Origin of the sequence: Candidatus Phytoplasma asiaticum (assembly GCF_015100165.3) — a bacterium.
Classification (GTDB): Bacteria; Bacillota_I; Bacilli_A; order Acholeplasmatales; family Acholeplasmataceae; genus Phytoplasma; species Phytoplasma citri.
In genome coordinates this window covers 461,371-519,041 of the sequence record NZ_CP097206.1, presented here as the reverse complement: position 1 = coordinate 519,041, position 57,671 = coordinate 461,371, and the positions used below count along the sequence as shown (strand labels likewise).

Below are 57,671 nucleotides of genomic sequence, written 5' to 3'. Positions count from 1 at the left end.
TTATTAGTATTATTTTTTGTGCGATTAATAAGGTATAGTTTTAAAAGAAATAATCTCATTAAAAACTAGATTTATAAAGAAAATTTTCTCAAAGGACATAAGAAATAACGACAAGTGGTTCTTAAAAGTGTTTTGCGATGGAAGTAGTTAGTCAAGATTATTTTGCTACCAAATGATTCTTGGGATATTCCTAAGAAAGGCAAAAAGATGCAATAAATTAAATGGCATCAAGAAAGGGATTGATATACTATGTCAACAACGGTTTCAATAGAAACTAAACTTTCGCGAACACGGGATAAAATTCAATATTGTTCAGCAAAAGGCCACTCCTTAAAAAGAGAACTCCAACAAGGAATGAATAATTTTTATAACATGTTAACGGCATTCAACAAAATTGCCACTAACAAAGGGGCAGGAAAACCGGGTGTTGACAATGAGACCATTGATGGAATTAATCTAGGAAAACTAGAAAGATACCATCAGGAATACGTCAATAATGGTTATAACCCGAAACCAGTTAAAAGAATTCTCATTCCTAGTGTAGAACCAAAAAATCTGGCCATGACGCTGTCAAACGCGTTAAATAAAGATTTCAAGGAATTGATTACCTTGTCAAAATTGACTTAAAAGGTTACTTTGATATAGATCAATCATGAGATTCTTATAAGAACCTTAAATCAGTTCATCATAAAGAATCAAACCCTCTCGACTATCTGCAAATGGTTAAAAGCCGGTTTCATGAAAGATGGGATCAAATACGAATCTTTATCGGAATTTCCTATATGCCGGCGAATATATATCTACATTATATCGGCTTGAAAATGAATGAACTAATTAAAGAGAAAAAACCAATTAGGAAGAATAGCCCAGAATATGGAAAAGCATGGCTTAAAAACCAACATTATAAACTGGGAATCGACAATTCTCTTAACCTAAATCCAAAACTAAGAGCTGAATATATATTCGTTATGCTGATTACTTTATCAATTAGCAGGGATAAATCAAACATTGTCAAAGCCAACAAAGGGATTAATTACTTTCTATCCTATATGATAAAGGTAAATCCAACCAGCAAACACTAAAAAGGTTTATAAGAAATCCTTAAGTGGCAAAGTTCAAATCCAAATTTCTAAAGCGAAAGTCGAAGAATATGGGTATGAATACAATTGGTTAAAAAAGGGAAAAACGAAACACGACGAAACATTAGCGAAGAGAGAGACGAATTAGAAATAATTCGGACCTATAAGACAATTGTCAAAGGACTTATCCAATACTTTTGTTTAGCTAACAATCTAAAGGTTTTAATTTCATCTAAATTATCTAGCTGAGTATAGCTGTTTGAAGACACTGGCAAGAAAATGGAAAACATCGATTGCCAGAGTTCGGAAAAAATGCAAGATAGGTTCGACTTGGGTGTGTATTTCTTATCTTAATAAAGAAAAAACCCATTACGAACCGTGGGATGTTTATTCTTGGAACAGAATTAAAAAAATGTGTAACTATAAGGGAAATCCGGATATTAGCATTAATAGATTTATATTCCAAGGTCGTACGAATTTAACTAATCGTCTAAAAGCGGAACGTTGTGAGAACTGTGACAAAACAACCCCACTGCAAATTCATCACATTGGGACGATTCGTAACGCGCATCGCCACAGGGTCGGGAATAAAAGAACTGAAGTATTGTGTCAAGATTGTCATCAGAAGATAACCAATTAACAAATACACGATATTAGAAAACAAGAACAATAAGAATTAAATAGCTAATCAACCGTGAGGGGAAATTAGTTCTCGAGAGAGAGTGAATTAGGGAAAGCCGGATGCTTGGAAACTTGCTTGTCCGGTTTGGACGGGGGCTGATTGTAAATAAAACAGCAAAGATAAATCGCTGCATAAAACGCAATTAATCTATCCGTATTTGTTAATAAACTTATTAATTTTCTATTAATGATATTTTTATAAATTTATAATTTTACAAGAATTTAAAAAGAATATTTGAATATTTGTTAGTGACTAATTTCTAATAATAAATCTTAAAGAAAAATTAATTTTTTAAATTTATTTAATTTTTTTCAATTTATTTTTATTATTTTGTTTTAAATTTATTTAATTAAAAAATATTTCAATTGTAAAGCGGGTTTTTTAATGATATGCAACAAATATATGATATTTTAGTTATAGGTGGCGGTCCAGGAGGTTATGTTGCAGCTATCAAAGCTGCTCAGTTAGGTGCCAAAGTGGCTTTAATTGAGAAACATAAAATAGGCGGCATTTGTTTAAATTATGGTTGTATACCTACAAAAGCTTTTTTAAAAAGTGCTAAAGTTTGGGATTTATGCAAAAATGCTAGTCAATTCGGATTAAATAATATAGAAAATATTTCTTTTGATTGGAAATCTATATTACAACGTAAAGATAAAATTGTGAAAACTTTGACTAATGGAATAGCTTTTCTTTTGAAAAAAAATAAATCAATTGATTTTTATTTTGGTTCGGCAGAAGTTGTAAATGCTTATCAAGTTGTTGTGAATAATCAAATTTTAAAAACTAAAAAACTTATTATAGCGACTGGTTCTCATGCTTTTATACCTCCTATACCAGGAGCTCAAGAATCTTATTTAAATAAATATTTATATACCAGTAAAGAATTAGTACAATTAGAAACCTTTCCTAAAAAAATAATTATAATAGGTGGAGGGATAATAGGTGTCGAATTTGCTACTATTTTTAATAAATTTGGATCTGAAGTGATTATTGTAGAAAAACAAAAATCTATTATTAGTTCAATGGATAACGATATTATAATTGCTTATACTAAAAATCTTAAAAATGCCAATATCAATGTTATGACAGAAGCTAATGTAATTAAGATTGATAAAAATACTGTTTATTACGAATATCAACAAAGTTTATGTCAAGAAACAGCAGATATTATTTTGATGGCTGTCGGAACAAAACCTAATTTAATAGGTTTAGATAAATTAAATTTAACTATGGATAGAAATGGTATTTTGACTGATAATTTTTTACAAACTTCTATACCTGATGTATATGCTATTGGAGATGTTAATGGTAAATATATGTTAGCTCATGTTGCAAGTCATGAAGGTATTATAGCTGCACATCATGCTTTAAATTTGAAAGATCAAATTAATCCTATTAATTATGATCATGTTCCTTCATGTATTTATAGTTTTCCTGAAATAGCTTCTATTGGTTGTACAGAACAACAAGCCAAAGAACGTAATTTAAATTATAAAATTTCTAAAATGCCTGTTCAAGCAATAGGTAAAGCTCATGCTGATGGTGATTTAGAAGGTTTTGCAAAATTAATTGTTGATAAAAATACACTTCAAATTTTAGGTATGCATATTTATGCTTATAACGCTACAGAATTAATTACTGAAACTGGAGCTTTAATGCATTTTAATGGCACAGCGTATAACGCTACGGAAATAATTCATCCTCATCCAACTTTATCAGAATTAAATTTAGAAACTTTTTTAGGAGCCGTGGATAAACCTATTCATTTGTAAAGAAGAATGTTTTATTTATCTTATTAAAAAATTAAGTTTTTATGAGAAAAATATTATTTAAGTTTGAATTAAATAAAAATTTTTATATGATTATATAATAGAATATTTTTTGCAAAAAGGGGGGGATTAACAGATTATAATCCTCCCTTTTAATTAGTGATTTTTAATTGTAAATATATATTTAGTTATGGTACCAAAATTCCTAAATATTAAATAATCTCATCAATTACTAGTGCTAATAAAAAAATAAATAGTTTCCAAAAGAAAAACATTAGGAACTACATCTATTCTTAAAAGTTAGTTACGACGAAGTGAATTAGTTAAGAAGTTACCTTCGCCGAATAATTCAGCTTTCGAAGATAAGAAGATTGCCGCAAATACAAGGATTAATTTCTTCTTAAAAGAGGAATCAAGATTTGATATTTAGGTTATTAAATTAAACTTATAATGAGATAAAAAAACATTATTTTCTATAATAAAGCGATTTTTTGCTATTTTTTAGTAATTAGAGACTTAAAGCTTAATGGGGGGGTTTATTAAGTAGCTTTTCTAAGAATAAGTCTAACGATCTTGATAGTGCTAAAGAAGTGAATATTCAAAAAAATAAATTTAAAATTTATAATTCAAAAATTAATTTTTAGTTTATTTTTTATATTCGGTGTTTAACTTTTTTCAAAGGCTACTAAAATAAAAAGTATTAATATTTTTAAGATCTTAATTTTATGAAGTTTTTTTAATTTTTTAAATTTAAAAAAGAATATAGGAGTTTTTTGTATTAAATATATGTTATTAATTGATACTCATACACACTTAAATTTAAATGATTATGAAAAAGATTTAAACGAAGTTATAGATAAAGCTAATAATAATGGGATTAAATATTTTATTGTTCCAGGATTAAACGCTCAAACTAATGCAAAAGCTTTTCAGTTGGCTTTAGAATATGAATGTATTAAAATTGCAGTGGGTATACATCCATGCTATTGGCAAAATGAAGATCCTATGACCATTCAACAATATTTGAGATTACCACAAGTTGTAGCAGTAGGAGAAATTGGTATTGATTTATATAGAGATAAAACTTCTTTACATATTCAAAAAAAAAATTTACAAATTCAATTAGATTTAGCTCTTAAATATAATTTACCTGTTATTTTGCATGCTCGAGAAGCTTTTGAAGAAGTTTATCAAGTTTTATTGCCTTATCGAAATAAACTTAAAGGAGTTTTTCATTGTTTAGTAAATAATTTAGAAGAGGCTCAAAAGGCTGTTGAATTAGGATTTTATATAGGTATTGGTGGCATTGTTACTTATAATAATGTTTTAGTAGCTCACGAAGTAGCTTCTAAAATACCTTTAGATAAAATATTATTAGAAACTGATTCTCCTTTTTTAACACCTTTTCCTTTGGAAAAAACCAAACGTAATGAACCTGCTTATTTAAGTATTATCGCTGAAAAGATTGCTTATTTACGACAAATAAGTTTATCTGATGTTATTAAGCAAACTACTAAGAATGCTAAAAATCTTTTTTTAATTGATAAATTATAATTTGAAATTCGATATAATTTTTTCATTCAAATTTAATTTAGAAAGATAAGGATAATTAATTTTATATGTTAGATGATTCGAGTAAATTAATAGATATTAAACAAGATTCTATATCTTGGCACGAACATAGAAATAATTATATTAATGCTTCTGAGGTAGCGGCTATTATGGGTTTAAATCCTTTTGAAAGTGTTAAGTTATTATTTAAAAGAAAATTATTTAAAGAGAAAATAGAAGTTAATGAAGCTATGCGTCGTGGACGTCGTTTGGAACCTGAAGCTAGATTTTTTTTTAATTCAGTTTTTAAAATGGATTTTGTTCCTGCTGTTTTTGTGAAACAATTCATGTCTGCTTCTTTAGATGGTTGGAATTCAAATTCCCGAAGTATTTTAGAAATTAAATGTCCTATTTCCTGTGATACTTCTTCTTGGAGAGATTTTTTTTTGAATGATAAAATACCCAAATTTTATTATGCACAAATTCAAGCTCAACTTTATTGTTCTAATGCTGATAAAGCTTTTTTTTTAGTTTATTATACTTATCAACATTCTAAAGTACAGGAAGTGTATAGAGATTTAGAATTTATTGATAAAATGTATACTAAATGTTTTAATTTTTATAAATTATTTACCGAAGCTAAGCAAATTTTACAACAATTAGGTGATCTAAAAAAAGTGAAGGAATTTATTTAAAAGTTATAAAAAATTAAAAATATAATTTTGTTATTTTAATTATAATTTTGAGATTATTTTTTTAATTTATTTATATTTGTTAATAAAAAATTTATTATTTTTCGGCAAATTTATTTTTAGTTTTATTATGAAACAAAATATAATGATTAAAAAACTTAATAATAATAAATATTTATCTTGTGGTCTGGGATATGCATAAATTTCATTCCAAGCATCATTAATTTGTTTTTTGGTTTGAACATTATATTTGTATATATTATCTTTGCTATTGATATTTATTTTTAAGATATCATTGTTTTCATTAATGTTTTCGTAGGGAGAGTCATATCCCACAAATAAAGCGTTTTGTTTAAGATTACTATTTTTTAATAAAAAATTGATAAAATCATAAGCTCCGATTGTATTACTTCCTTTAGGTAATACTAAGCTATCTACCCAAATATTTGTTTGATAAATATTATTTTCTGGATCATTAAAATCATAGTATTCAAGATTAGGATTTTGTTGCATTAGATATCTAGCATCACCAGAATAAGTAACAGCTATGTCATAACGTTCTTGATTAGTTATACGCATATTATCTAAAATTTGATCTGTAACAAAAAATAAATTTTTATTTTTTTGCTTTAAAGTTAGTAACCATTCTTTAGCTTTAATAATCTCTGTTGTATTGGCTTGGCTGATGTTACCTTGGGTTGCTTTTAATCCTATAAATATGCCTTCAAAAGGATTATTATATAGCGCTACTTTATAATTATTATTTTGTAATATTTGGGTCCAATTTTTACTTATTTGTTCTCGACTTATTTTATGTTTGTTGTATAAAAAACCTAATTTTCCCCAAAAATATGGGATAATATATTCTTGTATATTTTGGGGCAATTTATCTTTTTGAATTTTTTTAAAATTGTTAGTGAATTTGGGATAATTTGTTAATTTATCTTTATCTATTTTATGAAGATAATTATCTTTTAATTGTTCTATAGCGTATTCACTTAAAATAGCAATATCATAGATATCCCCTGTTTTTATTTTATTTATAGCTATTTCATTTGATGAAAAAAAATTTTGTTTAATAATAAAATTTTTTGATTGCTTGTTATAATCGGAAATAATTTTAGGATCAATATATTCCCCCCAATTGAATAATATTATACTTTGTTTAGCAGAATTTTGAGATATAATTCTATATAAGTTGGCGATAAAAATTATTGATAGAAATAATATTATACTTATTATTTTTTTTCTAGTATTCATATTGATTTTTTTTCACAAAATAACAATGAAACATTATTTTTATTAAAATAAATAAAATTAGCAATGAAGATACAGCGTTAATAGTAGGATTAATAGTGCCTTTTAAACTATATATATAAGCTGAGATATTTTGAAATTCAGAACCTCCTGCAAAATAAGAAATAATAAAATCATCAAAAGATAAAGCAAAAGCTATACTAGCTCCTGCTATGATAGAATTTTTTAATTGAGGTAAAATAATTTTAATTAAAGTTTGATTTGGTGTAGCTCCTAAATCATAAGCCGCTTCTATAGTATCTAAATCTAAATTGCAACATTTATTATAAATGGTAATTAAAACATAAGGTACGCTAAAAGAAATATGTGATAATAACATACGCCAAAAGCCGTTGTTTAATCTCATAAAACTAAATAAAATAAATAAAGATAAAGCATTTATTATTTCGGGTATAATGATGGGGAATTGATTTATAGATAAAATAATTTTTTGCCATTTTTTGTTATAATTCATTAAAGAAATAGCTGCTAAAGTTCCGATTACAGTTGATATAATAGTGGATAGAAAGGCTATTTCTAAAGTTACTATTATAGCTTTTTTTACTGATTCATCTTGTATTATTTTGTGATACCATTTAAAACCAAATTTGTTGAAATGTATTAATGAAGCTATTCTGCCTTCGTTTTCGTTAAAAGAAAAAATTATTAAAGAGATAATAGGGAGATAAATAAAAATTAACATAGTTGTTAGATATATGTATAACAAATTCTTTTTGACATTCATTTTCATAATTATTATTTCCCTTCTTTAGCATATTTATAGTATTGATTTTTAGGACAAAGTTTTAAGATTATTAACATCAGAATTGTTAAGTTAATAGCTATAACACAAGCGCTTTTAGTTTCATCATTTAAAAATATTTTATTTTCTATTAATTCGCTTATCACCATGACATTTGTAGGTCCTAGATATTTCGGAACAATAATATTAGTGACTATTTGTAATAAAATCAAAATGGTTCCTTCAATAATACCAGGCAATGATAAAGGAAATATAATTTTTTTAAATACTTGTTGTTCATTAGCTCCTAAATCTTGAGCAGCTTCAATCAAACTTTTGTCTATTTTAGAAATATTTAGATAAATAGATAAAAACATATAAGGTAAAAAAAGATATAAAAAACCAATAAACATAGCTATATTAGTTTCTAGTATGTTAATGTTTAAGAATTTTTCTGTTAAAGATAAAATTTGTACTAAAGCTTGTGTCTTTAAAATCATATTAATCCAAATAGTGCCATTAATTAATAAAATGATTATTGGTTGGATTAAAGGATTTAATTTTGAAACGCCATATGCTAATGGGTAAGTAATAATAATGACCAAAAAAGTAGCTATAATGGAAATAGAAATAGATCTTATAATAATATAAATAAAATTTAAATTAGTATAAAAATTATAATAGTATTTAGTAGTAAAAACCATTTTAATAATTTTGGTATCATCATATTCTTGAATTGAATCAAAACAAATTATTAATATTGGCATTATAATTAATAAAATTATAATAATTAAATATGGTAAAGCTAACCATTTGTAAAATTTATTGGATTTATTTTTAATAATATTTTTCATTTTTAATTTTACCATGTTTCCATAATATGAATGTCTTCGGGATTAAAAGATATTCCTATTTGGGCATTTTTTTCAATAAAATCTGTTGTATGAATTAAATAATTTCTATATTTAGTTTTAATAATGACTTCCCAATAAACTCCTTTAAAGGATATAGAATGAACTATTCCTGTAATTAAACCATCTTTATAATTTACAATATCTATATCTTCTGGTCTTATAACTATATCAACAGGTTGATTTTTTCGAAAACCATAATCTATACAACGAAATTCTTTATTATCAAATAAAACTACAAAATCATCTTTCATAATTCCAGAAATTAGATTTGATTCCCCAATAAATTGGGCTATAAATTTGTTGGCAGGTTCATTATAAATATCCTCAGGATTCCCTATTTGTTGAATAGCTCCTTGTTTGATAACTACTATTTTATCACTCATAGTTAAAGCTTCGGATTGATCGTGTGTTACTACTATAAAAGTAATACCGAAAATTTTTTGCATTTCTTTTAATTCGTATTGCATTTCTTGTCTTGATTTTAGGTCTAATGCTGCTAAAGGTTCATCAAATAAAGCTACTTCAGGTTCATTAATTAAAGCTCTAGCGATAGCTACTCGTTGTTGTTGTCCTCCGGATAGTTGGTAAATATTTCTGTTTTCAAATCCTTGTAAGCCCACTAATTTCAAATAATGTAAAACTTTGTTTTTAATAAATTCTTCTTTTGTTATTGAGCATAATAATTTTTGATTAAATTGACTTAATAATAGTTGCTGTTGTTTTTTTATAAGTTCTATGTCCTCTTTTAAAGCTATTTTTAATTTTTTGAGTTCAGGATGTTTTTTATAAAATGGCAACAATGAAAATAAATAATTTTGGTTTAAATTATTTTGAATTATTTTTATTTTTTGTTTATATTTTTCTTTAATAGAATTAATTTTTTGTTTTGTGGTATTGTTGACATTTTTTATTTTTTGTTTCGTTGTGTAATTTAAATCTTTTACTCTTAAGCCAAAAGCTATATTTTCTAAAACATTTAAATGAGGAAAAAGTGAATAATTTTGAAAAACTGTGTTTATTAATCTTTTGTGAGGTGGTACGTTTAAAATACTTTTATTTTTGAACAAAATATCACCACTACTGCAAGTATCAAAACCTCCTATAATTTTTAGAATAGTTGTTTTACCGCATCCTGAAGGTCCTAAGATAGTTACAAATTCATTTGTTTTAATTTTTAAATTAATATCTTTTAAAATTATTTGATTATTTATAACCTTAGTAATATTTTTTAGTTCTATTAAATCGGTCATATATATTTGTATTGTACCTCCCTCTCTTTTGGCTCTGATAAAAATTAATTATTTGATAAGTTTTTCTAAAAATATTTTAATTATTTATTTGCTAAAATAGCTAAAAAAGCTTGTTGAGGTAATTTAACTTTTCCTAGAGCTCTCATTTTCTTTTTTCCGGCTTTTTGTTTTTCTAATAACTTTTTTTTCCTTGTATGATCTCCGCCATAACATTTATCTGTAACATTTTTTCTTAAAGCTTTTATATTTTCTCTGGTTATAATTTTTTTACCAAGAGCTGCTTGAATTGTAATTTCAAACATTTGTTTCGGTATTAATTCTTTTAATTTATTGCAAATTAGTTTGCCTTTAGTATAAGCGAAATCTTCATGAACTACTAAAGATAACGCATCAACTATTTCAGAATTTAATAAAATATCCATTTTTTTTAATTTACTTGGATAGTAATTTTCCATTTGATAATCAAAAGCAGCATATCCTTGGGTTGCAGATTTTAATTGATCGAAATAATCGTAAATAATTTCTCCAAAAGGTAATAAATATGTTAATATTGTATTTTGATTTTCTAAATATTTGATATTTTGTAAAATTCCTCTTTTATTTTGTGTTAATTTCATTACTGAACCTATGTATTTTTCCGGACATGTTATAAAAGCTTTTATGAAAGGTTCTTCTATTTTTTCGATAGCTTGATTTTGAGGCCATTTTTGTAGGTTATCTATAATAATTTTTTGGTTTTGTTTGGTATAAACATGGAAAATAACTGAAGGAGCAGTGATAATAACTTCTATTTTAAATTCACGAGTAATTCTTTCTTTAATAATATCCATATGTAATAAACCTAAGCAACCAATACGAAAGCCCATGCCTAAAATATTAGAATTAGATTTTTCGTAAATTAAGGATGAGTCGTTTAATTTTAATTTTTGTAATGCTTCTTGAAGATTAATGTATTGTTTGCTTTCAGCAGGATAAAAACCGCAAAAAACTACAGGATTAATTACTTTATATCCTGGTAATGCATGAATTTGAAGATTTTTGTTTAAAGTAATGGTATCACCGATTTTTACATCGTCAATATTTTTAATAAAAGCAGTTAAGTAACCTACATCTCCTGTAGTTAAAAATGGTTGTATAACGGGATTAGGTTGAAAGGTACCTACTTCTATAACATCATAAACAGCTTTACTTTTAATAAAGCGTATACGATCTCCTTTTTTAAGGGTTCCATTTATAATTCTGATATGAGGTATTACCCCTTTATAATTATTAAATTTTGAATCAAAAATTAAAGCTTGCAAAGGTGATTGGGGATCTCCTTTGGGACAGGGAATATTTTTTATAATTTTCTCTAAAACATTTTTAATTCCTGCACCTGTTTTTCCGCTTGCTAATATAATGGAATTGATATCGATTTGTAGAAGATTTTTAATTTCTTGTTGAATTTTAGGTATATTAGCGTTTGGTGCATCTATTTTATTTATTACAGGTATAATTATAAGTTTATTTTCCAAAGCTAATTTTAGATTTGATATGGTTTGAGACTGTATTCCTTGAGTAGCATCTACTACTAATAATGCTCCTTCGCATGCTGCTAAAGAACGTGAAACTTCATATCTAAAATCGCTGTGACCTGGTGTGTCAATTAAATGCATAATATATTCTTTTTTTTCTAAACTATGGTATTTTATTTGAATAGCATTTAATTTAATGGTTATTCCTCTTTCTTGTTCTAAAGCCATAGAATCTAAAAATTGAGGTTTCATTTCGTGTTTTAGAACAGTATTGGTTATTTCTAAAATTCTATCAGCTAAAGTAGATTTGCCATGATCTATATGTGCAATAATAGAAAAATTTCTTATTTGTTTTTGTCTTTGTTTGATTTTATCAAAATCCATTTTTTTATACAATCGACTTTCCTTATCATTTATATAATCGTTAAAATTTTGTTAAAGTATTAGTGTATAAATTATGTATTTATTATTATATAATAAAAATATTTTATGTAGATAAATGGGATTTCAAATATTTTATTAATTTATTTTAATTTGTATTGTTTTTATTTTGCTTTACTAAGAAGAGATAATTAAGATATCTGCTTTTAGTAATTAAACCTTTTTGATAATTTTCTATTATTTTACATTTTTTTTCTTCAATATGTAAACAATTATTTCCGAAAAAACATTGTTCAGATATAGAATTGAAATCTGGATAGAAATTTTTAATTTCATTAGTTTTTAAATTAGATATTGTTAACTTGGAAAATCCAGGCGTATCAGCTAAATAACCCTGATGACACATATATAATTGTGAGCTTGTCGTTGTATGTTTACCTTTAAACGAACGAATAGAAATCGGTTGAGTTTTTACTTTAAGAGAAGTCAAATTATTAAATAAAGTTGATTTACCTACACCAGTTTGTCCCGCCATAATAGTTATTTTATTTTTTAATTGTTCGATTATATAATTTATATTATTTTTTTGTTTAGCGTTAATATATATTACAGAATACCATTTTTCGTAATATGAAAGTTGATTTTTTATATATTGGAATTGTTCTTGATTTATTAAATCTTTTTTAGTGAAAATCAATATTATTTTAATGTTTAATCTTTGTAGAATTATTAAAAATTTATCTAATAACTTAAAATCTATTTTAGGTTCTGTAAGAGAAAATATTAATAGCACTTGATCAATATTTACTATATGAGGTCTTTCTAATTCATTTTTACGAGTTTGTATATTTATAATAAAAAAATTATTATATTTAAATTCATATTCTACTATATCTCCTATTTTGATAGGACAATGGTATAGCGATTTAGTTGTTATATTTTTTTTATTAAAATCTTTTATTTTACCTTTAGGTTGAGCAATTATAGTTTTTTTTTGTGATAAATCTATAATAACATATTTATTTATTAAATTTTTAACAACAAGTCCTTTATACAATATAAGCTCCTTTTATGATGATATATAGTATTTTTTTATCTTATTTTTGCTTTAAATTTATTTTTTAAATTATTTTCTATTTGATGGATAATTTGTTCTATTGTAATTTTATTTAAGTCATTATTGATATTTTCGAATGTTAAACGAAAAGATAAAGAATAATATTCTTGATTTGTATTTGGGGTATTAGATTTTGGCATATATACATCTAATAATTCACATTTTCTTAAAATTTTTCGAAAATCTTTTGTTAAGATTTTTAATATTTGTTTAAAATTAAATTTTTTACTTATCCAAAAACTTAAATCTCGGGTTATATAAGGTAATTTATTAATTTTATTAACAATTATATTATTATTAAAAGATTGTTTTAAAATTAGATCTAGATTAATTTCAGCTATAAAACTTTGGTTTAAGTTATTTATTAAAGTTAATTTTGGATGTATTTCTCCTATAAAACCAATATTTTTGTTATTCATTTGAATATTGGCTTGTGCTCCTGGATGTAGATTCGAATATTTTTTGGTTATTGAGAACGATAAATTAATATTTAAAAAATGAGCTATTTTTTCTAAAACTCCTTTCAAAATAAAGAAAGAACTTTCTATATTTTGTTTTAACCAGTAATTTTTTATTAAATGACCGCTAATACCTAAAGATAAATGCAAAATCTCTTGGTTTTTATAAAATACATGTGATATTTCAAAAAAAGCATTATCTATATTTTTATTTTTGTGATTAAATTCTAAAACTTCTAACATACTTCCGCTTAAGGCTTGTCTAAGAATTTTTCTTTCTTCATTAATAGGATTTATAACTGATAAATAATTTTGATTCTGATTGAATAAGTTAAAAATTTTTTGATTAATAAGTTTGTATGTTTTTATTTCATAAAATCCTAAGTGAGCTAAAAATTTTTTTAATTTAATTAAATTTTTTGCACATGTGTTATGTTCTGTAAAATGATTTATAGCGGATTGTTTTGTTTTATTATTAAAACCTTTTAATCTCACTAAATCTGCTATTATGTCTTCAGGAGTCATAATATCATAACGTCTTTCAGGAGCTTGTGCCATAAAATAATTTTGAGAAGGTTTAGATATAAAATCTACTTTATAATTTAATTTATTTAATATATTGATAATTTTATTAGAAGATAATTTTAAACCTATTTTTTTATTAATTTCTTTTAATGTAATTTTTATTTTCGGATTATTATGTTGTTTTATTTTTTGAGATGAAATTTTTTTATATACTTTTCCATAAGTTAATTTTTGTATTAAATATGTAGCTTGGTTTAAGGCTTTTTGAATCAAATTTTGATCAATTCCTTTGGTTAATAATAAAGTTTTAGGATTATTTATTTGATGATATTTAGCTATTTTTGAGATAATTTCTATGTTCCAATAACTACTTGTAATAATAATGTTTTTAGTTTTATTTGTAATTTCATAATCTGGATTATTTAAAATATTACCCAAAGAGATAACGTTATTATTATTAGTAATTACTATGTCTTGTTGATGTTTTAAAAAATATGTTTTGTTGTTTAGATGGCAAATTTTTTCGTTGGGTTTAGCATTTCTTATTTCGATTTGTTTGTTAGTTAATTTTTCGGCATCAAAAACATTTAATGGTATTCCATATTCTATCATTATTAAATTAATAATATCAATAATGTTATTAATAGGTTCTATTTGGTTTGTTATTAATAAATTACGTAACCATAAAGGGCTAGGTTTTACTATCAAATTTGTTATATATCTTAAACTATATTCATAACAATTATCGTTTTTGATATGGATAATGAAAGGATTTATTTTATCTAATTCGCGAGGGTTATTGTTGAGATTTTGAAAATGAATTAATTGTGGGTTAGATGAGTCTAATACAGCATTGAGATCTTTAGCAAATCCTATATGCGATAAAAGATCTACTCTATTAGGAGTTAATGCTAAGGTGATAACTGAACCTTTTAAATTTAAATATGTTAAAGCGCATTTTCCTACAGGAGCTTGTTCATCCAAATATAATATTTCAGTTTTTTCGGATTCTATTAAATGCGTATGAGATAATTGTAAATCTTTAGCTGAAATTATTTTTGTGTTGTAAATGTTTTTATCATAAATATCTGAATTTTGGTTGTTATCAAAGTTAGAAATAATATTTTGTGATTTTGGTTCTATTAAAACAATAATTTTTTGATTTATTAAAAGATTATCAAAATTAATAATTTTATTTTTATCAATAAATATTATATTTTTGCCAATATCTATTGTAATTATTTGGTTTATAATTTTAATAATTTTTCCAATAATATATTTTTGGTTATTCTTTAATGTTAATTGAGGATGAATTATTTCTATTTTTTCTACTTCTGTTATATGATTATTAATTAGAAATTTTAAGTTTTTAGGAATAGGTTGGGATAAATATTTTTTTAAAATGTTTTCGTTGATAATCATGATATTTTCTCTTTTTTAATTATTTTTATATATAAATATTGAATAAAAGATCTTATTATATATCAATTTAATAATGAAAATTGTTTTAAAAATCTTAAATCATTATTATAAAAATCTCGAATATCTTCTATTTTATATTTTAACATAGCTATACGTTCAATACCCATGCCAAAAGCAAATCCTTGATATTTATTAGGATCAAAACCACCTTGTTTTAATATATTTGGATGTATTAATCCTGCTCCCATAATTTCAAGGTATATTTCTTCTTTATTTTTTTTTGTTAGGATTAAATCTACTTCTAAACTTGGATTGGTAAAAGGGAAATAAGATGGTCGAAAAAATATTTTTTGTTTTTTTCCGAAAATATGTTTTATTAATAAGGTAATAGTAGTTTTTAAATTTTCCAAATTAGCTGTGTAATCTATTACAAAACCATCTAATTGAGTGAATTGATGACTATGAGTCGCATCATCTTTATCTCTACGATAAACATTTCCTGATGAAATTATTTTTAAAGGTTTATTAGGGTATTGTAACATAGCTTTAATTTGCATTGAAGATACATGAGTTCTTAAAAGTTTTTCTTGTGTTTGATCTAAATAAAAAGAATCTTGCATATCTCTAGCTGGATGATTTTTACTTATATTCATAAGTTCAAAGTTATATAAATCTGTTTCGATTTCTTGGTTTTCATAAATGTTATAACCCATTTTTAAAAAAAAATTTTCTAATTCTTCAATTATTGTTGTTATAGGGTGTAAGCTTCCTGTTGGAAACAAAAAACCGGGCAAAGTAATATCGATTTTTTCTTTTTTGATTTTGTTTTGCAATTGTTTGTTTTCGATTTTTATTTTATTATTTTGATAAACAAAGATAGAATTTTTTTTTAATTCATTTATTTGTTGGCCTAATTCTTTTTTTGTTTTTAAATCACATTTTTTAATATATTTAAATATTTCTGCAAAATATTTATTAAATTGATTATATTGGATATCTAATTGATATAAAGAATTTATTTTGTTTAGTTCTTGAATTTTCAATTTAATTTCTTGTTTTAATTTGAATATTTTTTTTTGTAAATTTTCATTTTTATTATTCATTTTATTAATTTTAATTTCCCTCTTATGCGATAAATATTGAATATTTCATGGATTTAATTTGAATTTTAAATAAACATTAAATTAAAATTAAATTTTTTTTAATTTTAATACTTTTTATTTTCAAATTTTAATTTTTCATTATGTGATATTATAATATTATCATAATTACAAATTTAAAGAGTTAATTTTATTATTTTAAGCTTAATATATGAAATAATTTTTTTTAGTAATGAGATTTTATAAAATTTTTTATAATTAAAATAATTAAAATTATTTTAGTTTAGGACTAAAAATATAAATATATACATATTAATAAGGATATGGAAATTAACTTCCAAAAGATTAATGTTTTGAGACTAATTAGGATTTTATGAATATAATTAAAAAAGCTATTTTCATTAAAAGTATTACTAATTTAAAATATCGCCCTCTTCTTAATTTTCCTGAATTTTTATTAATAGGACGCAGTAATGTGGGTAAAAGTTCTTTAATAAATGCTTTAACTAATCATAAAAAATTAGCTTTATTTTCCAAAATTCCAGGTAAAACAATTACTTTAAATTATTTTTTAATCAATAATTCTTTTTATTTGATAGATTCTCCTGGTTATGGCTTTTCTAAAAGGAATAAAGCGGAACGCATGAAACAAATGTTAATGCTTAATAATTTTATCACTTATAATAATCAACTTAAAATGATTTTTCAGATAATTGATTTTAATATCGGTCCTACTTTATTAGATTTACAAATGTGTAAAAATTTTGTTAAATATAAAATTCCTATTGTAATTATTTTAAATAAAAAGGATAAAGTGCAAAAAAATCACTTATTATCTCGTCTCAAGTTTGTTAAGCAATGCTTTAATAATAATTTTTTTAATATTAAAGATTTTTATTTATGTTCTTGTCGAGATAAATATGGAATTTCAGAAATTATTAGTTTTATGATTAAAAATTTGCATGTATAATAAAAATTATTATGAAAAATATTTTAATAAAAAATTTTAATTTTAATTTTATTTTATATTTTCAGTTTGTTTGTTAATATTTGTTTTGTAAGTGGTAGAATATTACTACCTATTTATTCTGATTAGGAAATTATAAATGAGAAATTTAAACTATATGAATAATAAATATGATTTTAAAATTATTGAAAAGAATCAATATGTCGATTGGTTAAAATATAAAGAATTACAAAAAAAAAGTAATTTTTCTAATTTACCGAATTTTACTATTGTAATTCCTCCGCCTAATATTACAGGTAAATTACATTTAGGACATGCTTGGAATAATATTTTGCAAGATAATTTAGTTCGTCGCAAAATGTTAACAGGTTATAATGTTCTTTTTGTCCCCGGTATGGATCATGCTGGAATAGCTACGCAAATTAAAATTAAACAACAATTACAAGAAAAAGGTTTTTGTATTAGTGATTTAACTAAAGAGCTTTTTTTGAAATATGCAGATGAATGGCAACAAAAATATATGAAAGATATTCGTCAACAATGGCGAGATCTAGGTCTTTTATTAGATTATGATTATGAACAATTCACTTTAAATTCTTCTATAAGTTCTACTGTTGAGAAAGTTTTTGTATCTTTATATAAAGAAGGTTTGATTTATCGTGATTATAAGATAATTAATTGGGATTCTAGTGCTCAAACTACTTTATCTGATACTGAAATTCATGAACGTGAAATTGCAGGAAAATTATTTTATTTAAAATATTTTTTTATCAATGATGGATGTTTAAGCGATAATTTTATTGTAGTAGCTACTACTCGTCCTGAGACAATTTTTGGAGATCAAGCTATAATGTGTCATCCTAGTGATAAAAGATATCGACATTTTATTGGTAAAAAAGTTTTAGTACCAGGTACCGATTTAATAATACCTATTATTGCTGATAAATATGTCGATATGTCATTTGGTAGCGGATTATTAAAAGTGACTCCTGCCCATGATTTTGATGATTTTCAATTAGGTCAAAAACATAATTTAAAATCGGTTTTATGTATTAATCCAGATGGATCTATGAATCACTTGGCGAAACAATATCAAGGACTAGATCGTTTTGTATGTCGAGAAAAATTAATTTTAGATTTAGATAAACAAAATTTTTTATTTAAAGTAGAAAATTATAATCATTCTATTCGTGTTGCTAATATATCAGGTATTATTATAGAACCGCGTCTTTCTTTGCAATGGTTTTTGAAAACTAAAGAATTATCTCAGTTAATTTTAAAAAAACATAAAATTAATTTTTTTCCTAAAAGATTTTTAATATTATTTAACCAATGGTTGACTAAAATAGAAGATTGGTGTATTTCTCGTCAATTATGGTGGGGTCATCCTATTCCGGCTTGGTATAATCAGAATAATGAAATTAAAGTTCAAATAGATGATCCGGGTAATGGTTTTGTGCGTGATTCTGATGTTTTGGATACATGGTTTTCGTCTTCTTTGTGGCCTTTATGTGCTTTAGGTTGGCCTGAAAATCAACAATTATTTCAAAAACATTTTCCAATAGATGTTTTAGTTACTGGATATGATATTTTAACCTTTTGGGTAGTTAAAATGGTTTTACAAAGTATATTTTTTGTAAAACAAATACCTTTTAAAGATGTTTTATTACATGGTTTAATTAGAGATTCTCAAGGCCATAAAATGTCTAAATCTAAAGGCAATGGCCTAAATCCTAAAGATATTATTGATCAATATGGAATAGATTCGTTAAGATGGTGTTTAACGACTAATTCTTCTCCGGGTTTAGATTTTTATTTTGATGTCAATAAAATTATTTCTAGTTGGAAGTTTGCTAATAAATTATGGAATATTGGTTTTTTTATCAAAAATAATCTTAAAATGACGAAAACAGATTTTAGTAAAAACGAATTATTATTACCAGAAAAATTTTTATTAACTAAATTATCAATATTATTAGAAAAAATAGATGTTTTATATGATAAATATGAATTTAGTGTGATAGGGAAATTAATATATAATTTTGTTTGGGATGAATTTGCTAATTGGGGATTAGAATTTTATAAAATTTGTTGGCAAGATATTAAGAAAAATTGTGAATTAATCGCAAATAGTCATAAAGTAATTATTTATATTTGGAAATCAATTTTATTAGTTTTACATCCTTTTATGCCTTTTATTACAGATGCCCTTTATAAAGAATTAGGTTTAGGAAATTCAATTATTACGGAAAAATTATCTCCTGTGAGATTTAATGATTTAACATCTTTATCTATCTTTGAATCTTTACAAAGATTAATTACCAAAATGCGTCAATTTCGTCAAATTAATTCTTTGAATAAATTATTTTTATTGGAATTATATTTAGAAATTCCTGCAACTTATTTAAATGAATTTCAAATAATATTATTTGAAATTAAAAAATGGTTTAAAGCGTGTGATATACAATTAGGAAAGATTTCTCCTTGTGTTAATAAATATGAACTATTATTTGCAGATCAAAATATTTTTCTTTTTATTAAAAAAGATATATTATTAACAATTAATCAAAAATCCAATAATACAAATTTAAATTCTCAAATTAATCAAATTTTATATGAGTTAAAAAGAAGTGAAAATCTTTTGAAGAATAAATCTTTTTTGAATAAAGCTGATAAATGTAAAGTTCAAGAAGAAAAAGAAAAATATACTAAATATTTATTGCAATATCAAAAATTAATTAATAAAAAATAAATTTAATGTTTAAGTAAATTTTTAGGTAAATGGTTTTTTATGTTATTGGATATTTCTTATTTAAATATTATTTGGTCAATACCTAAACAAGCAAAAGCAAATATTATTATTACTCATGGTTTAGGAGAAAGTTCTTATGATTATTTATTTTTAATTGATTTTTTAGTTAAAAATAATTTTAATGTAATTTCGTATGATGTGAGAGGTCATGGTAAAAGTTTAGGTAAAAGAGGAGATATTAAAAATTTTAATATTTTTTCGGATGATTTAGCAAAATTAGTTCAATACGTGAGAAAAATGTATCCTATGAAAATTTTTTTAATTGGTCATAGTATGGGAGGTATTATCGTTAATAATTATATTATTAAATATAACAATATAGATGGAGCTATTATTAGTTCTGCTCCTAGTAGAGAAATTTCGAATTTTTTATTAAATTATCCTTTTTATTTGTTTAGTTTTTGGCAAAGAAAAAAACTTAATTTTAAATCTTCTAAAATATCTCATATTCCTTTAGATATAAATTATCAACCATATCGTTTAGAATCTGTTAGTTATCGTTTATTAAGAAATTTATTAGTTTTAAGTATGCGTTATTTGAAAAAAAATTTTTCTTCTTATGTAACTTCTGTTTTATTGTTGTATAGCATTAAAGATCAAATAATATCTTATCAAAATGGCATTTATCTTTTAGATTCTATTCAATCTAATGATAAACAATTAAAATTATATCAAGAAACATATCATAATTTATTTCATGATATCGAAAAGTTTCAAATTTGTAATGATATTTTAGTTTGGTTAAATAAAAGAATATTATAATTACTAACTGTTTTGATTTTCGAATTTACTATGATTTGTGTGATAGTTAAAACCGATTTCATTATTGATTATCTATTTTCAGAACAAATTTTATTAATAATTTGTTTAATATTTTAAATTAATGAGGTAAATTTATGAACAAAGAAGATATTATTAAAATTAGTCGTTTATCTTCGAATGAGATTTGGGATTATTTTCAAATGCAAAAATCAGGTTTGACAACAGAAGAAGTTCGAAAAAGACAATTATTATACGGTTTAAATGTTATGAAGCAGAGTAATCATTTTTCTTTTGGTAAACAATTTATTAAGCAATTTTTTTCGATGTTTGCGATTTTATTATGGATTGCGGGTTTTTTAGCTTTTATCATACACGAAAAAGCTATTGGTATAGCTATTATTTTGGTTGTAATTATAAATGGTATTTTCTCTTTTTTTCAAGAATATAAGGCGGAAAAAATTTTATCTTCTTTAAGCAATATGATTCCTAAACAAATTCAGGTTTATAGAGATAATAAAATAGAAATTTTAGATACTCAACAATTAACTATAGGAGATTTAATTTTTTTAGAAATGGGTTCTATTATTCCTGCAGATGTTCGTTTGATAGAAGCTAATAATTTTTTTGTCGATAATTCAACATTATCAGGAGAAACTATTCCTTTAAATAGGAATGCTGTCGAAAATGATCAAAATGATAATATTTTTGAGATCCCTAATTTAGTTTATGCTGGTACTACAGTGGCTCAAGGAAGCGCTAAAGGTATTGTATATGCTATTGGCGAAAATACTCAAATAGGAGAAGTAGCCCGATTAGCTCGTGATATTACCAAAAGCACTAGTACTTTAGAGTTAGAAATACATAGAGTAGTTAAAAGAATTAGTTTTTTAGCATCTTCATTAGCTGTTTTTGTTTGTTTAATTTGCTTCTGGCGTTTTAAATTTCAAGGGGAATTTGGTTGGGTATCAGCATTAAAATCAGCTATTGTAGTAGCATTAGGTATGTTAGTAGCTAATATTCCTGAAGGTTTGTTGCCTACTATTAATTTAAGTTTGGCTCTTGGCACTCAAAGAATGTCAAAACAAAAAGCTCTCATTAAACAGTTATTTTCTGTAGAAACTTTAAGTTCTGCTACAGTAATTTGTACTGATAAAACAGGAACTTTAACAGAAAATCAGATTACTTGTAAAAAATTATTATTTCCTGGAGGTTTTGTTAATATTACTGGACACGGATTAAAAAAAGAAGGAAAATTTGATAATAATGATGGTAATATTTTAACTCATAATAAAATTATTTCTAAAATATTAATAGCTACTATTATTTGTTCGGAATCTAATTTAATTAATATGAATGCGGAAAATATTAATATTATTGGTAATCCTACAGAAGCAGCTTTATTAGTTGCAGCTACTAAATATGGTTTAAATATCAGAAATATTCGTGAAAATTTTATTGTTGATAAAATCAATCCTTTTAATTCAGAAAATAAAAAAATGAGTGTTTTAGTTCGCAATTTATCTCAAGAATATTATGATATTAATAATAAATATCTTTTTGTTAAGGGCGCTCCTGATGTTATTTTAAATAGTTGTAATCTCCAGTACAAGAATAATAAGGTTAGCGATTTCAAGGCTAATGATAAAGATTATTTTGTTAGTCGTAATGAGGAATTATCTAGTCAAGGTTATCGTATTTTAGCTATCGCTTATAAAAAAATAGAAGAATCCGAACAATTAAATAAAGAAGAAGATATGGTATTTTTAGGTTTTGCAGTTAATTTTGATCCTCCTAAAATAGAAGTTCGTCAAGCTGTAGAAGATTTATTAAAAGCTGGTTTAAAAATTACGGTTATTACTGGAGATTATGGTCCAACTGCCATTTCAATTGGTAAAAAAGTGGGTTTGATTAAAGATGATAATTTTTTAAATATTGATGGTTCTCAATTGGACAATATGTCGGTTCAAGAATTACAAAAAATTTTAAATACTAAACTTCCGATATTTTTTTCTCGTACTACTCCCAAACATAAATTAAAAATTACTGAAGCATATGTAAAAAATAATGAGATTGTTGGAGTTATTGGTGATGGTGTTAATGATATTTTAGCTATGAAAGCTGCTCATATTGGTATTACTATGGGTAAAGGCACTAAAGACGTTGTTTTAAATGCTGCTGATATGATTTTATTAGATAATAATTTTTCCACCATACCGAAAGCGGTAATAGAATCTAGAGCTATTTATGCTAATATTAAAAAATTTATTAGTTATGTGTTTTGTTCAAATATTCCTCAAATTTTCCCTATTATCTTTATGGCTTTATTTAAAATACCACTTTATTTAACTGTTATGCAAATTTTGGCTATAGATTTGATTACAGATTTATTACCTGCTATAGCTTTAGGAGCAGAAGAACCTGAAGAAAATTTATTATCTCAAAAACCTCGAACTTCTAAAGATCATTTATTAGATACTAAATTATTAAAAAGAAGTTATGGTTTTTTAGGTATTGTGGAAGGTATATTAGCTTTAATATTTTTTTTAAATTATGGAGGTTGGTCTGTAATGCATAAGAACATTCCTTTTAAAATGATTGCCCAACAATCTGAGTTTATTTTCGCTTCTACTATGGCTTTTGGTGCGGTTATTTTTTCACAAATAGGTAATGTTTTTGCGTGTCGATCTGATAAATTTTATTTTTGGCAAACTTTTACAAAAAAAAATAATCTTTTATTTGTTGGTATTTTATGTGAATTAATATTATTTATTTTGATTTCTCAAAATGTAATCATTTTAAATAATTTTTTTGGCACTACTTTTATTCATTTTAAACATTATTTATATTTAAGTTTATGCATTATAATTATTTTAATTATGGATACTATTTATAAATTTATACATAATATTAAATCGAAGTCATAAGTATTTAAATCATTTATTAATTTTTATATAAAATGAAATAATCTATTTTTTTAATTTTGAAGAATTTAAGTATTTATGTAATTTTATTTAATAAATTAAAAAACAATTTTAATGGAGTATAATTTTGAATGTATAAATTAATTGTAGGATTAGGAAATCCAGGAGTAAATTTTAATTTTACTCCTCATAATGTGGGTTTTATGTTGATTGATTATTTATTCAAAGAGTTTCAAAAATCCTTTTCAATTGAAATCAAAAATGATGAATTTAATTTAATTTATCGATTTCATATTGGTAATCAAGGGGTTTTATTGATAAAACCTAAAACTTATATGAATTTATCTGGTTTAGCTGTGAAAAAAATTATAGAAAAATATGAGATTAAATTATCAAATATTTTGATAATTCATGACGAAATTAATTTAAATATAGGAAAATTTAAAATTAAACAAAATGGTAATTATGGCGGTCATAATGGTATTAAAAATCTTATAGAAGTTTTACAAACAAAAAATTTTTTAAAATTAAAGTTAGGTATAGGTTACAATTCTACTTTGATTTTATCGCAATATGTTTTACAAAAAATGTGTCAAGAAAATATTGATTTAATTAATTCAAATTTTTGTTTTCTTAAAGAATTAATAGAAATGTTTATTAGTAAAAATTCTTTAGAACCTTTATTTAAAATGGTGAGTAATTTTAAAAAAAATAATTAAGATTAATTACTTTTTGATAAATTCATTTTTGGAAATAAAATATTAAATAAATATTGACAATATGGATTTTTTAAATTACAATTATTGTGTTACTTTATACTTTTGAAAAAAATAGACCTGAGGTATGTTTTTTATTGATCATTACTTCTTTGAAAACTGAAGATGATATTTTATTATTTATTATGATATTTTTATCATAAAAAATTATTAAATATTAACTATATTCTGATAAATAATTTTTATTTATTTGAATGATTTATTACGAAGAGTTTGATCCTGGCTCAGGATGAACGCTGGCGGCGTGCCTAATACATGCAAGTCGAACGGAAACCTTCGGGTTTTAGTGGCGAACGGGTGAGTAACACGTAAGCAACCTACCCTAAAGACGAGGATAACCATTGGAAACAGTGGCTAAGACTGGATAGGAAGAAATAAGGCATCTTATTTCTTTTAAAAGACCTAGTAATAGGTATACTTTAGGAGGGGCTTGCGCCATATTAGTTAGTTGGTAGGGTAATGGCCTACCAAGACGATGATGTGTAGCTGGACTGAGAGGTTGAACAGCCACATTGGGACTGAGACACGGCCCAAACTCCTACGGGAGGCAGCAGTAAGGAATTTTCGGCAATGGAGGAAACTCTGACCGAGCAACGCCGCGTGAACGACGAAGTACTTTGGTATGTAAAGTTCTTTTATCAAGGAAGAAAAGCAAGTGGCGAACCATTTGTTTGCCGGTACTTGATGAATAAGCCCCGGCTAATTATGTGCCAGCAGCCGCGGTAAGACATAAGGGGCAAGTGTTATCCGGAATTATTGGGCGTAAAGGGTGCGTAGGCGGTCTAGTAAGTCAGTGGTGTAATGGCAACGCTCAACGTTGTCCGGCTATTGAAACTGCTAAACTTGAGTTAGATAGAGGCGAGTGGAATTCCATGTGTAGCGGTAAAATGCGTAAATATATGGAGGAACACCAGAGGCGTAGGCGGCTCGCTGGGTCTTAACTGACGCTGAGGCACGAAAGCGTGGGGAGCAAACAGGATTAGATACCCTGGTAGTCCACGCCGTAAACGATGAGTACTAAGTGTCGGGTTAAACCGGTACTGAAGTTAACACATTAAGTACTCCGCCTGAGTAGTACGTACGCAAGTATGAAACTTAAAGGAATTGACGGGACTCCGCACAAGCGGTGGATCATGTTGTTTAATTCGAAGATACCCGAAAAACCTTACCAGGTCTTGACATGTTTTTGCGAAACGGTAGTAATATCGTAGAGGTTATCAGAAACACAGGTGGTGCATGGTTGTCGTCAGCTCGTGTCGTGAGATGTTAGGTTAAGTCCTAAAACGAGCGAAACCCTTATCGTTAGTTGCCAGCACGTTATGGTGGGGACTTTAACGAGACTGCCAGTGATAAACTGGAGGAAGGTGAGGATCACGTCAAATCAGCATGCCCCTTATGACCTGGGCTACAAACGTGATACAATGGCTGTTACAAAGGGTAGCTGAAACGTAAGTTCTTGGCCAATCCCCAAAAACAGTCTCAGTCCGGATTGAAGTCTGCAACTCGACTTCATGAAGTTGGAATCGCTAGTAATCGCGAATCAGCATGTCGCGGTGAATACGTTCTCGGGGTTTGTACACACCGCCCGTCAAACCACGAAAGTTGGCAATACCCCAAAATGGTAGCCTAACTCGTTTATTCGAGAGGGCGCTGTCTAAGGTAGGGTCGATGATTGGGGTTAAGTCGTAACAAGGTATCCCTACCGGAAGGTGGGGATGGATCACCTCCTTTCTAAGGAAACCAATAAAATCAATCATCTTCAGTTTTGAAAGACTTAGGATAACTAAGTTTTTCTTCGTGACTTCACGAAGGGCCTATAGCTCAGTTGGTTAGAGCACACGCCTGATAAGCGTGAGGTCGGTGGTTCAAGTCCATTTAGGCCCACCAGAGTTATAGGTGTCGTAAGAACACAAATTCTTTGAAAATTAGGTAAATAATAGTTATTTTTCCGGAACATTAAAGGAAATAAGAGCGCACAGTGGATGCCTAGGCACCAAGAGCTGATGAAGGACGCAATTAACGGCGATACGCTACGGGGAGCTGTAAATAAGTGTAGATCCGTGGATTTCCGAATGGGGCAACCTACTATAAGTAGTTATAGTATCAATTTATTAGGTAACTAATTGATTGAAAGGAACGCAGTGAACTGAAATATCTAAGTAACTGTAGGAAAAGAAAGTAATAACGATTCCGGTAGTAGTGACGAGCGAACCCGGAACAGCCGGATACCAATTTCTAGTTATCAAATTTTAATTAACTCGAAATAGTTGGAAAACTATATCCTAGAAGGTGAAAATCCTGTAGAGGTAGATTAAAATCTAGGGTATCCTTAAGTACGGCGAGACACGAGAAATCTTGTCGGAAGATAGGAGGACCATCTCCTAAGGCTAAATACTCCTTGGTGACCGATAGTGAACTAGTACCGTGAGGGAAAGGTGAAAAGAACCCCGGAAGGGGAGTGAAATAGATCCTGAAACTGTGTGCTTACAAGTAGTCAAAGCTCGTTTAAGAGTGATGGCGTGCCTTTTGCAGAATGAACCGGCGAGTTATGATATAGAGCAAGGTTAAGTTTGAAGGAACGTAGCCGGAGCGAAAGCGAGTCTGAATAGGGCGTTTAGTTGTATGTCATAGACCCGAAACTGAAGTGAGCTAGCCATGAACAGGCTGAAGTGACGTGACCACGTCATGGAGGGCCGAACCAGGACACGTTGAAAAGTGTTTGGATGATTTGTGGCTAGAGGTGAAATTCCAATCGAACTCAGAGATAGCTGGTTCTCCCCGAAATAGCTTTAGGGCTAGCGTTGGGTATTTAATAGTTCTTGAAGGTAGAGCACTAAATGAGTGCGGGCTCCACCTCGGGGTACCAATCTCAATTAAACTCCGAATGTCAAGAACCGTATCCCAGCAGTCAGACGATGGGTGATAAGGTCCATGGTCAAAAGGGAAAGAGCCCAGACCGTCAGCTAAGGTCCCTAAATTAATGTTAAGTGGTTAAGGAAGTAAAAACGTTAAAACAATTAGGAAGTTGGCTTAGAAGCAGCCATCTTTTAAAGAGTGCGTAATAGCTCACTAATCTAATATTTTTGCACCGAAAATGTAACGGGGCTAAACATTATACCGAAGCTACGGATATGTTTCTACTAGAAATAGTTAAGAAACATGTGGTAGGGGAAGCGTTCTAACATCGTAGAAGCTATAGCGGAAGCAGTAGTGGAGAGGTTAGAAGTGAGAATGCCGGTGTAAGTAACGAAAAGATAGATGAGAATTCTATCCGTCGAAAACCCAAGGTTTCCAGGGGCAGGGTCGTCCGCCCTGGGTTAGTCAGGAACTAAGGCGAGGCAGAAATGCGTAGTCGATGACCAGCAGGCTAAAATTCCTGCACTAAAAAAATCACTGATGGAGGGACAAAAGAGGATAAGCACGCCCTTTATTGGATTAGGGTCGAAAAATCGAGTTTGAGAAGATAGGCAAATCCGTCTTCTTACTTGCCAAAAAATAAGATTTGAGGGTAACGTGACTGCGTTCATATTTTCTAGAAAAGCTTCTAAGGTTAATGATTTTTTTACCTGTACCGTAAACCGACACAGGTGGGAAGGTAGAGTATACTAAGACGCGCGAGAAAACTCTTGTTAAGGAACTCGGCAAAATGACTCCGTAACTTCGGGATAAGGAGAGCTTTTATAATAAAAAGTAAAAGCCGCAGAGAATAGGCCCAAGCGACTGTTTATCAAAAACACAGGTCTCTGCTAAACCGTAAGGTGATGTATAGGGGCTGATGCCTGCCCGGTGCTGGAAGATTAAGAGGAGATGTTCGGGTTTACCCAAAGCATTGAATTGAAGTCCCAGTGAACGGCGGCCGTAACTATAACGGTCCTAAGGTAGCGAAATTCCTTGTCGGGTAAATTCCGACCTGCACGAAAGGCATAACGATTTGGGCGCTGTCTCAACAAGAGTCTCGGTGAAATCAAATTACCGGTGAAAATGCCGGTTACCCGCGACAGGACGAAAAGACCCCATGGAGCTTTACTGTAGCTTAATATTGAAATTGGAAATCTTATGTACAGGATAGGTGGGAGACAGAGAACTTTAGGCGCTAGTTTAAAGGGAGTCACCGGTGGGATACCACTCTTAAGATTTTTAGTTTCTAACCTGCATAAGTGGATTATGAGGGACAGTGTTTGGTGGGCAGTTTGACTGGGGCGGTCGCCTCCTAAAAAGTAACGGAGGCGTTCAAAGGTTCCCTCAAAATGGTCAGAAATCATTTTTAGAGCGTAAAGGTATAAGGGAGCTTGACTGTGAGACCTACAAGTCGAGCAGGGACGAAAGTCGGACTTAGTGATCTTGCGGTACCGAATGGAAGGGCCGTGACTCAACGGATAAAAGCTACCCTGGGGATAACAGCCTTATCGCCCCCGAGCGTTCACAGCGACGGGGCGGTTTGGGACCTCGATGTCGGCTCATCGCATCCTGGAGCTGGAGCAGGTTCCAAGGGTTGGGCTGTTCGCCCATTAAAGCGGTACGCGAGCTGGGTTCAGAACGTCGTGAGACAGTTCGGTCTCTATCCGTCGTGGGCGTTGGAAATTTGCGAGGAACTGTCCCTAGTATGAGAAGACCGGGATGGATATACCGCTGGTGCACCAGTTGGTTCGCCAGAGCCATAGCTGGGTAGCTAAGTATAGTTAGGATAAACACTGAAAGCATCTAAGTGTGAAGCCTCCCTCAAGATGAGATTTCCCTAAGAGATCCCTGAAAGACGATCAGGTTGATAGGCTAGAAGTGGAAGAGTAGTGATATTTGGAGCTGACTAGTACTAATAGATCCAACGACTTTGATGATAGCTGGAAAAAATAACTAGAATTTGCCTAGTTTTGAGAGATTCCGGGTGATTTAACACAGGGGTTCCACCTGTTCCCATCCCGAACACAGAAGTTAAGACCTGTGGTCCCCACAATAGTAATTTATTTGAATTGCCAAGATAGGGGTTTGCCCGGAATTATTTGTAGTAGAGAATTAGCTCAGCTGGGAGAGCATCTGCCTTACAAGCAGGAGGTCGGGGGTTCGATCCCCTCATTCTCTACCAAACCAAAAAACTTTCGTATTATAATAAGGTATAATAGGATTATTATAATAATTTATATTTGTGCCTATGTAGCTCAGTTGGTAGAGCATCTGACTGTTAATCAGAATGTCCTAGGTTCGATCCCTAGCATAGGCGCCATTTAAAATTTTTAATTTTTTAATATTTTATTTTCAAAAGTAGTTTGTGATATTTTTCGCATTTATTTTAGAAAAAAAGGGGATTTTCATGACTTTAAAAGTGTTTGAAACTACTTTTGAAAATAATTTACTTATTGTAGAGATTAATAAATTAGCTAAACAAGCTAATAGTTCTGTTTTAATTCGTTATAAAGATACTGTTTTATTGAGTGTTTTAGTTATCGGTAATAATGAAGTTTGTTTAGATTACTTGCCTTTGATGATTTTTTATCAAGAAAAATTTTATGCAGCAGGAAAAATACCCGGAAATTTTTCAAAACGAGAAGGAAAACCTTCTGATGCAGGAATATTAAATGCTCGTTTGATAGATAGAACATTAAGACCTTTATTTAATAAAAATTTTAATAAAGAAATTCAAATCGTAAATACTATTTTAAGCAATGATGATAGTTGTAATAATGAAATTTTTGGTATTTTAGGTAGTTCTTTAGCTGCTTTAATTTCTAATGTTCCTTTTTATAAAGCTGTTTCAGCGGTTTGTGTGGGTCGAGTGAATAATCAATTTATTATTAATCCTAATCCTCAACAAAAGAATATTTCTGATTTATGGTTAGTTTTAAGCGGAACTAAAGAAAAATTAAATATGATAGAAGTTAGTTCTAAAGAAATTTCAGAAAAAGATTTAATATCAGCTATGATATTTGGTCATAATTTTATTAAAAAATTATGTATTTTTCAGGAAGAAATTATAAATAATTTAAATATCATTAAAAATATTGATCTTACAAATAATTATGATATTAATTTATATAATAAATTTAAATTTAAATATTTTGAGATTGTAAAAAATACTTTACAAACAGAAATTAATAAAAAATTTATTAAAAAAAATTTTTCAGATACAATTAATAATCTTAAACATTTTATTTTGGAAAAATATATAGAAGATAAAGATTTTGTTATTGATAATGATATATTCCAGAATTCTATAGTTAGTTGTGAAAATCATAAATTAGAAAAAATAAAAGAACAATTTATGCATCTTTTTAATGATTTATTAACTGATTTAATGAGAGAAATGGTTTTGAAAGAAAAACGAAGAATTGATGGACGAACTTTAAATAAAATTCGATCTATTGAAACCGAAGTAGGTATTTTGCCACGTACTCATGGATCAGCTATTTTTTCTCGTGGTGAAACTCAAAGTTTAGCAGTTGTTACTATTGGCGCTTTAAGCGAATGTAAATTGATAGATGATCTGAGTGAAGAAGATAAAGAATCTTTTATTGTTCATTATAATTCTCCGCCTTTTGCTGTAGGTTCTACAGGCAAATATATGATGCCTTCTAGAAGAGAAATTGGGCACGGTATGTTAACTAAAAAAGCTTTATCTCATGTACTTCCTATGGAAAAAGATTTTCCTTATACTATTAGAGTAGTATCAGAAATTTTAGAGTCTAATGGTTCATCTTCGCAAGCAACTATTTGTGCAGCTTCTATGGCTTTGATGGATGCAGGAGTTCCTTTATTAAGACCTGTAGCAGGTTTAGCAATGGGATTATTTTTTTCTAGCGAAAATGATTATGTTATTTTAAGCGATATTCAAGGGTTAGAAGATCAAAAAGGTGATATGGATTTTAAAATCGCCGGAACTGTTCAAGGGATTACAGCCGCGCAAATGGATATTAAAATAGAAGGTATTAGTTTGGATATTTTACAAGAAGTTTTAGAAAAAGCTCGTTTGGGTAGAATAGAAATTTTAAAAAAAATGAATATGACTATTCAAAATCCTAGAGAGCATATGTCTGCTTATGTACCTAAAGTCAAAATGATTACTATTCCTGTAGATAAAATTCGCGATATTATTGGCACTGGTGGTAAAATTATTAATCAAATTATTGATACTTATGATAATGTTAAAATTGATATTCAACAAAATGGCAATATATTTATTATGCATAATAGTGAAAATATTGTTAATCAAGTATCTAACTATATTTTAAATTTAGTAGATGAAATTAAAATAGGTAAAGTCTACGAAGTTACTGTTATGAAAATTTTATATGATAAAAAAAATGGTCATTCTTTTGCTGCTATAGTTCAGATTTTTCCTGGAATTGAAGGTTTTATTCATATTAGTAAATTATCAAATATTAAAGTTGAACGTGTAGAGGATGTTGTTTCGGTAGGACAAAAAGTTTTAGCTAAATGTATTTTTATAAATGAAAAAGGTAAAATTGATTTATCTTTAGTTTGAGACAAATAATTATTAATAAATAATTAATTTTTAAAAAATTTGTTAAAATAATTGTTGATAAGAATAATGGAAGGTGATCGAAGTTAGATGTTTTTAAAATTTAAAAATTTCTGATTTAGGAAAGTCCATGTTAGCACATAGGGCGCCAAAGAGGCCTAATTATCTTGTCATTTTACCAATGACCAGTGTGATAAACACCGAAAGGATAAGAACGGTTCCTGAAGGGAAACTTTCAAGAATTACAGCAGTTCTTAAAAGCGGATTGAGACGAAGTAGTTAGTCAAGACGATACCGCCACCGAATGGTTCCAAGGAAAAGCCTGTAATGGCCTAAGAAGACAAAAGAAGATGTAATTAACAAACCTGTTCGTAAACTACTATAAGCGGACAGTCCAGAATCTATCAATTTAGTATGTGGATTTGATAGTTTATCAATTAAAATCTGGAATCTCACCATTAATACAATGGTTACTCCTCCTAAAGAACCAAGGTAGATATTTAGAGCAACTTGGAGAATCCTAAAACTATGTAATTAAATTTACAAATTAGAATATGAAAGTTCTGATAGTCAAGGATAAAGAATCTTTTTAGTAGTCGGAGGAGTAAAACTTGATTTGGAATAATTAAGTTAATCGCCCTCCCGAGATGAAGGTTAACGACCTTTATAGGGCGAAAGAAGAAAGTAATTTATTGTTTATTCATTGGCCGCGGAAGGTATAAGTAAAACCTATAAATGATTTTGATTCATTAATATCGAGGCTTCTACGGGCAATGAATGAGATTCATGACCAGTCTTTAAAACAAAACCCATTAAAATAATAACTCAAACGAGAAATAAAAAACTTAATGAATAAACACCTCGCGTTTAATCAGGTTGCCAATCATAAAGCGGTAGGAACACCTGGAATAGATGAGAGAATCATAAATGATATGAACTTAAACCAATTAAAGAAATATCACCAAAAATACTTTCACAACCAATATAACCAAAAAACCGGTTAAAGAGTGCATTTTCCCGAAAAAGGATAAAATAGACCTTTAATGCAAGATATAATTATCGTTACGGGATAACTTGTCCTGGAAAAGAATCAAAAGAATGAGAAACTATAAAGGTGAAATAACCGAAATAGTTATCAATCCGAATTTATTCAAAAGACGAACTAAATTAACCGAAAGGTTAACAGCGCAAAAAATGCGAGGTCTGTCGTTAGTTAGAAAATCAATCCTTTGAAATTCGTCATGTCGAAATCATTAGAGACTCTAATTGGAGAAGCGTGATTAACAAAAAAACAACTATACTTTGTTAGGTTTGTCATAGCAAAAGAACCAACCAACAAATGAATAATATTATAATATTTAAAAAGAACAAAAGGTCAAGAATAAACATTTAACCAGTGGCGACACGAAGTTAAACCCTAAAAAGGGATAAATTATGGAAAGCGGTGTGCTTGGAAACTTGCTCGCACCGTTTGGACGGGGGCTGTTTGTAACATTTGATAACTATCAAAGAAACGCAAATAATCTATCCGTATCTTGGGAAATGTATGTAGTGTTTGTGCTTAAGAAAAAAATAACTTAAGGCATTTAAATTTATTTAAATGACGGCTTTGAAGTTCTAAGAACTTATTTTATAAATTAATAAGTTTATGAATGTAAAAATAAAGTGCCACAGAGACGAATTGATTAGAAATAATCAAGTGAAACGCGGTAAACCCCTCAAGCTAGCAACCCAAAAAAAGGTAGGGGCATATAAAAGTTAATATTCCCTTTATAAGAAAAATTAATTTTTATACTATTTTAAAAATAGAGATAAATGATCACACTTATTGATTAAATAAGAACAGAACATGGCTTATGCACATTATTTTCTTATCATAAGAATCTTTTTTGCAAAAAAGATTCTTTTTTTATTTTATTTATTTATATTTATTATTTTATTTATAATTATTACAATTATTAATGAAAAAAATATAATAGTATAATAGTATAGGTTATGATTTATAAAGTAGGAGTTTAAATTATATGAATAAAGAAGATATAACGGAACAAGAAGCGATTAGAAGAATTAAGTTAGATAATTTAAAGAGAAACAATATAGAACCTTTTTGTAATAAATTTACAGAAACTAACTCAATTAATTCTTTATTGTTGAAATATAAATCTTGGACAGTTAATCAATTAGAACGAGATCAAAGTTTAGTTTCTGTGGCGGGTAGAATTATTTTAAAAAGGATACAAGGTAAAGCTGGTTTTGCTAATATACGTGATTTTGAATCTGATATACAAATTTATGTACGACGCGATAATATTACGGAAAAAGAGTTTCAAATTTATAGTTGGTCTGATTTGGGGGATATTATTGGTGTTACAGGTGTATTATTCAAAACTCATAAAGGAGAATTAACTATTAAAATTTTTAAATTGGTAATGTTAAGTAAAAGTTTACGACCGTTGCCTGATAAATATAAAGGTTTACAAGATAAAGAAATAATGCGTAAAAAACGTTATTTAGATTTAATTGTTAATCAGCGATCTCGTAAAACTTTCGTTGATAGATCAAAAATTATTCGTTTTATCAGAGATTTTTTTAATAATGAAAATTTTTTAGAGGTCGAAACCGCTGTATTAAATTCTTGTGTAGGCGGCGCTAATGCTAGACCTTTTGTTACTTATCATAATAGTTTATCCACTAATTTTTATTTAAGAATTGCTACAGAAATTTCTTTAAAAAAATTAATTGTTGGTGGTATGAAAGCTATTTATGAAATAGGTAAAGTATTTCGTAATGAAGGTATTGATGCTAGTCATAATCCCGAATTTACAACTATAGAAGCTTATTTAGCTTATGCCGATATGAATATTATGATGTCTTTGGTAGAAAAATGTTTAAAAGATATTTGTTATAAACTTTTAGGTAAATTAGAATTTAATTATCAAGGGAATTTGATTAAATTTGATCATTTTTATAAATATGATATGATAGACATTATTAAACAAAAAACTAATATTGATTTTAATGAGAATATATCTTTATCATCGTGTCAAGAGTTGGCCCAAAAACATAATATTTCTTTGAAAGATTTTTATAAAAAAGGTCATATTATAGTTGCTTTTTTTGAAAAATTTGTAGAACCAGATTTGATTCAACCTACTTTTATTTTTAATTATCCTATAGAGGTAAGTCCTTTAGCTCAAGTAAATCCGCAAAATCCACAATTAACTGAAAGATTTGAATTATTTGTAGCTGGTAAGGAATTGGTAAATGCTTTTAGCGAATTAAATGATCCTATTGAACAAAGAAAACGTTTTGAAGAGCAAATATTGCAAAAAACATTAGGTAATGATGAAGCTCATGAATTAGATGAAGATTTTATAGAAGCTTTAGAATATGGAATGCCTCCTACTGGTGGTTTAGGTATAGGAATAGATCGTTTAATAATGTTATTGACTGATAATTCTAATATTCGTGATGTGATTTTATTTCCTCATTTAAAAAAATAATATAAGATTTATCCTAATATTATTCGTAATATTATAATTCATTAATTATTAATTTGTTGTTCTATTTTATTAGCAAAGGATTGATAATAATGAAAAATTTATTTTTATTTTTTAAAATAAAAAAATTATTTTTATATTTTTTACAGATTATAAATCATTCTCAGATTTATTCTGATATTGATTATGAGAATATGGACAATATTTATATTATTAAATTAGCTGATAAAATTATAGAAAAATTTTCATTATCAGAAATTACAATTAATATTGAATTTTTACAAGAACATTTATTATATTATCTTCAAGAACAAGAATCTTTTTTGCCTACCCAAGAATATAATTTGTATATGATTATAATATTTTTGGAATCTTTTTATTTTGCTGAATTTCAAATAATAAATAATAATGAAAATACGAATATTTTGGATTTTTTTGAAACAGAGTATGATAAACGAAATTTAAAAAAAATTTTGAATTAAAAATTATTTAATTTTGCAGTTGAGGATTTTATATTTTAATTTTAATATATAAGTTATTTTAAATTGGATATAATTGGCTATTGTAAGTAAGAGAGTGTTTTATTTTTTATGACGGGAGTTTTTTATTTACAAAGTTTTTATAGTATTAAAAAAAGTGTTCATTCTGTAGAAGCTTTGGTTAAAAAAGCTTTCGAAAGTAAATATAATTTTGTTGCTTTAAGTGATTTTGAAAATTTATACGGGATGATGCAATTAATTAATTTTTGCCACCAATATAATATTAAACCTATTATAGGTGCGCAAATTTATATTTATTTTGATCTTTTGAAATATCGTGATGTTAAAATTAGCTTTTTGATTTATGCTTTTGATAATAATGGTATTAACAATTTAATTAAAATTTTAAATTTTATCCAATTAAATCATAAAATTACTTTAACAGAATTTCAAAAATTCCGAGATGGTATTTTTGGTATTTTATCTAATTTAGATTTTATTTTATGTGATATTTTAAAAGATAAAATTATAGATCTGACTAATTATGAAAATGAAAATTTTATTTTGGAAACTTTTCGATATTTTAAAATAAATATTAACCATTTATTTTTTGGATTTTCTTTGCAATCTTTTTTATTACAAGATTATGCTGGTTTTTTTTTGAAGATAGTTAAAAAATTAAATTTAAAAGTAGTTTTAGTTAATAAGACTAATTATTTGTCTTCAGAAGAAAAATTAATTTATGAATATTTATGTAAAATAAGTAATTATCAAAATGATAATCGAAAATTTATTAATTTTAATCATAACAATGAACAAATGGAGTTAGATGTTAAATTTATTGATCAAAAAAAAATTCAAGAACGTTATCAACTTTATAATCTTAATGATTATGAATTATTTCTTGATTTAGAAACATTTTTATCAACGATTAAATATAATTTTGTTTTCCCTTCAACCGTATGTTCATTTAAAAATAATTTATCTTGTGATAAGTTTGAATATTTAAAAACAAAAGCTAATATTTTTTTAACAAGTTATTTGCAAAAAAATATAAATTTAGAAAAACATATTTTTTATATTCGACAATTGCAAAAAGAATTAATTTTAATTAATCAAATGCATTATGTTGATTATTTTTTGATTATTTTTGACTTAATACAATATGCTAAAAATCAAAAAATTTTAATAGGTCCCGGAAGAGGTTCTTCGGTTGGTTCTTTGTTATGTTTTTGTTTAGGGATTACTGAGATTGATCCTTTGAAATATAATTTAATTTTTGAGAGATTTTTAAATTTCAAAAGAACGACTGTTCCTGATATCGATATAGATGTTCCTGACAATCAAGTTGTTACACTAATGCGATATCTTGTAGATAAATATGGAACGGAACATATCGCTAATTTAATTACTTTTCAAAAATATTCCAAAGATTTGTTTCGTCTAGATTTAGAGTTGCTTCAACAAAATGGTTTTGAAATTGATATAAAGTCAATTTGTTCTGAATTTTCATCTATTATTAAAGGGATTCCTAGATTAGTTGGTACTCATCCTTCGGGAGTAGTTTTTACTAAAGCAGATTTGTCTCAACATTTACCTATTCAAAAAAATTCTAATAATTCTGTGATATTATATCGTTTGCAATTTGATCATAAACAGTTAGAAAAATTAGGTTTTATTAAATTGGATTTGTTAAAGTTACGAAATCTTTTTTTAATTAATAAAATTTTAAATTTGATTGAACAAAAAGGCAAAATTAAAATTAATTTATCTAATATATCTTTTAACGACGTTAATACTTATAGTATATTGCAACAAGGAGATACAAAATATATTTTTCAATTAGAATCTGTTTCTGCTATAAAAGTGATAAAACTTATTAAACCTAAAACATTTGAAGATTTGATTGTTGTTTTATCTTTTAATAGACCTGGTGCTATAAAATTTGTAGATCTTTATATAAATAATAGAATTAATAAAAAAGTAAATTTTACTGGTATAGATGTTGTAGACAATATATTACGTGATACTTATGGTATTGTTTTATATCAGGAACAAATAATGAGAATAGCTTCAGAATTTTCAGGTTATGATTTAGGCCAAGCAGATTTATTTATGAGAAAAATTATGGCTAAATCTTCTGAAGATAGTAATGTTAATTTAAAAAAAAGATTTATGGATCAAAGCGTTTTATATCGAAGAACAGCGGAATCAGCTAGTAAAGTTTATGATTATATTTCAAAATTTTCTAATTATATTTTTAACAAAAGTCACGGTGCAGCTTATGCTTTGATTAGTTATAGAATGGCTTATTTGAAAGCTAATTATTTGCTTTATTTTGGAATGGTTTATTTAGAAGAAGATCCTTATGATTATGTAACCATTCAACAATGGTTATCACAAATAAAAAAATATATAAAGATTAAAAAACCTAATATTTTATATAGCAATGTTAGTAGTTGTCTAATTTTGGATGATAAACTTTTTTTACCTCTAAATTTTATTAAAGATATGAATTTAGAAATGTGCAAGATTCTGATACAAGAGCGTTCTATAAAAAAATTTGAAAATTTTTATGATTTTAAAATGAGATTAAGGGAAGTTTTAAATAAGGAATTATTGCAAAAATTAATTTTTGCTGGAGCATTAGATAATGCATTCGATTTAACTCGTTTACAAATGCTTCAAGATTGTGATTTGGATTATATAGAACATAGTCAATATTTAACTAATTTTTGTAAAAAAAAATTGAAAGATAACGAGTATAATCAAGATATTTTAAATTATAATTTCCAAAATTCTTTTAAATTAAAATTAGATATGTTAGATTAATAATAATTTCAGCAAATAGGAGGTAATAATTGATTTTGTTTAATAATAAGTGTGATGTTGTTTGTGCATATTTAATAGATAGTAAATTTTGGAAAAAAAAATGGGTTATTATTTCATTTTATATCTTAAATATTTTAAGTTTTTTATTAATTATTTCTTGGAAGTTAAATAATAGAACTGTTTACATAAATAATCAAATCAATTTTTCTAATGTTTTTGATAGTCATCGAATATATCAATATCAAATTAATGATCCTCAAGAATCAGAAGAAACTATTATTTATTTAAAATCTATGTTCATTTTTATTATTCAGGGTATTTTTATTTTTAGTTCGAAAAAAGGATTTTTAGGAATTACTTTAGGTACTTTTTTAGGAGCGTTTGTAGGTTTAGGATTAGCCATGGTTTATCCATCGATTATTTATTTATTAGAATTAATTTATAAAGGGGTTTTTAAAATTTAAAGGAAATAATATTTAAATTACAATAATTTAATAAATTAATTTGTAATTAATATTTTTTTATGTTTATGCGATTATCTAATAATTTTATATTACGTAAAGTTGTCTTGGTAAGTTATTTTCTTTCTTTAGCTATTTTTATAGATTTATTTAGCAAATTTTTAACTCCTTTTTTATGTTTACCTTTAGGTGGTCGAATATTTAAATTTTCTTTGATTATTTTCTGTTTATCAGGTATTTATAATAATTTTTTAACACATTTATTAATTTGTGGTTTATATTCAGTTTTTCATTTAATAAAAAGTTATAATTTTTTATTATCTTTAAATCAATTATTTTTGTTTACTAGAATTCAATTATTTTTGTCTTGCATTTTTGATTATATTGTTCCTGATTTATTATTGAGTTTAGTGGGTATTTTTATCAATAAAAAAAGATTTATTGCCGATAATAAAAAAAATATTTTTTTGGGTTTATTATTAGTATATTTCTTGAGAAGTTGTTGTTTTTTTATTTCTAGTTATTGGGTTTACGCTCATATGCAATTATCTTTAGTTAATGTTTGGTATAATTGGTTATTTAATTTATTACGTTTTCAAAATTTAAATCAAAAAATATGGTTAATTTGTTTCATTTATTGTTTCGTTGTTTTTATTTTTAATTTTATTTTCAGCAATATCTTGTTGTTTTTAATATTATCGAAAATTACTTCTTTTTTTGATAAATATTTATAAAATTTTCTTTTTTAATGTTAAAATAATTAGTATAGTTAAATTAAGTTTCTTTTATTATTTATTAGTTTTGATTAATTTTTTTGATTTAATTTAATCAATATTTATGTTGAAGAGGTGATAAAATTATTTGTTATTATCAAATGCCGCGAATTGTTCATGAAGGAGAAACCAATGAAATTGCATCTATTAAACAATTATTATTGCGAAATGGTTTAATAAATGATTTAGTTCATGAATATGTTATAATTAAAGACTTAAATGATAAATTAATTGGAGTAGTTGGTCGATATTATAATAATATTAGATGTTTATCAATTGATCCTGAATATCAAGGTCATAATTTGGCTAATTTATTAATTAGTTTTATTATTAAAAGAATTTATACAGAAAATTTTAATGAAATTTTTGTTTTTACAAAACCTATTAATTTTACTATTTTTAAAAAATTAGGTTTTAAAATGATTTATTGCAATGAAGAATTTGGTTTTTTTACCAATAGATATGATTATTTTGAAGAATATTTGGTTTATTTATCAGAAATACATAAAAAAAATAATTTATCTAATTCGAATAATATATCTGCTATCGTTATGAATGCTAATCCTTTTACCAAAGGTCATCACTATTTAGCGAAAACAGCATCTAATAATAGTGATTTTGTTTATATTATTATGGTTAAAGAAGATATATCTTTATTTTCTTATGAACAACGTAAAGAAATGGTAAAATTAGCTACAAAAGACATACCAAATGTTTTTGTTGTAGAAGGTAGTAATTATTTAGTGGGCGCCAAAGAGGCCTAAATTTCATGCTATCTAACCAATAGCCAGGGTCGATAAACCCTGAAAGGATATAGTCGATCTGACAGACGAAAGAATGTTGGATTACAGCAGACTATAAAAGCGGGTTACGACGAAAGCAAATTAGTCAAAATGACTCCGCTACCAAATAATTCTATGGAGAAGCCTGGGATGGCCTAAGAAGGAAAATTGATGTAATAATTAAACCTGCTTCGGAAGTTGCTTAAACGAGCAGTCCAGATACTACTGCTATAAAACTAAAGTATCGAGTAGTTTATCAGATTGAGAAACCTGGAATCAGCCTCTCAAGAGAGGATACTTCCCCTAAAGAATTAAGGTCGAAATTTAGCGTAACTTGGAGAATCCTAAAACTAAGTAATTAAGTTTACTAATCTGGAAATGAAAGTCTGGATGGTCAAGGATAAAGAATCTTTTTAGTAGTCGTAAGCGTAAACCTAAATTTGAAATAATTTAGTTAATCGGCTTACCAAGAAGAGAGTTAATGACTCTTATAGGGCGAAAGAAGAAAGTAATTTATTATTTATTCGATGGTATCAAGAAAGGGGTTGATATATTATGTCAACAATGGTTTCACCAGAGACTAAACTTTCACGAACATTGAAGAGAATTCAACATCGTTCATCAAACGGTTACTCTTTAAAAAGAGAATTACAGCAGGGAATGAATAACTTTTATAATACGTTAACAGCATTTAATAAAATTGCTGCTAACAAAAGGGCGGGCACGCCAGGTGTTGACAATGAAACCATTGATGGGATTAATCTAGAAAGACTAGAAAGATACCATCAGGAATACGTCAATAATGGTTATAACCCCAAACCAGTTAAAAGAATTCTCATTCCTAATGATAATAAAAGAACCAAACCCCCTAGGATTACCTACTATTAGGGACCGGCTGATACAAAAATGTCTCAAACATCTCTTAACTCCCTATTTTGAAAATATTTTTTCAGAATGGAGCTTTGGATTCAGAACCAAAAAATCTTGCCATGATGCGATCAAACGCGTCAAACCAAGATTTAAAAGAATTGATTACATTATCAAAATCGACCTAAAAAGCTAATTTGATACCATCAATCATGAGATTCTCATAAGAACCTTAAATCGGTTCATCAGAAAAAAATAGTTGAAAGCTGGCTTCATAAAAGATGGGGTCAAATACGAATCCTTATCCGGTTCTCCCCAAGGAGGAATAATGTCCATTTTGCTGGCGAATGTATACTTACATTACATCGACCTGAAAATGGAAGAACTAATTAAGGAAGGGAAACCAATTAAGAAGGGTAACCCAGATTATGGGAAAGCATGGCTTAAAAACCAGCACCATCAACTGAGGATTGATAGTTCTCTTAATCTAAATCCAAAACTTAGAGTCGAATACATCCGTTACGCTGATGATTTTATCATTGGTGTCAAAGGCGAGTATAACAAAGCCGAAAGGATTAAAAATCAAGTCACACAATGGCTAGAAAAAGATTTAAAACTTACTATCAGTAAGAATAAGTCAAAGATTGTTAAAGCCAGCAAAGGAACTAGGTTTCTATCCTACATGGTAAAGGTAAATCCCGCCAATAAAAACCGTACAAGGAAATCCACAAAGAATTCCTTAAACTGCCAAGTTCAAATCCAGATTCCCCAAGCGAAAGCCAAAGAATACGGACATGAATATAATTGGTTAAAAAGGGGAAAGGTAAAACACGACGAAACATTAACGGACCGAGACGAATTAGAAATAATTCGAACCTATCAAACAATAGTTAGAGTAATTATCCAATACTTTTGTTTAGCTAACAATCTCGGTGTTTTGAGAGGCTTAATATAATAAATCTATTTTTTAAAAAAAATGAAAAAAATGATTAAACGTATTAATTCTATCTCGATTCAGTAGGTTGCGGGTTCGATTCCTGCTTTTGGCACCAAAATAAAAAATGTCCCGTTAGCTCAGTTGGTAGAGCACTTGACTTTTAATCAAGGTGTCAAAGGTTCGAATCCTTTACGGGACACCATTTATAATTATTGTGATTAATTCGCAAAATACAATATATTTTTGAGGGCCCGAATGGTGGAATAGGTAGACACGTGGGACTTAAAATCCCATGACTTTATGTCGTGCCGGTTCAAGTCCGGCTTTGGGTACCATAAAAAAAAGGGGTTTTAGCTCAGTTGGTAGAGCGCCTGTTTTGCACACAGGAGGCCAGCGGTTCGAATCCGCTAAGCTCCACCAAAAATTTTTGGAAATTTATTCAAACTAATAATATTTTAGAGGCGGTATAGCTCAGTTGGCTAGAGCACTCGGTTCATACCCGTGAGGTCAGGGGTTCAAATCCCTTTACCGCTACCATTAAATTTGATATTTAATGATATGAGTATGGACCTGTAGCTCAGCTGGTCAGAGCCACCGGCTCATAACCGGTTGGTCGTAGGTTCGAATCCTACCGGGTCCACCAAAGTATATTTTGGAGGAATACCCAAGTCCGGTTGAAGGGGCCAGTCTTGAAAACTGGAAGGTCTACAAAGACGCGGGGGTTCGAATCCCTCTTCCTCCGCCAATTATTTGTAGTGTTTAAAGATCGCGGGATAGAGCAGTTTGGTAGCTCGTCGGGCTCATAATCCGAAGGTCGTAGGTTCGAATCCTACTCCCGCAACCAAATTTATGGTCCGATGGTGTAGTGGTTAACATGCTTGCCTGTCACGCAGGAGATCGCGGGTTCAATTCCCGTTCGGACCGCCAATTTTGGCTCTGTAGCTCAGTCGGTAGAGCAGTGGCCTGAAGAGCCTCGTGTCGGCAGTTCGATTCTGCCCGGAGCCGCCATAATAATTTTATTTTTGATTAGAAGAGAGTCTAAAATTAAATTTGAAGTCAAAAATATTTTTTTTGAATAAAAATAATAATAAATATTTATTTTGTAAATTTGTATTATTTTTAGTTTCAATATTATTAATTATTAATATTAAATCTTTGTTTGTTAAAGCGATGGAAAAATCATCAGAACCTTTAGAAACTATCGAATTAACAACATTTTTGGATAAATCAGAACTTAAAAATTTTCCTAATTTAAAACCTTTTTTAGCTAATCAAAATGTTGATGAAACCGAAATATCTACATTATCTGATAATAATAAAGCTGAAATGGAAATTTCTCTATTATCTCATGACAAGTCTTTGCCTAATCAATTTTTTTTACTTAGTTGTAAACACGATTTAGGTTCTTTTTTTTCTAAACGAATGAGATTATTTTATGCTTTAAAAAATGTTAGAACTGTTCCGTGTGCTTCTTTTTTTGAATGGTTTAATTTTAAACAAATTTTATTTGGTACTTTTGATGCTAATTTATCTAAGATAAATTGTTTATTTAAGTGTTTAAATTTATCAGGCATTAAAGAAGAATTTATCGATGATAAATATGAAAAAGTTTCGTTGGTAGCTTTAGATTTTTATCGTTTATTAAAAAAAAATCCTAATTTAGGTTATTTTTATTTACCTTCTCAAGATTTAGATAAAGCAATTTCTGTTAATATTTCGTTTTGTAATTGTCAAGTTAAGGGTTATTCAGTTTTAGAATTAATTCATGAAATTATTAATCTTAGAGATGAAAATTTTGATGTAGATAATTTTCGAAAACATTTAGTTATTTATATTAAACATTTAATGGAAATTTCTGATTCCGACGAAGAATCAATAAAAGTGTCTGTTAATAATTTATTAGAGAAAATTCATGAATTAACCGATATTGATGAATTAGATCGTAATTTGTTATTTAATGTCTTATTAAGTTTTAGTCGTGTATTTATTCCAAGTCTTTTTGAAGTTAATTATTCGATTAATAATCAACGTATAAAACCTTTATATGAAATGAATTTGGATATTACAAATGATGTAGGACATAAGACTTTAGGTTTTTTATTCAAGTTAGAAAAAAATGAACAATTAAGTGATTTTTATTTAAATTTTTATGAAATTTTTCAAGATGAGAATAATATTGAACAAATTAAACCTATCGATCATTTATTAATTTTAAGAACAGATAAAAAACAACAAATTTTTTATAATTCTTTTTTTCATCATTTAAATATTAATGTTTTATATAAGAAAACTTTATCAATACATAAAAAAGCTTTTTTTAATGCGCGTTTGGCTTGAGTAAATAATAAATAAAAATTATAATTAATCGATGTTCTTAATAAAATTAAAATGGTAGGTATTGAATGGATAATAACTTTAATTTGATTAGTTCTGATAGATTATCAGGTCATAATTTTTTAGTTTTTATAGAAATTGTTCGTGGTAGTAAAAAAAAATATGAATTAGATAAAGAAACTGGTTATTTAATTTTAGATCGTTATTTAAACACAGCTTTTGTTTATCCAGCTAATTATGGTTTTATTCCTTTAACTTTATGCGACGATAATGATCCTTTAGATGTTTTCGTTTTAACTCAAGAAATTTTAGATCCAATGATATTAGTGGAATGTCGTCCTATCGGAGTTATTCGTATGTTAGATAATGGTCAACAAGATGATAAAATTATTGCTGTTCCTGTAAAAGATTTGATGTTTCAAAAATATGTTAATTTATCAGATATACCAAAATTTTTATTATCAGAAATAGAACATTTTTTGTTACATTATAAAGATTTAGAACAGAAATTTATTAAAATTCAACAAATAGAAGATTTTCAAGAAGCAGTATCCATTGTTGAAAAATCTTTGTTAAAATATAGACAAAGATAACAAAATTAATTTGTTTATTTTTGATATTTATTCTTGACAAATATATAAAAATTTTATTTAAATATTATTGATAATTTACATTATAACGAATATATGGTTGTAAATATTGAATTTTGTATATAATAATATAAAAAAATATAAATTAATTTATATAATTTTTTAATAATTGGGATTTTTTGGTTAAATTTTGATAAGTGATATTTGTTTAGGTATTTTATGAAACAAAAAATTATTTTTAATAAAAAAGCTAATTATGATTATTTTTTGGATAAAAAGTATTTAGCTGGTATTCAACTTTTAGGTAATGAAGTGAAATCTATTCGTTTAGGTCAAGTTCATTTAGATAATTCTTATGTTTGTTTTGATAATAATGAATTATTTGTTATTAATATGAAAATTACTAAATATTCTTGTAGTAATGATTTTGATTATATCGATAATAGAAAAAAAAAGCTTTTACTTAAAAAAAAAGAAATTTTACAAATTAAAAATAAAATAAAAACTCATAGTTTTGTTTTAATTCCTGTTAAAATATTTAATCAACGTAATTTGTTTAAGTTAGAAATCGCTTTAGCTCGTGGTAAAAAAAAATATGATAAGCGTCAAGATTTAAAACATAGAGACGAATTAATGTATACAAAAAAAATTTTAAAAGAATTTATTTAAATTAATTAACTTGAAATAAAAAAATTTTATATAAAAAAATAAAAAAATTCAAAAATTGATGTTTTTGAATTTTTTTTATTTTATTTTTTTATATAAATTTAAATTATTTTAATTGTACAAATTCTTGATTTGGTTGGATTTGTGTTTTTTTACTAATTTTCAGTGTTAATAATCCGTTTTCTAATTTACCTTCAATATCTTTTACGCTAGTTAAGTGTATAAAGTTATAATTAAAGGTGCGTTCTATTTTGCCATAAAATCTTTCTTGATATAATATTTCGCAATCAGAACAATTATCCATTGAACAACAAAAATCATTTGAAGAATTGTTTTCTTTGGTAGAATCATTTTTATTTACAGATTGTGATTTTTTTGTTTGTGGACAACGATTATCCGCTTCAATAGTTAAACGGCCTTCATTAACGGAAATTTTCACTTGTTCTTTAGTAAAACCTGGTAAATCCATGATAAGTAAATAATAATCTTTGCAATCCCATAAATCAGATTTAGGTAATCTTTTATCTAAATCTAAAATTGTTGGAATAGATAATAAATCTTTAAGTATTGATGACATACTACTTTGTATATCTCCTTATCATTAATTTCATAAATAAATTTTAATATAAACTTATATAAATTAAAATTTATTTAATTTTAATAAATTTTTCATTTTTATTCTAACAAATTTTTTTCTTTAATTCAATAATATCTAATAATGTTATAATAGGATATGTATACGTTGAAATATGTTTTTGTTAAATTTAATATTTTCATTAGTATATTGTTTTACTAAGAAATAATCCTAGATAAAAAAATAAAAAAATTAATTATATTTTTCTCTTTTATCTGGAGAGATATTTTAATAAAATTTAATGATTTTATATGAATATTAAAACAAAAACTAATAAAAAACGAATGTTATTAATATATAATGTAGCATAGACGTTTTTTCAATTCGAAAAAAATTTTATAATTTTAATAATGAAAAAAATATTTAAAGAATCTAAATTTAAAAAAGGAATTTATGTAAATGGCAAATATTAAACAACAAAAAAAAAGAATTATTACTAATAATAAACGTAGATTACGTAATAATGATTTTAAATCATCTACTAAAACTTATTTTAAGAAATTAAAAAATGCTAAAGATTTTCGTGAAGCTTCTGTATATTATAGTATAGTTTGCAAAAAATTAGATAAAGGTTTATCTAAAGGTATTTATGTAGGAAATTATGTAAACAGAAAGAAAAGAAATGCTGCTATTACTTTGAATAATATATCCATTAGTTAATTTATATCTTTGTTTATGAAAAAAATTAAATTTTTATTAAAAAAATTTATTTAATTAATCGATAGCACAAAGAGGTTTTATAAGTCGTGTTAGATATCAAATTTATACTTAAAAATATAGACCTAGTGAAGAATAAATTGAAAAATCGATTTGTTAATGAAGATTTATTGGACACATTAATTGTTTTATATAAATCTAAAAATCAACTTTTACAAAAAATTGAAAGTATAAAATATTTCAAGAATCAATCTTCTCGTCCAAAAAGTAATAGATCATTGATTAATCAAAATTCAGAAAGTATTCTAGATGGTAATATCCATCATGAAGAAAATTTAAACAAATTACAAAATAGTTTAAAAATAATTGAAGAAAAATTTATTAATATTTTGTATTGCTTACCTAATATTCCTCACGAAAGTGTTCCAACGGGAGAGAGTGAAGCTGATAATATAGAGGTATGTCATTCTATTATTAAACCTCGTTGCTATGATTTTGTTATCAAAGATCATCTTCAATTAGGGGTAAGTTTAAATATTTTAGATTTTCAAAAAGCTTCTAAAATTGTTGGTAGTAAATTTGTCGTTTTAAAAGGATTAGGAGCCCGTTTAGAAAGATCTTTAATTAATTTTATGATAGATACTCATGTGTCTAATAAATATTTTGAAGTAATACCACCTTTTATAGTGAATCAACAATCTATGTTCGCTACAGGTCAATTGCCTAAATTTTCTCAAGATGTTTTTAAATTACAATCAAATAAGTATAATTGGTATTTAAATCCGACAGCTGAAGTCCCTACTATTAATTTGCATCGTCAAGAAATTTTAGATATTAAAAAATTACCTATTAAATATGTTAGTTACACTACTTGTTTTCGCGAGGAAGCAGGATCTTCTGGCAAAAATACTAAAGGAATTTGGAGACAGAAACAATTTAATAAAGTTGAATTAATTCAATTTGTAGAACCAGAAAAATCTTATATGGTTTTGGATAATATGTTAAAAGATGCTACTGTTATTTTAGATAAATTACAATTACCTTATCGTATTATGATGTTATCCACTGGTGATTTAGGTTTTAGTATGAGTAAAACTTATGATATCGAAGTTTGGCTACCTAGTCAACAAAAGTATTGCGAAATAGCTTCTATTAGCAATGCGGAAGATTTTCAATCACGTAGAGCTAATATTAAGTTTAAAACTCATTTACAAGATAAAGGTAAATTGGTACATACTTTAAATGGTTCGGCTTTAGCTATAGGTAGAACCATGGCAGCGATTTTAGAAAATTATCAAAATCAAGATGGTAGTGTTATTGTGCCTACAGTTTTACAAAAATATTTAGGAACAGATATAATTAAAAATTAATTATTATTAAAAATCATTCTTGAGACATAATATAAAAATGTTATAAAAAGGAATAAATAAATTATGATCGATTTTTACAAAAAATATTTTCAACATATTACTATTTGGCATTTGATAGGTCTTATAGGATTTTTGGGAGTAATTATGTCTATGCATAATATATTTGACCAAATTATGAAACAACCTAATCATGTTATGGAATTGATAAATGTTTTAGAAAATCCGAAAAAGAATGTTAAAATTAAAGAAATTAAACCAAAAATAGTTCGTAGTATACCGACTTTATATGATTTGCAAGTTAAAATATTAGATACTTCTGATAATGTTGTAGGTAAAGAAAAAATAATCACATATTATTCTGTATCTGACAAAATTTATCATAAAATTATCGATATCATTGTAGACAAATCTCAAAATGATTCTTCTTATCAAAAAATTTTAGATAATCCTCACACAGATCCTCCTTATTTAGGATTTGGTCCTTTAGTTGATGCTATTGGTTTTATTTTGCCATTAATTAGTTGTTATTTATTGTATTCTTTATTTAAATCTACTACTAATAAATTTTTTGAACAAATGGGTGAAAAATATATTGGTAAAAAAGATCAAGTCGATTTACTAAGCAATATTACTTTTAAAAATATAGCTGGATTTTCTGAAGAGAAAATTGAGATGCAAGAAATTATTGATTTTCTCAAATATCCACAAAAATATAAAGATATGGGGGCCCGTATTCCTAAAGGGGTTTTATTATCTGGACCTCCTGGTACCGGAAAAACTTTATTAGCTAAGGCTGTAGCGGGAGAAGCAGGAGTAGCTTTTTTTGCGACTTCTGGATCGGAATTTGTGGAAAAATATGTAGGAGTAGGGGCTTCTCGTGTACGTAATTTATTTCAAAAAGCTTCTCAGCATTCTCCTTGTATTATTTTTATTGATGAAGTAGAAAGTTTAGCTCATAAAAGGGGCACTCGTAGTCATCATTCGGAACACGATAATACCTTAAATCAATTATTAGTAGAATTGGATGGTTTTAACTCGAATACAGAAATTATCGTTATAGCTGCTACTAATAAACCCGAACTGTTGGATTCAGCGATTTTAAGACCTGGTAGATTTGATCGTCGTTTTACTATTAATTTACCAAGCGCAAGAGATCGTAGAGCTATTTTAGAATTACATGCTAAAAATAAACGTTTTAGTCCAGAAGTTAATTTAAATGAAATTGCTGAAGAAACTATTGGTTTTAGCGGAGCTCAATTAGAAGGAGTTTTAAACGAATCTGCTTTATTAGCGGTACGTCGTCGTAGTTTAACTATAGAACCTCAAGATGTTAATGAAGCTATTGATCGTATATTAATTGGCTCTACACGTAAAAAAGATTTTTTATCTAAAAAAGAAAAAAAATTAGTAGCATATCATGAAGCAGGCCATGGTGTTTTAGCTGTTGTTTTAGATAATATCGAAAAAGTTCGTAAAATTACTATTATTCCGAGAGGTTCTGTTGGCGGATATAATATTATTTCTCCTGATAGCGAAAGTTCTAATTTTAAGTCAAGAAAAAAATTAATTATTAATATTGCGATCTCTTTAGGTGGTCGAGCTGCAGAAGAAATTTTTTTAGATGATATTTCTAATGGAGCATATGCTGATTTTGATCATGCTAGTCATATTGCTAGAACAATGGTAATTAAATATGGGATGAGTAAAGTAGGTTTAGTTCAATTTAGTCAATCTGAAAGAAATTTTTCAGATTCTAAGGCTTCAGAGATAGATTTAGAAGTGAAAAATATTATTAATGAATGTTATCAATTAGCTAAAATAACTCTTTTAAAGCATAAAAATTTTGTAAACAATTTGGTTAAATATTTATTAAAAATAGAAACTTTAGTCACTAAAGATGTTTCAGAGATATATTTGACAGGTAAATTGAGTTGGTTCGATCAAGAACAAAATGAAAATTTGGGGCATTTACAAAATCAAAATGATACTCCTGGAGAAATATCTAATGATACATTGAATGAAAATGCAGATGATTTATCAAATCAAAATGATACTCCTGGAGAATCTTTTGATGATAAATTTAATAATTCTGATGTCATCGATAATAATGAATCTTCCGATGATATTTCTGATAATAAAAAAATTGAAAATGAAGATTTATCTAAAAAATCTAATAATTAAAAATAATATTTATTATAAATTAATGTTAGATTTATATAAATACAATTAAGAATTTATTATTTTTGGGACTTAGGTTTTATGATAAAAAAATTTATTGTGGAAACAAAATTTAATGGAGTTCGTTTAGATGATTTTGTTACTATTAAAATTGGGTTGACTAAAAATCAAGTTCAAAAATTAATTACTCGTTATCAAGTATTAGTGAATAATGCTTTAGTTAAAAAGAGCAATCTTTTAAAGAGTCAAGATATAGTCACGATAAATTTATCTACATTAATTGAAAAATCTAATTTTTTATTTCCTATTAATTTGAATTTAGAAATTATTTATGAAGATCAATATTTAGCTGTTATTAACAAACCTGCTAATTTGATAGTTCATCCTTCAGTTAGTTTTAGGGGTGTTACTTTAATTAATGGTTTATTGTATCAACTTAAAGATTTTATTAAAATGCCTTTGAGTGAACGCATGGGCATTATTCATCGTTTAGATAAAGATACTACAGGTTTGATTTTAGTAGGTAAAACAATAGAAGTAGTTGAGAAAATGCAACAATTATTGCAAAATAAAGGTATTACACGAATATATTATGCTTTAATTGAAGGTTTTTTAGATCAAACAGGTACTATAATTTTGCCTATTAAAAGAGATCATCGTAATCCTTTGAAAATGTCTGTAGTCTCTCAAGGTAAAATAGCTATTACACACTTTACTACTTTAAAAAAAATTAATAATTATTCTCTTTTGGAAATTAAACTAGAAACAGGACGTACTCATCAAATTCGTGTTCATTTGAGTTATTTAAAACATCCTATTATAGGGGATAATTTATATAATTCCAAAAAATATTCGGTTTCGTCTCAACTTTTACACGCAAAAAAATTATATTTTAATCATCCTTGGACAGGAAAAAGGTTACAATTTGATATTCCTTTGCCTCAAAAATTTAAGGAATTTATTCAGTTTTTAGAATAATTTTTTATTGAAGAATTAATTATATTTAAACTATCCTGATAGAGGATATTTTAAATATAATTTTCTTTTTTTCAAATATAATATTAACTTTAATATTAAATTTAAATGATTTTTTCAAAAAAATTAGGAGAATTTTTTTATGTATTTGCAAAAATTGCAAACCCAAATCACTAATATTTTAAATGTAAAATTTAATATTAAGTCTATAGTTAAATATTATGATAAAGATTTATTGTGGGATTTTTATTTGCCTTTATTTATCTATCAGAAACAATGGAATAATGATTTATTAAAGATCTTTAATGATTTTAAAAAAATTTTATTAAATTTAACAGAAGTATCAGAAGTTCAATTTGTTAATGGATTTTTAAATATTAAAGTACAAAGAGGTTTCATTAGTCAACAAATTTTAAGTTCAATTTATAAATTATCTGAAAATTATGCTCAAAAATCGATTAACAATCAGGTGGTTATTTTAGATTATTCTTCTCCTAATATTGCGAAAAATTTTTCTATTGGTCATTTACGTTCTACTATTATTGGTAATGCTTTAAAAAATATTTATCGTAAGTTAGGTTTTATAACTATTGGTATTAATCATTTAGGAGATTGGGGGACTCAATTTGGCCAAATGATTTTAGCTTATCAAAGATGGGGTAAAGAAGATTTGCTTTTGAAAAATCCTATTGATGAATTGCAAAAACTTTATATTTTGTTTCATAAACGAGCACAAACTAATAATATTCTCCATTTGGAAGCTAAAAATATTTTTAAAAAATTAGAAGAAAAAGATGAACAAATATTTAAATTATGGCGTTTGTTTCGGCGTATTTCTTTAAAAGAATTTCGAAAAATTTATAAATTATTGGGTATTTCATTTGATTTTTATATAGGGGAATCTTTTTATCACCAAAAAGCTTTGCGCTTAGTTAAAAATTTATATCAACGAAAATTAATTATTGTTGATCAAAAAGCCTATATTTTTCCTTTAAAAGATATACCTTCGGCTTTAATTCAAAAAGATAACGGTAGTACTCTTTATTTAACTAGAGATATAGCTTGTTTACTATATCGTGCTCAAAAATTTCATTTTCAGAAAATGTTATATGTGGTAGGCAATGAACAAAAATTACATTATCAACAATTAATTGCAATTATGAAACAAATGGGATATGATTTTGATATTCAACATGTTAATTTTGGTTTAATTTGTTTAAATAAAATCAAAATTTCTACTCGAAAACACCAAGATTATAAATTAATAGATATTATTAATCATGCTCGAAATAATATTGAAAAAATTATTATAAACAGAAATAACAATTTATCAAAAAAAAATATAACTAAAATAGCAGAAAAAATTGCTATTGGTGCTATTTTTTTTAATGATTTAAAAAACGATCGTCATTTAAATATTGATTTTAATTTAGAAAAGATGATTAAGTTCGAAGGAAACACAGGTCCTTATTTACAATATACTTTGGTACGTTTAAAGTCGATTATTTCTAAAATAAAATGTAATATTGAATTCGATAAATTGAATTGGTTATTTTTAAATAATTATTTCCAAAAAGATTATTATTTTATTATTGTTAAGTTGTTAGATGATTTTCCCGGGATTTTAGAAAAAATTATTCAAAACAATATGCCTAGTCTTTTAGCTCGTTATTTATTGAAATTATCTCAACATACTAATCATTTGTATGAAAAAGAAAAAATTTTAACTTCTGAATTAGAGTTACAAAAAGGTCTTATTTTATTAATCAAAAGTATTTGTATAGTTTTGGAAGAAGGATTAAAATTATTAGGAATTCCTATTGTAGTAAAAATGTGAATTTATTATGATAGTATAAATTATGTTTTAAATAATGAAAAAAGCATTTTATATAAATAAATTGTTTATAAATTTTTTATCTTTTGTTTTTATAACATAATAATAATTACAAATTAACAAAAATTTGTATTCATTTTATAAATATTAATTAAAAAACCTATATAAATATATTATTATATTGTTTATATTATAAAATAATTGATATAATAATTAATATTTTGTTGTTAAATATTTTAAAATTTTTGGAAGGAATAGAGTTGGTTATAGAAAGAATATGATTTTTATTTTAATTAGTATTTTATTAGGAAGTTTAGGTATATTTTTATTGATGAATTTTCGCATTTTACAAAATAAAAAAATTTTCGCTTTAATAATAAGCGTTTTTATAATAATTATATTTTTAATTATTATAAAACATTATCAAAAAAATAGAAATAATTTTAATGAAAAAAACAAACATATTTTGACTTTAGGTTCAACAGTTCCGGTACAAGAAGGTTTTGGGATCTTGGGACAAGGAGCTAATACGGTTGTTAATAGTTATATTAGGAATTTATTACATGAATATTTAATCAAAGGATATTCTTTTAAAGAAAATAATGTTTTAAAACATGAATATAAATCTTGTCTTTTAACTGCTATGCCAGAAAAAATAACAGAAGGTGAATTTACAGGATATTATCAATGTTGTTTATCTTCGGGTATTAAATTTCATAATGGGCGTATATTGAATAATCGAGATGTTCTTAATAATATTCTGTATGATAAACGAACAGGTGGTGAACACTCGAATTTTATTGAAGATATTAAAATAGACAATAATGATATAAATCGTTTTTTTATTCTTTTTAAAGATAATTCAGATCCATCCAATTATCAAAATTATTATCACTTAAGTAAAATACCTATTGTTATCTTTGAAGGTGATAATAATCCTAATCGTCGAATTGGTTTAGGCCCTTTTAAGTTAAAATATTTTGATAATAATAATATTCAATTAGATCGTTTTATGGATTATTATAGAAAAGATGATTATAACGATAGTAATATTGAACAAATCAAATTTTCTTGTATTCCGGATACTCAAACTATCAACATGCACCTTAAAAAGGGAGATATTGATATATCTTTTCTTGTTCTTGATAAAATTTCATCCAAAGATTTATCTCGATCTTCTGATTTGCAAATTATAAAACCAGAATCGCTAACTATAACATATTTGTTTTTAAATTGCCAAAAATTATCACTTGAAGAACGCAAAAAAATTGTCGAAACATTATCTTCGGCCAAAAAACAACAATTTTTAGAACAATTAGGCGAAGATCCAGATCGTTATCAAGTGGTTAATAGTATGTCAGATCCGCGCATGATAGGTTATTTAGAGGCGCCTAATTTTGATAATTTGATTTTAAGTCGGAATCCTGATAATAGCAAAGAAATAAGTTTTTTCAGCATTAATCCGGCATCTCCTATTTCTTATCGTTATGCTAGTCGTATAACTGATTTTTTAAAAAAAGAAGGATTTAATGTTAAGCATGAAATTAGAGAATTGAATGAATTGGTGAATCAAGGAGAAAAAGGCGATTTTGATATGTTAATGATTTCAGAAAGTTTAGAAGATATTACTCCTTATTATGTGCTTAATTATTTTTTTGGTCCTAAAGAAAAAGGAGGATATATGCGTTGGCATCAATTATCAGATAGCAAAGAAATTACTCAAGGTTTAAATAATTTAAAATTAAATACTAATAACCCTGATTATGATCAGCAAGTTCGTAATTTTCATCAATTATTATTTCGTCAATATGCTATTATTCCTTTGTATTGTCAAAAATATTCTGAAATAGCTATGCGTAAAAATATAGAAAATTTTAATATTAATATACTCGGAGAATTAGATATAACTAAATTACGTAAAATTTAAATTCACTAAATTTTTTAAATAAAAAATTTTTTATTTTTAAGAAAATTATTTGATAGATTAAAGGAGCAAACTTGGATTAAATGTTTTTTCACAAGTATTTTGTCAAAAAATTATTTTATGTCGGATTAATTTTTTTAATTGTTGCTATATTAATTTTTAGTGCTATGAAATTTTTTTCAGATCCTGTTATATCTTTATTAGGTTATAAAAGTACTTTTCAACAACGAGAACAATTAAGAATTCAATTAGGATTAGATAAAACTTTTTTAGAACAATTTTGGAATTATATTTCTAATATCATTTTTAAATGGGATTTTGGTCAGTCTTATGCATATCCTAAAATGTCAGCTTTGAGTTTATTTATAAAATCTTTCAAAATTACTTTTACAATAACTTGTTTAAGTTGTTTAATAGCTTCATTAATAGGAATTTTTTTAGGTTATTTAGCCGCTATAAATTTCAAAAGTAAAACAGATTATATTTTGATTTTTACCTCTATTTTATTTATTTCTATGCCCAGTTTTATTATTGGTTTTTTATTGCAATATTTTTTAGCTTTTTATTTGAATTTATTACCTATTTCAGGATTAGATCAAATTAAATCATGGATTTTGCCTATTACCTCTTTAAGTTTAGTAGCAGTTTTTTCAATTTTTCGTATTGCTCGTGTAACTTTAATATCTGTTTCGGAACAACCTTTTGTTATAGCTGCTAGAGCGAAAGGTTTGTCTAATAAAAGAATTTGGTTTAAACATATATTAAAAAATTCTTTAGTTCCTATTCTTACTCATGTGAGTTTAATTTTTAATTTTATGTTAAGTGGTGCTATTGTTTTGGAAAGTATTTTCAATTTAAATGGTTTAGGTTTATTAATGTTTAATTCTTTTAATCAAAGAGATCTTCCTGTTTTGCAATGTTGTGTAATAATTTTATCTTTAGTTATTAGTTTGATTGGAATTTTAGTTGAATTGTTATGTTATTTTATTGATCCCACCTTTACTAAAAAATGATTTTTTTTCGTTCAAAACAATAAGGAGGTATATTTTATTATTCCGAAAAAAATATTTTATTTTTTAAATTTTTTATATAAGAGAAATAAAATTTTATTAGTGGGTTTGATTTTATTATTTTGTTTATTGGGGATCACTTTTATTCTTCCTATGATTATTCCAAATAAAACTTCTATGTGGAATTCGATGTATGGATCTTTTTTAGAGCCTGGATCTTATCATTGGATCGGAACAGATTCTTTAGGTCATGATGTTTTTGCTTATTTGCTTAGAGGAACTATAACATCTTTATACATAGCTTGTATCTCTGTTTCTATTAGTTTTGTGATAGGAGGAATTTTAGGAATTTTAGGTGGTTATTTTTCGGGTTTTTGGGATATAATAACGAATTTTATTTGTGATTATTTAATTGTGTTTCCAGATTTTATTTTGGCATTTCTAATTATGTTTTTTTTAAAAACTGGACTTTATCAATTAATTATGGTTTTATCTATTTGTTATTTGCCAACATTTATTAAAAATATTAAAAATGCTACGATGAAAATATCTAGTCAAGATTTTGTTAAAAATGCTTTAGCTTTAGGAGCTAGTCATAGTTATATTATCCGAAAACATATTTTTCCTCATTTATTAACTATTTTATTGATTAGAGTAGTTTTAA

Annotated in this window: 35 protein-coding genes, 12 tRNA genes, 3 rRNA genes, 1 other RNA gene and 2 pseudogenes (1 of these 53 running past the window's edge); 44 read left to right on the top strand and 9 right to left on the bottom strand. The window is 26.4% G+C overall.

Annotated features, from left to right (window positions below; all coding sequences use genetic code 11):
• Positions 1-249: 249 nt before the first annotated feature.
• The 4 genes and pseudogenes from H7686_RS02230 to H7686_RS02215 all read left to right on the top strand — a co-directional run bounded on the left by H7686_RS02230 (position 250) and on the right by H7686_RS02215 (position 5,779).
• Positions 250-1,719 (top strand): annotated as a pseudogene (locus H7686_RS02230) (group II intron reverse transcriptase/maturase).
• Between the two features lie 431 nt (positions 1,720-2,150).
• The gene (lpdA, locus tag H7686_RS02225; RefSeq protein ID WP_193621731.1) at positions 2,151-3,536 is read left to right on the top strand and encodes a dihydrolipoyl dehydrogenase; all 1,386 of its coding nucleotides are present in this window, start codon (positions 2,151-2,153) and stop codon (positions 3,534-3,536) included.
• A 783-nt stretch (positions 3,537-4,319) separates the two neighbouring features.
• Complete coding sequence (locus H7686_RS02220) at positions 4,320-5,087, top strand: TatD family hydrolase (RefSeq protein ID WP_193621732.1); 768 nt, start codon at positions 4,320-4,322, stop codon at positions 5,085-5,087.
• A 65-nt stretch (positions 5,088-5,152) separates the two neighbouring features.
• Positions 5,153-5,779 carry a lambda-exonuclease family protein gene (locus H7686_RS02215; RefSeq protein ID WP_193621734.1) on the top strand — a complete coding sequence of 209 codons (627 nt, stop codon included), beginning with the start codon at positions 5,153-5,155 and terminating at the stop codon, positions 5,777-5,779.
• A 66-nt stretch (positions 5,780-5,845) separates the two neighbouring features.
• Here the strand turns inward: H7686_RS02215 and H7686_RS02210 are convergent, their stop codons facing one another.
• The 8 genes from H7686_RS02210 to pheS all read right to left on the bottom strand — a co-directional run bounded on the left by H7686_RS02210 (position 5,846) and on the right by pheS (position 16,498).
• Positions 5,846-7,036: an ABC transporter substrate-binding protein gene (locus H7686_RS02210; RefSeq protein WP_193621735.1), complete on the bottom strand. Its 1,191-nt coding sequence runs from the start codon at positions 7,034-7,036 to the stop codon at positions 5,846-5,848.
• Positions 7,026-7,823: an ABC transporter permease gene (locus H7686_RS02205; RefSeq protein WP_193621737.1), complete on the bottom strand. Its 798-nt coding sequence runs from the start codon at positions 7,821-7,823 to the stop codon at positions 7,026-7,028. Before H7686_RS02205 ends, H7686_RS02210 begins: the two co-directional genes overlap by 11 nt.
• Before the next feature lie 5 nt (positions 7,824-7,828).
• The gene (locus H7686_RS02200; protein WP_249175822.1) at positions 7,829-8,683 is read right to left on the bottom strand and encodes an ABC transporter permease; all 855 of its coding nucleotides are present in this window, start codon (positions 8,681-8,683) and stop codon (positions 7,829-7,831) included.
• On the bottom strand, positions 8,677-9,978 hold the full coding sequence (locus tag H7686_RS02195; protein ID WP_193621740.1) for an ABC transporter ATP-binding protein: 1,302 nt from the start codon (positions 9,976-9,978) through the stop codon (positions 8,677-8,679). Before H7686_RS02195 ends, H7686_RS02200 begins: the two co-directional genes overlap by 7 nt.
• A gap of 80 nt (positions 9,979-10,058) precedes the next feature.
• Positions 10,059-11,876 carry a translation elongation factor 4 gene (gene lepA, locus H7686_RS02190; RefSeq protein ID WP_193621768.1) on the bottom strand — a complete coding sequence of 606 codons (1,818 nt, stop codon included), beginning with the start codon at positions 11,874-11,876 and terminating at the stop codon, positions 10,059-10,061.
• Positions 11,877-12,021: 145 nt separating this feature from the next.
• Complete coding sequence (rsgA, locus tag H7686_RS02185; protein WP_193621742.1) at positions 12,022-12,930, bottom strand: ribosome small subunit-dependent GTPase A; 909 nt, start codon at positions 12,928-12,930, stop codon at positions 12,022-12,024.
• Positions 12,931-12,965: 35 nt separating this feature from the next.
• Positions 12,966-15,395, bottom strand: a complete 2,430-nt coding sequence (pheT, locus tag H7686_RS02180; protein ID WP_193621744.1) for a phenylalanine--tRNA ligase subunit beta — start codon at positions 15,393-15,395, stop codon at positions 12,966-12,968.
• A 62-nt stretch (positions 15,396-15,457) separates the two neighbouring features.
• The gene (gene pheS / locus H7686_RS02175) at positions 15,458-16,498 is read right to left on the bottom strand and encodes a phenylalanine--tRNA ligase subunit alpha (RefSeq protein ID WP_193621745.1); all 1,041 of its coding nucleotides are present in this window, start codon (positions 16,496-16,498) and stop codon (positions 15,458-15,460) included.
• A 370-nt stretch (positions 16,499-16,868) separates the two neighbouring features.
• Here pheS and yihA point away from each other — a divergent pair, with 370 nt between their 5' ends.
• The 32 genes and pseudogenes from yihA to smpB all read left to right on the top strand — a co-directional run bounded on the left by yihA (position 16,869) and on the right by smpB (position 46,428).
• On the top strand, positions 16,869-17,465 hold the full coding sequence (gene yihA, locus H7686_RS02170) for a ribosome biogenesis GTP-binding protein YihA/YsxC (RefSeq protein WP_193621748.1): 597 nt from the start codon (positions 16,869-16,871) through the stop codon (positions 17,463-17,465).
• A gap of 154 nt (positions 17,466-17,619) precedes the next feature.
• On the top strand, positions 17,620-20,214 hold the full coding sequence (locus tag H7686_RS02165; RefSeq protein WP_193621769.1) for a valine--tRNA ligase: 2,595 nt from the start codon (positions 17,620-17,622) through the stop codon (positions 20,212-20,214).
• A 39-nt stretch (positions 20,215-20,253) separates the two neighbouring features.
• Positions 20,254-21,036: an alpha/beta fold hydrolase gene (locus tag H7686_RS02160; RefSeq protein ID WP_193621749.1), complete on the top strand. Its 783-nt coding sequence runs from the start codon at positions 20,254-20,256 to the stop codon at positions 21,034-21,036.
• A 134-nt stretch (positions 21,037-21,170) separates the two neighbouring features.
• Positions 21,171-23,960, top strand: coding sequence for a cation-translocating P-type ATPase (locus H7686_RS02155; RefSeq protein WP_193621751.1), 2,790 nt, complete (start codon positions 21,171-21,173; stop codon positions 23,958-23,960).
• A gap of 128 nt (positions 23,961-24,088) precedes the next feature.
• On the top strand, positions 24,089-24,676 hold the full coding sequence (pth, locus tag H7686_RS02150) for an aminoacyl-tRNA hydrolase (RefSeq protein WP_193621752.1): 588 nt from the start codon (positions 24,089-24,091) through the stop codon (positions 24,674-24,676).
• A gap of 258 nt (positions 24,677-24,934) precedes the next feature.
• Positions 24,935-26,464 (top strand): 16S ribosomal RNA (locus H7686_RS02145).
• A gap of 79 nt (positions 26,465-26,543) precedes the next feature.
• Positions 26,544-26,620 (top strand) — tRNA-Ile (locus tag H7686_RS02140).
• Between the two features lie 68 nt (positions 26,621-26,688).
• A 23S ribosomal RNA gene (locus tag H7686_RS02135) occupies positions 26,689-29,568 on the top strand.
• A 43-nt stretch (positions 29,569-29,611) separates the two neighbouring features.
• A 5S ribosomal RNA gene (gene rrf, locus H7686_RS02130) occupies positions 29,612-29,725 on the top strand.
• The 16S, 23S and 5S rRNA genes sit together here with 3 tRNA genes alongside, the layout of an rRNA operon.
• Positions 29,726-29,737: 12 nt before the next feature.
• A tRNA-Val gene (locus H7686_RS02125) sits at positions 29,738-29,813 on the top strand.
• A gap of 62 nt (positions 29,814-29,875) precedes the next feature.
• Positions 29,876-29,951 (top strand) — tRNA-Asn (locus tag H7686_RS02120).
• Positions 29,952-30,038: 87 nt separating this feature from the next.
• The gene (locus tag H7686_RS02115) at positions 30,039-32,207 is read left to right on the top strand and encodes a polyribonucleotide nucleotidyltransferase (RefSeq protein WP_193621754.1); all 2,169 of its coding nucleotides are present in this window, start codon (positions 30,039-30,041) and stop codon (positions 32,205-32,207) included.
• A 1,471-nt stretch (positions 32,208-33,678) separates the two neighbouring features.
• Positions 33,679-34,066, top strand: an RNA gene (gene rnpB, locus H7686_RS02110) — RNase P RNA component class B.
• A 162-nt stretch (positions 34,067-34,228) separates the two neighbouring features.
• The gene (gene lysS, locus H7686_RS02105; RefSeq protein ID WP_193621755.1) at positions 34,229-35,707 is read left to right on the top strand and encodes a lysine--tRNA ligase; all 1,479 of its coding nucleotides are present in this window, start codon (positions 34,229-34,231) and stop codon (positions 35,705-35,707) included.
• An 89-nt stretch (positions 35,708-35,796) separates the two neighbouring features.
• A complete protein-coding gene (locus tag H7686_RS02100) occupies positions 35,797-36,186 on the top strand; it encodes a hypothetical protein (RefSeq protein ID WP_193621757.1) in 390 nt (129 codons plus the stop codon).
• A gap of 108 nt (positions 36,187-36,294) precedes the next feature.
• Positions 36,295-39,015 carry a PHP domain-containing protein gene (locus tag H7686_RS02095; RefSeq protein WP_193621759.1) on the top strand — a complete coding sequence of 907 codons (2,721 nt, stop codon included), beginning with the start codon at positions 36,295-36,297 and terminating at the stop codon, positions 39,013-39,015.
• Between the two features lie 35 nt (positions 39,016-39,050).
• Positions 39,051-39,479, top strand: coding sequence for a hypothetical protein (locus H7686_RS02090; RefSeq protein ID WP_193621760.1), 429 nt, complete (start codon positions 39,051-39,053; stop codon positions 39,477-39,479).
• A gap of 59 nt (positions 39,480-39,538) precedes the next feature.
• Positions 39,539-40,210, top strand: a complete 672-nt coding sequence (locus H7686_RS02085; RefSeq protein ID WP_193621762.1) for a hypothetical protein — start codon at positions 39,539-39,541, stop codon at positions 40,208-40,210.
• Between the two features lie 140 nt (positions 40,211-40,350).
• Complete coding sequence (locus H7686_RS02080; protein ID WP_193621764.1) at positions 40,351-41,013, top strand: GNAT family N-acetyltransferase; 663 nt, start codon at positions 40,351-40,353, stop codon at positions 41,011-41,013.
• A 573-nt stretch (positions 41,014-41,586) separates the two neighbouring features.
• Positions 41,587-42,847, top strand: a pseudogene (locus tag H7686_RS02075) (reverse transcriptase domain-containing protein); the annotation flags it as partial.
• A 114-nt stretch (positions 42,848-42,961) separates the two neighbouring features.
• Positions 42,962-43,037, top strand: a tRNA-Lys gene (locus H7686_RS02070).
• Positions 43,038-43,084: 47 nt separating this feature from the next.
• Positions 43,085-43,170: transfer RNA gene (locus H7686_RS02065), tRNA-Leu, on the top strand.
• Positions 43,171-43,179: 9 nt separating this feature from the next.
• Positions 43,180-43,255, top strand: a tRNA-Ala gene (locus H7686_RS02060).
• 40 nt (positions 43,256-43,295) lie between these two features.
• Positions 43,296-43,372 (top strand) — tRNA-Met (locus H7686_RS02055).
• Positions 43,373-43,401: 29 nt separating this feature from the next.
• Positions 43,402-43,478, top strand: a tRNA-Ile gene (locus H7686_RS02050).
• An 11-nt stretch (positions 43,479-43,489) separates the two neighbouring features.
• Positions 43,490-43,580: transfer RNA gene (locus H7686_RS02045), tRNA-Ser, on the top strand.
• A gap of 22 nt (positions 43,581-43,602) precedes the next feature.
• A tRNA-Met gene (locus H7686_RS02040) sits at positions 43,603-43,679 on the top strand.
• Positions 43,680-43,686: 7 nt separating this feature from the next.
• Positions 43,687-43,762, top strand: a tRNA-Asp gene (locus H7686_RS02035).
• A 5-nt stretch (positions 43,763-43,767) separates the two neighbouring features.
• Positions 43,768-43,843 (top strand) — tRNA-Phe (locus tag H7686_RS02030).
• A 42-nt stretch (positions 43,844-43,885) separates the two neighbouring features.
• Complete coding sequence (locus tag H7686_RS02025) at positions 43,886-45,172, top strand: hypothetical protein (protein ID WP_193621808.1); 1,287 nt, start codon at positions 43,886-43,888, stop codon at positions 45,170-45,172.
• Positions 45,173-45,237: 65 nt separating this feature from the next.
• On the top strand, positions 45,238-45,762 hold the full coding sequence (locus tag H7686_RS02020; protein WP_193621809.1) for an inorganic diphosphatase: 525 nt from the start codon (positions 45,238-45,240) through the stop codon (positions 45,760-45,762).
• 216 nt (positions 45,763-45,978) lie between these two features.
• Entirely contained in the window at positions 45,979-46,428 is a 450-nt protein-coding gene (smpB, locus tag H7686_RS02015; protein WP_193621810.1) for an SsrA-binding protein SmpB, read from the top strand.
• A gap of 103 nt (positions 46,429-46,531) precedes the next feature.
• Here smpB and H7686_RS02010 read toward each other — a convergent pair whose 3' ends face one another.
• Positions 46,532-47,002: an Hsp20/alpha crystallin family protein gene (locus H7686_RS02010; protein WP_193621811.1), complete on the bottom strand. Its 471-nt coding sequence runs from the start codon at positions 47,000-47,002 to the stop codon at positions 46,532-46,534.
• 456 nt (positions 47,003-47,458) lie between these two features.
• Between H7686_RS02010 and rpsT the strand changes: the two genes are divergently transcribed.
• The 8 genes from rpsT to H7686_RS01970 all read left to right on the top strand — a co-directional run.
• A complete protein-coding gene (gene rpsT, locus H7686_RS02005) occupies positions 47,459-47,719 on the top strand; it encodes a 30S ribosomal protein S20 (RefSeq protein WP_193621812.1) in 261 nt (86 codons plus the stop codon).
• Between the two features lie 86 nt (positions 47,720-47,805).
• Positions 47,806-49,086 carry a serine--tRNA ligase gene (gene serS / locus H7686_RS02000; RefSeq protein ID WP_193621813.1) on the top strand — a complete coding sequence of 427 codons (1,281 nt, stop codon included), beginning with the start codon at positions 47,806-47,808 and terminating at the stop codon, positions 49,084-49,086.
• A gap of 63 nt (positions 49,087-49,149) precedes the next feature.
• A complete protein-coding gene (locus H7686_RS01995) occupies positions 49,150-51,267 on the top strand; it encodes an ATP-dependent metallopeptidase FtsH/Yme1/Tma family protein (protein WP_193621814.1) in 2,118 nt (705 codons plus the stop codon).
• A gap of 96 nt (positions 51,268-51,363) precedes the next feature.
• Positions 51,364-52,242, top strand: coding sequence for an RluA family pseudouridine synthase (locus tag H7686_RS01990; protein ID WP_444517536.1), 879 nt, complete (start codon positions 51,364-51,366; stop codon positions 52,240-52,242).
• A 139-nt stretch (positions 52,243-52,381) separates the two neighbouring features.
• The gene (gene argS, locus H7686_RS01985) at positions 52,382-54,076 is read left to right on the top strand and encodes an arginine--tRNA ligase (protein ID WP_193621816.1); all 1,695 of its coding nucleotides are present in this window, start codon (positions 52,382-52,384) and stop codon (positions 54,074-54,076) included.
• 274 nt (positions 54,077-54,350) lie between these two features.
• Positions 54,351-56,000: an ABC transporter substrate-binding protein gene (locus H7686_RS01980; protein WP_193621817.1), complete on the top strand. Its 1,650-nt coding sequence runs from the start codon at positions 54,351-54,353 to the stop codon at positions 55,998-56,000.
• Between the two features lie 80 nt (positions 56,001-56,080).
• Positions 56,081-57,010: an ABC transporter permease gene (locus tag H7686_RS01975; protein WP_193621818.1), complete on the top strand. Its 930-nt coding sequence runs from the start codon at positions 56,081-56,083 to the stop codon at positions 57,008-57,010.
• A gap of 99 nt (positions 57,011-57,109) precedes the next feature.
• Positions 57,110-57,671: the 5' portion of an ABC transporter permease gene (locus H7686_RS01970; RefSeq protein WP_304513260.1), read on the top strand. The gene runs 212 nt beyond the window's last position; 562 of the gene's 774 nt are visible here — the first part of the coding sequence; its start codon is at positions 57,110-57,112; its stop codon lies off the right edge, out of view.

Excerpts from the sequence above, each read along its gene's own strand:
- H7686_RS02080 (WP_193621764.1), top strand. The coding sequence starts at position 40,351 with ATGCCGCGAATTGTTCATGAAGGAGAAACCAATGAAATTGCATCTATT.
- H7686_RS02085 (WP_193621762.1), top strand. The coding sequence starts at position 39,539 with ATGTTTATGCGATTATCTAATAATTTTATATTACGTAAAGTTGTCTTG.
- lepA (WP_193621768.1), bottom strand. The coding sequence starts at position 11,876 with ATGGATTTTGATAAAATCAAACAAAGACAAAAACAAATAAGAAATTTT.
- H7686_RS02155 (WP_193621751.1), top strand. The coding sequence starts at position 21,171 with ATGAACAAAGAAGATATTATTAAAATTAGTCGTTTATCTTCGAATGAG.
- argS (WP_193621816.1), top strand. The coding sequence starts at position 52,382 with ATGTATTTGCAAAAATTGCAAACCCAAATCACTAATATTTTAAATGTA.
- H7686_RS02205 (WP_193621737.1), bottom strand. The coding sequence starts at position 7,823 with ATGAAAATGAATGTCAAAAAGAATTTGTTATACATATATCTAACAACT.
- pheT (WP_193621744.1), bottom strand. The coding sequence starts at position 15,395 with ATGATTATCAACGAAAACATTTTAAAAAAATATTTATCCCAACCTATT.
- H7686_RS02215 (WP_193621734.1), top strand. The coding sequence starts at position 5,153 with ATGTTAGATGATTCGAGTAAATTAATAGATATTAAACAAGATTCTATA.
- pth (WP_193621752.1), top strand. The coding sequence starts at position 24,089 with ATGTATAAATTAATTGTAGGATTAGGAAATCCAGGAGTAAATTTTAAT.
- H7686_RS02020 (WP_193621809.1), top strand. The coding sequence starts at position 45,238 with ATGGATAATAACTTTAATTTGATTAGTTCTGATAGATTATCAGGTCAT.
- H7686_RS01995 (WP_193621814.1), top strand. The coding sequence starts at position 49,150 with ATGATCGATTTTTACAAAAAATATTTTCAACATATTACTATTTGGCAT.
- H7686_RS02195 (WP_193621740.1), bottom strand. The coding sequence starts at position 9,978 with ATGACCGATTTAATAGAACTAAAAAATATTACTAAGGTTATAAATAAT.
- lpdA (WP_193621731.1), top strand. The coding sequence starts at position 2,151 with ATGCAACAAATATATGATATTTTAGTTATAGGTGGCGGTCCAGGAGGT.
- yihA (WP_193621748.1), top strand. The coding sequence starts at position 16,869 with ATGAATATAATTAAAAAAGCTATTTTCATTAAAAGTATTACTAATTTA.
- pheS (WP_193621745.1), bottom strand. The coding sequence starts at position 16,498 with ATGAATAATAAAAATGAAAATTTACAAAAAAAAATATTCAAATTAAAA.
- H7686_RS01980 (WP_193621817.1), top strand. The coding sequence starts at position 54,351 with ATGATTTTTATTTTAATTAGTATTTTATTAGGAAGTTTAGGTATATTT.
- H7686_RS02210 (WP_193621735.1), bottom strand. The coding sequence starts at position 7,036 with ATGAATACTAGAAAAAAAATAATAAGTATAATATTATTTCTATCAATA.
- H7686_RS02100 (WP_193621757.1), top strand. The coding sequence starts at position 35,797 with ATGAAAAATTTATTTTTATTTTTTAAAATAAAAAAATTATTTTTATAT.
- smpB (WP_193621810.1), top strand. The coding sequence starts at position 45,979 with ATGAAACAAAAAATTATTTTTAATAAAAAAGCTAATTATGATTATTTT.
- H7686_RS02220 (WP_193621732.1), top strand. The coding sequence starts at position 4,320 with ATGTTATTAATTGATACTCATACACACTTAAATTTAAATGATTATGAA.
- H7686_RS02010 (WP_193621811.1), bottom strand. The coding sequence starts at position 47,002 with ATGTCATCAATACTTAAAGATTTATTATCTATTCCAACAATTTTAGAT.
- H7686_RS02115 (WP_193621754.1), top strand. The coding sequence starts at position 30,039 with ATGACTTTAAAAGTGTTTGAAACTACTTTTGAAAATAATTTACTTATT.
- H7686_RS02200 (WP_249175822.1), bottom strand. The coding sequence starts at position 8,683 with ATGGTAAAATTAAAAATGAAAAATATTATTAAAAATAAATCCAATAAA.
- lysS (WP_193621755.1), top strand. The coding sequence starts at position 34,229 with ATGAATAAAGAAGATATAACGGAACAAGAAGCGATTAGAAGAATTAAG.
- H7686_RS02160 (WP_193621749.1), top strand. The coding sequence starts at position 20,254 with ATGTTATTGGATATTTCTTATTTAAATATTATTTGGTCAATACCTAAA.
- H7686_RS02095 (WP_193621759.1), top strand. The coding sequence starts at position 36,295 with ATGACGGGAGTTTTTTATTTACAAAGTTTTTATAGTATTAAAAAAAGT.
- H7686_RS01975 (WP_193621818.1), top strand. The coding sequence starts at position 56,081 with ATGTTTTTTCACAAGTATTTTGTCAAAAAATTATTTTATGTCGGATTA.
- H7686_RS02165 (WP_193621769.1), top strand. The coding sequence starts at position 17,620 with ATGAATAATAAATATGATTTTAAAATTATTGAAAAGAATCAATATGTC.
- rpsT (WP_193621812.1), top strand. The coding sequence starts at position 47,459 with ATGGCAAATATTAAACAACAAAAAAAAAGAATTATTACTAATAATAAA.